The organism is Caulobacter sp. UC70_42 (assembly GCF_044056025.1).
GTDB lineage: Bacteria > Pseudomonadota > Alphaproteobacteria > Caulobacterales > Caulobacteraceae > Caulobacter.
Genome location: NZ_CP171994.1, coordinates 5,010,979 through 5,066,993, shown reverse-complemented (window position 1 = coordinate 5,066,993; position 56,015 = coordinate 5,010,979). Strand labels below are relative to the sequence as shown.

Below are 56,015 nucleotides of genomic sequence, written 5' to 3'. Positions count from 1 at the left end.
TAGACGGCCAGGTAGCCGGGGGAAGAGCACGACCTGACCGGTGGCGCGCAGGCCGGTCTGGCCATCGGCGCTTTCCAGGTCGACCGTGGTGCGCTCGATCCGGGCGCTTTCCATCTGAGAAGCGATCATCCGCTTCCAGATCAGCTCGTAGAGGCGGCCCAGGTCAGGCTCCAGGCGCAGCGAGCCCGGGTTGCGGTTCAGGCTGGTCGGTCGGATGGCTTCGTGGGCCTCCTGCGCGTTCTTGGCCTTGGCCTTGTAGTAGCGCGGAGTTCTCCGGGACGTACTTGTCGCCATAGACGTTGCCGATCACGCTGCGCGCCTCGGCGATGCCTTCCGGTTCGACCGACACCCCGTCGGTCCGCATGTAGGTGATCAGACCGACGGTCTCGCCGCCGATGTCGATGCCTTCGTACAGCTTCTGGGCCGCCTGCATGGTGCGCTGGGCGGAAAAGCCCAGCTTGCGGGCGGCTTCCTGCTGCAGGGTCGAGGTGGTGAAGGGCGGGGCGGGCGAGCGCTTGCCGGGCTTCTTCTCGACGGCGGCGACCTTGAACGTCGCGGCCTGGACGGCGGCCTTGGCGGCCAGGGCCGAGGTCTCGTTGCCCAGGTCGAACTTGGTGAGCTTCTTGCCCTCGTGCTTGACCAGGCGGGCCAGGAACGGATCGGCGCCGGCCGAGACGTCGGCGTCGACGGTCCAGTATTCCTGGGTCTTGAAGCGCTCGATCTCGATCTCGCGGTCGACGATCAGGCGCAGGCAGACCGACTGCACGCGGCCGGCCGAGCGCGAACCGGGAAGCTTCCGCCACAGCACCGGCGACAGGGTGAAGCCGACCAGGTAGTCGAGGGCGCGGCGGGCCAGATAGGCCTCGACCAGCTCCATGTCGACGTCGCGCGGATTGGCCATGGCCTCCAGCACGGACGTCTTGGTGATGGCGTTGAAGGTGACGCGCTGGACGGTCTTGTCCTTAAGCGCCTTCTTCTTGTTCAGCACTTCCAGCACGTGCCAGCTGATCGCTTCCCCTTCGCGATCGGGGTCGGTGGCCAGAATCAGGCGGTCGGCCTTCTTCAGGGCGTCGACGATGTCGCTGACCCGCTTGGAGGCCTTGGCGTCGACTTCCCAGCTCATGGCGAAGTCGTTGTCCGGCTCGACCGAACCGTCCTTCGACGGCAGGTCGCGGATGTGACCGTAGGAAGCGAGAACCGTGTAGTCGGACCCGAGGTACTTGTTGATGGTCTTGGCCTTGGCCGGGCTCTCGACGACGACGACGTTCATTCTGACTCTTGTTCAGGAAAGGGGATCGCCCGGAAGGCGAGCGCCGGGAAAGTGGGGGCTTCACCCGGGGTCTGTCAACGGAAGGACCCAGAAACAGTGAGGCTTGGGCGTCTGGTAGGCGCTTGTTAAGGCCATTGCACGAGAATGCGATGGCTAGTTTCACGACTGCATTGAGCCCGATGGACATGACCGTCAATCGGATCGCCACCGAGGCCTACGTCTCGCCGATCCGTCCGATCAAGCCCGTAACCTCGAACGCCGAACGCGCGGAGATCGCCGATCGGCTGAAGGAAGCCGTGCGCGCCGCCCCGGCCGCCGGTACGGGCCTGCTGGTCGATCTGAGCGTTTAGAGCTGTCGATCGCGAAGCTCGGCGCAGTCCGCGGCGATCTGGCTTTCCCGGCCTTCTCCAACCAAAGCTGCATCGGTCTGTCTATGCAGCCACGGCGTTAGCTGCCATTCGTGGTGCAGACGCAGGGTGTAGGCAGTGTCCAGGCCGCCGCCTTCCGTCAATACGCAGGTGGTGTTCTGGCTCAGCCGCAAGGTCTGCCTGGGTGGATCGACATATTCACCGGCCACGAACATCAAGGCCAGCAGGCCGATGCTGCCCATGAAGTAGCCATGCGCGATCGGAAGGGCGGCTACGACCAGGGCGGAGTATCGCGCCATCGCCGGCCAGGGCAGCCGGCCGATGGAAAAGACCAGGAAGGCGTAGGCGGCGTAGGCCATGGCCAGAATCCAGATATTGGCCAAGACGGGTACGAAGCGGATCCCGGCCAATCCGGCTGCGATGACGGCGCCGAGGAATAGGGCGCTCGCGGCGACCGTCGCGACGTAGGCGCGGGGCGTTAATCGTCGAGCCAGAGCCTGCAGCAGCAGGGCCGCGATCGGCGCGCCGAGCAGCAGCGTCCAGACCAGCATGAGGGGTTCCATAGTCGCGCTCCGACGGCCCCTCGATCTTCGGTTGAGTTTTGGGGTCTGGCAAGCTCTGCCAATCGCCACGTTCCTGACGCGGGGTCATGGTCGAGTCAGGTCTTGGGCCGGCGCTTTCGGCCTGTGGCATGACGGACTGATGGCGCACTGGAGACGACCCGGCAGGAAGCGGATCGCCCTGATCGTGAGCGTTGGCGCGCACGTCGCGGCCGTGGCGGTGCTGATGGCCGCCCATGTGACGCCGCCGCTGCCTGAGCCGCCGTCGGTGATGGTGACGCTGGTCGATCCGCTGCCTCCGCCTCCGCCGCCGCCACCCCCTCCGCCGCCGCCAGCGCCGCACGAGGCGCCAAAGTCGCCGGTGAAGGCGCCGGCCAAGCCGCCCTCGCCGGAAAAGGCCAAGGCGGCGCCCAAGGCCGCGCCACGCTCACCCTTGCGGGTGTCCAAGCTTCCGCCGCCCAAGGACGTCACGCCGCTGCCCGCCAGCCGTAACCCGGGTCCGAGCCCGGTGATGGGCCTTGGCGAATCCGAGCTGATGGGCGCGGCGACGGCCGGTTCGGGCAGCGGCGGCGGCGGCGGCGGCGCGGGATGCGACATGGTCCGGCTGCTGCAGGAGGGCCTGCGCAAGAATCCCCGGGCCCGCGCCTCGCTGATGCGGGCCCATGGCGCGACGGTCGGGGCGGGACGCGCGCCGCTGGTGTGGAACGGCGACTGGGCGCGAGTCTCCGGCGAGGAAGGCGATGGCCTGGCGGGCCTGCGCGAAATGATCATGATGGAGGTCGCCTTCGCCCCCGCGGCCTGCCGGGCCGAGCCGATGCGGGGCCTCGTCCTGATCTCCCTGAACGACGGCCCGGGCGGCGCCCGGTTCGCTCTGGGCGGCGGCCACTGGCGATGGTCGGACCTGCTGTTCGCCAAGGGCGCGCGCAGAGGCGGATAAGGGAGCGACTACAGCCGCTCGAGCAGGTAGAGGCAGCCCACGGTGACGGCCGTCGTCTCCCGGCGCAGCGGTATTTCCTGGCGCTCGACGATCCGGAAGCCGGGGGCGCTGGCGGCTTGGACATAGTCGTCGCCGTGGGCGTAGCGCGCCGTGGGCAGGAGGCTCCACCCGGTCTCGCCCCGTTCGGTGCTGATGGCCAGCAGGCCGCCGGGGGCGAGGGCCTTGGCGGCGGCGGTGAACAGCGGAACCAAATCGCCGAAATAGATCACGACGTCGGCGGCGACGATCAGGTCGAAGCCGCCGGGATGGCGTTCGAGAAATGCGACGGCTTCTTCCTGGACCAGATGATCGTAGCCGCCGCGCTCGGCGGCCTTGGCCAGCATGGCGGACGAGAGGTCGACCCCGGTCAGCTCGGCGCCGAAGCGTTCGAGAGACGGCGCGGCCAGGCCCGTGCCGCAGCCCAGGTCGAGGATCCGCTCGAACCGCGCGCGCCGGCTCGCGATGAGGTCGGCCAGCAGCGCCGGCGCGCGGTAGTCCAGCATCTCGACCAACTGGCGGTCGAACCGCTCGGCGAAGTCGTCGAACAGCGCCTCGACATAGGCCGGCGGCGCCCGGTCGATGCTGGGGTCGACCAGGACGCGAAGCTCGTGGGCGCGGATCTTGTCGTCCGGATCGCGCGCCTCCAGCCAGGCGCCGAGCGCCCGGGCCGCGTCGAGGCGGTCGAAGGCCACCAGGACGCCGAAGCCCTCCCGCGCGACGGTCCCCAGATCTTCCGCCAGCGGACCCGCGATCCGGGCGTAGAGGTCCAGGGCCGTTTCGGCCGGCGACTGGTCGAGGGCGGCATAGGCGGCGGCGCGGGCCCAGGTCAGGCGCGGGCTCTCCGGCAGGGCCTCGATCGCCTCGGCGGCGGCGAAGGTCTCGGCGGCGCGGGTGAAGGCCCCGGTCAGGAACAGGGCGTGGGCCAGGCACTGAAGGCGGACCGGTTCAGCGTCCGGCGCCTGGGCCGCCAGCGCCAGCGGCTCGACGGCCTCCGGGAAGCGCCTGGCGATCATCAGGTTCAGGCCCAGGCCGAACAGGGCCTCGTCGTGGCCGGGGCTCATCACGAGGACGGCGCGAAAGGCCGCCTCGGCGTCGTCCAGCCGGCCCTCGCCGCTGGCCGCGACGGCCATGGCGAACATGTGGTCAACAGCCTGGATGTCCATCGGTGTTCCTGATCGTCGCGTGCGCGCGACTCGGACGAGTTCGCGCGATGGTCGACGAAGGTTACACACCAGCCACCAGTCCGCCGTCCAGCAGCTCGGCCCGGCCGGCCAGAACTCAATTCCACCAATGCCGCCATCACCGCCGAGGCGGGCGCGGCCGCGGCGCGAACCAGATCGTCGCGCGAGATCGGCGTGGGCGAGAGCAGGGCGGCGACGCGCTCGCGCAGGGCGTCGTGGTCGATCTCCAGGTCCGGCTGGGCCTCGTAGCCGCGCTCGCGCTCGCGCAGATGGGCTTGGCCCGACAGCGAGCGCAGCACGTCCTCTGCGCTTTCGCACAGGATCGCGCCCTGACGGATCAGGTCGTTCGTGCCCTTCGAGCGCGGGTCCAGCGGCGAACCTGGCACCGCGAAGACATCGCGGCCCTGTTCGGCGGCCAAGCGGGCGGTGATCAGCGAACCGGACTTCAGCTCGGCCTCGACCACAACGACCCCCAGGGACAGGCCAGAAATGATCCGGTTGCGGCGCGGGAAGTCCTTGGCCTGGGCGCGGCGGTCGGGCGCGCTCTCGGAGACGATGCAGCCTTCGGCGGCCAGGCGCGCGTGCAGCTTGTCGTGCTCGGGCGGATAGACATCGCCGACCCCGCCGCCCAGCACGGCCACGGCGCCGGTGGCCAGCGAGCCCTCGTGCGCCGCGCCGTCGATGCCGCGCGCCATGCCCGAGACGACGACATAGCCGGCGGTCCCCAGGTCCGTGGCCAGCTGGCGGGCGAAACGCTGGCCGGCGGCCGAGGCGATGCGGGCTCCGACGATGGCCAGGCTGGGCTCGGACAGCAGTTCGGCGCGGCCCAGCGTCCAGATCACTGGCGGCGGGGGATCGAGAGCCGCCAGGCGCGGCGGGAAGTCCGGCTCGCAGCCGCAGATCAACCGCGCGCCCAGTTTCGCGCCGGCCTCAAGTTCCTGCTCGATCGCCTCGCGCGGCGGCAGGGCCAGCGGCACGGCGCGGCCGCCGCGTCGGGACAGGTCGGGGAGGGCGGAGAGCGCACGCTCCGGCGTGCCGTAGCGGCTGATCAGGTGCTCGAAGGCGACGGGGCCGACCGTCTCGGTGCGCGCCAGGCGCAGCCAGGCGAAGCGCTGGATGTCCGAGAGCCGGCCTGGGATCACGGCGCGTCTTTACTGGGTTTGGTCGTGACCTCTTCGGTCACCTCGGCGGTCTCGCTCCGCGGGACGGGCGGCGTTTCCTCCGCGACCTTCTTCTTGCCGATCTTGGGCTCCTGGCCCTTCAGCAGGCGGGCGATGTTCTCGCGGTGGCGGATGAAGATCAGCACCGCCATGAACAGGCACAGGACCATGATCGGATAGGGCTGGTCGAAGGCCAGGGCGAACGGCGCGGCCAGCACGGCGGCGACCAGGGCGGCCAGCGAGCTGATGCGCAGCAGGAAGGCCACGGCCAGCCAGGTCGCGCCGGCGGCGATCCCCACCGGCCAGGCGGCCGACAGCAGCACGCCGTAGAAGGTGGCCACCCCCTTGCCGCCCTTGAACTTCAGCCAGACGGGGAACAGGTGGCCCAGGAACGCCGCGCCGCCGGCCAGGGCGATCACCGCCGCATTGCCGTGGGTCAGGTAGCGCGCCAGCAGCACGGCCACGACACCCTTGCCGGCGTCGCCCAGCAGGGTGATGGCCGCCAGGTCCTTGCGGCCCGAGCGCAGCACGTTGGTCGCGCCGATATTGCCCGAGCCGATCTGGCGGATGTCCCCGGCCCCGCCCAGGCGCGTGGCGATCAGCCCGAAGGGGATCGACCCCAGCAGGTAGCCGCCGACGATGGTGATGGCGAGCGTCAGATAGGTGGCGGCGGCGAGATCTTGCACGTTTCGACCCTAGGGCGAGTTGCGCGCGAATTCAACCGCTGCGCAAGCGAGAGTTGTGAGGCACAGGTGTAGTGCAGACTCGGAGCTGGGGCAAAACCGGCGGTCAGCCGCCTTGCACCAGAGCCAGCAGCGTTTGGCCAAGCGGCGAGAAAGCCAGCGGCGCGACCAGCACGTTGCTGAGGACGATCGCGACCAGACCCCAGGCGTAGGCGGGGTGAACGCGCTTGCGGGTCACGAGGTCGGCGACAGGGCCGGCCAGGCCGAACAGCAGGATGACGCCAAACATCACCAATGGCGCGGCCTCGCCGAATGACGGCATCGGCAGCAAACGGCCCAGGCCAGGGCCGAGTATGGTGATGGTCGCGCACAGCATCAGGCGCTTGTGCCATTCGGCCTTGCGCCGCAGGGCGACGCCGCCCGCGATCAGTCCGGCGAAGGCCAGGATGCCCAGCAAGTTCAGGAACAGGAAGATGGCGGGCGGGAAGACGGAGGGACCCTGCCATAGCGGATCGCGAAAACCGTCGCGACCAAGGCCATGATCGCCATCAGTCCCGCCAGCCCGGCTCCCACCATGCCCACCTGCCGGTGCAGCTTCAGCGATCCGCGCGCGATGAAAGCGGGTTGGGCCACGAACAACAGAACCCAGCAGGTCGAGATCGCGCCGTGGACATGAAGCAGCAGCGGCAGGCCCGGCGGAGCGAAGTCGCCTGGCACCGTCGTGGAGAAGCCGCCAACGAACACGGCGGCCATCAGCAGCGACATGATCAGGTAGAACCGTCGGCCGACACTGGCTGCGGGCCGACGGCTCATCTCCATCGCGGTCATCTGGTTTCCCCCCGGATACGCGTGCGGGGAGAATGCTGGAGACCCGGTCTTTTAACAATGGGAGACCGGCGATATTTGAAACCGGCTCCGCGACCGCCGCCTAAGGCGTCAGCCCTCCGCCCGGTGCGCCACGCGCCCGTCCACGACCGTCATCAGCACCTGGCCCTGCAGCCTGCGTCCGTCGAACGGCGAGTTCTTGGACTTCGACAGCAGGCGTGCGGCGTCGACGATGATCGGAGCGTCGATGTCGCACAGCACGAGGTCGGCCGGAGCCCCCGGGGCGATCCTCCCGCCGCGCAGGCCCAGCAGCTCGGCCGGGGCCAGGGTGACGGCGCGGATCAGGTCGACGAGGGCGATGCGCTCGTCGTGATACAGCGACAGCAGGGCCGGCAGCAGGGTCTCAAGACCCACCGCGCCCGGCGCGGCCTCGTCGAACGGCAGGCGCTTGTCCTCAGCCGGGGCGGGGCTGTGCGACGAGACGACGATATCGATCAGGCCCGAGGCAAGGGCCTCGATCAGCGCCTGGCGATCGTCCTCGCCGCGCAGGGGCGGGTTCAGCTTGGCGAAGGTGCGGTAGTCGCCGATGTCCAGCTCGTTGAAGGACAGATGGTTGATCGACACCGAGGCGCTGATCCTCAGGCCCTTTTTCTTGGCGCGCTGTAGCGTCTCCAACGCCTGGGCCGAGGTGATCTGGTCGACCAGCAGCCGGCCGCCGGTGGCTTCCAGCAGCGCGACGTCGCGTTCCAGCATGATCCGCTCGGCCATCGGCGAGATGGACGGCAGGCCCATGCGGCCGGCGAACTCGCCGCCGATCGCCGCGCCACCCTTGGCCAGCCAGGGGTCCATCGGACGGTGGGCCAGCAGGGTGTCGAAACCCTTGGCGTAGGTCAGGACGCGCTGCATGACCTTGCTGTCGACGATCGGTTTGCCCGCGTCGGTGATGTAGACGCAGCCGGCCTCGCGCATCAGGCCGATCTCGGCCATCTGCTCGCCGTGCAGGCCCTTGGTCGCCGCGCCGGCCACCAGGATGCGGGCGCTGTCGATATCGCGGGCCCGGCGCAGGATGAAGTCGACGACGCTGGGATCGTCGATGGCCGGGGCCGTGTCGGGCTGGACGACCATCGAGGTGACGCCGCCGGCCGCCGCGGCCTTGGCCGCCGAAGCCAGGGTTTCCTTGGTCTCGGCCCCGGGCTCGCCGGTTCGCACCCGCAGGTCGATCAGGCCGGGGGCCAGAAGCGCCCCGCCGCAATCGATGACCCGCACGGCCTTTGAGAGTTTCCCGAACTCGCGGCCCTTGGCGACGTCGGCGATGACGCCTTCCGAGACGATGACGCCGCCGGGGCCGTCATAACCGCTTTCCGGGTCGACCAGACGAGCGTTGACGAGGGCGATGGGCTGGGCGGACGTCATTGCTTCGCCTCCAGACGGGCCGAAAGGCTGGTCAGCACCGCCATCCGGGCGGCGACGCCCATCTCGACCTGGTCCTGGATCAGGCTGACGGCCGGATCGTCGGCGACGTCCGAAGTCGATCTCGACGCCTCGGTTCATAGGGCCGGGGTGCATGACCTTGGCTCCGGGGGCGGCGCGGGAGAGCTTTTCACGATCAAGGCCGTAAAACCGGAAGTACTCGCGGGTCGAAGGCACGAAGGCGCCCTGCATCCGCTCCAGCTGCAGGCGCAACATCATGACCACGTCGGCGCCGGCCAGGCCGGACTTCATGTCGTGGTGGACGGTGACGCCCCAGCGCTCGGCCTGCGCCGGCATCAGGGTGGGCGGGCCGACCAGGCGCACGCTGGCGCCCAGGGTGTGCAGCAGGGAGACGTTCGAGCGCGCCACGCGGCTGTGCAGTACGTCGCCGCAGATCGCCACGGTCAGGCCCGAGACGCGGCCGAACGCGCGGCGGATCGACAGGGCGTCCAGCAGGGCCTGGGTCGGATGCTCGTGCTGGCCGTCGCCGGCGTTGACCACGTGGCCGCTGACCTTCTGGCTGAGCAGGGACGCAGCCCCCGACGAGGCGTGGCGGATGACCAGGAGGTCGGGCCGCATGGCGTTCAGGGTGACCGCGGTGTCGATCAGGGTCTCGCCCTTGGCCACCGACGAGGTCTTGGGGTTCATGTTGACGACGTCGGCGCCCAGCCGCTTGCCCGCCAGTTCGAACGAGCTCTGGGTGCGGGTGCTGTTCTCGAAGAACAGGTTCATCAGCGTCCGGCCGCGCAGCAGATCCAGGCTCTTGGACGTCTGGCGGTTGAAGGCGACGAAGGCGTCAGCCAGGTCCAGCAGGTCCGTGGCCTGGGGGGCGTTCAGGTCCCCGGCGGACAGGAAATGGCGTTTGGGAAAGGCAAAGACGCGGGCGCGGATCGCATCGATGGCCGCGCGGGCGGGATCATGGGCTGGTGCCGTCATGAGCTCGCCTCATAGGCGGCTTTGGAGGGGAAGGGAAGCGCGGGGGACGCCGCCGCCGAAGCTGTCCTCAGGAATATTCACGAAGTTTGACATCTCGAGCGTGCTTCCGGGACGCTTGCGCTTGTTGCCGGACGGCTAAGGTGGGTACTCTGGCTGCATGCGTTTCGCACAGGCTCCGCGGGGGTGGCCATGCTGTTCCTCTTGATCGCCTTGCTGCAGACCGCCGAGCCGTCGTCCCAGGAGACGAAGGCGACGCTGCAGTCGTGCGAGACGACCGAGAAGGGCTGGGTCTGCCACTATCAGATCCCGCAGGCCACCATCGTGCGCCCGCTGGATCCCGCGCCGCCTGGAGTCATGGCGCTGGCCATGCCGACCGATCCCGCGCCGCAACCGCCTCGACAGCCGCCGCAGGCGCCGGTCGCCGCGCCGATCGACAACCGCGCCGAGGCCGCGCGCCAGACGCGCCTGATCGCTCGCTGCGCCGACGCCAAGTGGTACTCGCCGTGCCTGCCGGGCGAGCGCAAGGAAGCCCAGATCCTGCGTGAAGCCGCGCTCAACGCCGCGACGCTGCGGAGCCATGTCACGACTCTGCTCAGCGAGAAGCGTTGCGACGACGCGGTGAAGACCGCGCTGGAAGGCGGCGACCTGACCCTGGCGCGTGAAGCCCGCGAGTTCTGCGCGGTCCCGCAACACTAAGATCAATCCAAACGAAAAGAGGCGGGAAGCTTGTGGCCTCCCGCCTCGAATTCTTTCGGCTGGTCCCGAGCCTTAGTGGCGCGTCGGGGCCGGCTCGCAGCGCACGCCGTCGGCGCAGCCCGTGAAGTGGATTTCCGGCGCCTCGACCGTCACGGCCGACGGGCGGACGAAGACTTCCGGACGGTGCAGATAGATCTGGGGCGCGGCCACGCGAACCGGCGGCGCGTCCACATAGACCGGCGGCCCCTGGATATCGATGCGGCCCGATGGCACGACGACCGGCTCGCCGATGACGCGGACGCCCGGCGCGGCGACGGTGATGTCGCCATAGCCCGAGGTCGGGCCGTAGAAGACCACGGCGCGCGTGCAGAGGCAGTCGATGCCGGTCGGACCCGACGGCGGCGGCGGCGGGGGCGGATAGCTCTGCGGCGGCGGAGCGGGCGCATAGCGCGGAACCGGTCGCGGCGCATAGTTGCGTCCGTCGGCCATCGCCGAGCTGACCGACAAACCGGCGACGGCGAACGCCATCAGCCCCATCAAGACCTTTTTAGTCATCCGAGCCCCTCGTTGCCCTCAACCCAGGTATACATCGCCCCCGGAGCGAACCAGGGGTTCGATCCGGGGCGCGACCTTAACCATATTCAAAAGCAGAACAATGTTGTCGCGGTTTTTCCCCAAGGAAGGGAGTTCCCCGCTCCCCGAAACGAGGAAAACTCGCGTCGAGGGATGTTATGGACCTCGCCAGCGCAAGTCGCGGCTGAATGCGGTTAGTGATCGCGTCTGGCGGGAAGGCGGCCGTCGCAGGAAATGACCTGCCACACGAAGCTGGCCTCGCGAATCTTCCGCTGCTTGGTGACGGGGCGATAAGCCTGCGGAGCCGGGCGCTGCTGGTCCGCTTCCTGGTCGACATAGCTCTCGTACTGAGCGGGCCGGTAGACCTTCTCGTAGCATTTGCCCGGTTCGGGATTGGGCGGGCAGTCGTCGCCCGCGCCCGCGAGGCTCCCGCCGGCCATCAGGGTGACGAGCAGGGCGGCGCTCGCCGTGGCGGCGTGTCTCGACCTGCCGAACCTCCTGGCCTTCATGACCGTCCCCGTCCGCGAATGAGCCAAGCTTATCCATACGGGCCGGAGTCCAAAAAGCCCGGATATTCTGGCGCCAGGCGAAAAAAGGGCGCGGCTAGAGGCTCCGCAGCCGTTCCAGCGCGCCCTGCAGGATCCAGCCGGCCGCCATCTTGTCGACGACCTCGTCGCGGCGCTTGCGCGAGACGTCGTGCTCGTCGATCAGCACCCGGGTCACGGCCGCTGTCGACAGGCGCTCGTCCCAGAAGGTGATCGGCAGGTCGGGCTTGAGGCGCAGCAGGTTGCGACCCAGGGCGCGGTTGGACTGGCAACGCACGCCTTCGGTGCCGTCCATGTTCATCGGCAGACCGATGACGACGCCGACCGCGCCGCGGCTGTCCATCAGCTTGAACAGCTGCTCGGCGTCCTTGCTGAATTTGGTCTTCTCGATCAGCGCCATGGGGCTGGCGACCGTGCGGGTGACGTCCGAAACGGCTACGCCAATGGTCTTCTCGCCGGGGTCCAGGCCGACGACGGCGGCGTACTGGGGGAGGGCGGCGGCGAAGTCTTCGATGTCGAGAACGGGCATGGCGCTTCATAACAGGCGCCGACGCGCTTGAAACCTCGTCTTGAAACCTGGGGCGGGGACCGCTAACCCACGCGTTCGAATTTCAGGAGATCCCCATGGCCATTGACGCCGCGACCGTGCGGAAGGTCGCCCGGCTCGCCCGCATCGCCGAACCCGAAGAGCGCATCGAGGCCCTGGCCCAGGAGCTCAACGGCATCATGGCGTGGATCGAGCAGCTGGCCGAGGTCGACACCGACGGCGCCGAGCCGTTGACCAGCGTCGTGGCGGCCGGTCTGCCGATGCGCGAGGACGTCGTCACCATGGGCGGCGATCCGGCCCGCGTGACCAGCAACGCGCCCAAGTCCGTGAACAACTTCTTCGTCGTGCCGAAGGTGGTCGAATAATGAGCGCCCTCACGAAGCTGACCCTGAAGGGCGCCCTGGACGGCCTGCAAAAGGGCGAGTTCACCTCGGTCGAACTGACCAAGGCCCACATCGAGGCCGTCGAAGCCGCGCGCGGCCTGAACGCCTATATTCTGGAGACCCCGGAAAAGGCCCTGGACATGGCCGCCAAGTCCGACGCGCGCCGCGCGCTGGGCGAGGCCGGTCCGCTGGAAGGCGCGCCGCTGGGGGTCAAGGACCTGTTCTGCACCGAAGGCGTGCGGACCACGGCCTGCTCGAAGATCCTCAAGAATTTCATCCCGACCTACGAGTCGACCGTCACCAGCCAGCTGTGGCGCGACGGGGCGGTGATGCTGGGCAAGCTGAACCTCGACCAGTTCGCCATGGGCTCGTCGAACGAGACCTCCTACTTCGGCCCCGTGACCAACCCCTGGCGCGCCCAAGGCTCGAACAAGGCCCTGACCCCGGGCGGTTCGTCGGGTGGTTCGGCCGCGGCCGTCGCCGCCGACCTGTGCCTGGGCGCCACGGCCACCGACACCGGCGGCTCGATCCGCCAGCCGGCCGCCTTCACCGGCACAGTGGGCATCAAGCCGACCTACGGCCGCTGCTCGCGCTGGGGCGTGGTGGCCTTCGCCAGCTCGCTGGACCAGGCCGGGCCGATCGCCAAGACCGTCGAGGACGCTGCCCTGCTGCTGACCTCGATGGCCGGCCATGACCCCAAGGACTCGACCAGCCTCGACGTCGCCACGCCCGACTTCACCCAGTTCGTGGGCAAGTCGGTGAAGGGCCTGCGCATCGGCATTCCCAAGGAATACCGGGTCGACAACATGCCCGCCGAGATCGAGAAGCTCTGGGCCGACGGCATCGCTTGGCTGAAGGACGCCGGCTGCGAGATCGTCGACATCAGCCTGCCGCACACCAAGTACGCTCTGCCGGCCTACTACATCGTGGCCCCGGCCGAGGCGTCGTCGAACCTGGCCCGCTACGACGGCATGCGTTACGGCCTGCGCGAGGACGGCGCCAACCTGACCGAGATCTACGAGAACACCCGCGCCTCGGGCTTCGGCGACGAGGTCAAGCGCCGCATCCTGATCGGCACCTATGTGCTGAGCGCCGGCTATTACGATGCCTACTACCTGAAGGCCCTGAAGGTGCGCCGCCGCATCGCCGAGGACTTCGACAACGCCTGGACCAAGGTCGACGCGATCCTCACCCCGACCGCGCCCTCGGCGGCGTTCGGTCTGGGCGAGAACAGCAACGACCCGATCGCCATGTACCTGAACGACGTGTTCACGGTGACCACGAACCTGGCGGGTTTGCCGGGCCTGTCCCTTCCGGCCGGCCTTGACGCTAACGGCCTGCCGCTGGGGCTGCAGATCATCGGCAAGCCGCTCGACGAGGCCACGGTGTTCTCGGTCGCGGGAGCGGTCGAGAAGGCCGCCGGGTTCTCGGCGAAAGCCGAGAAGTGGTGGTGATCTAAGGAAAAGGGCGGCTCCGGCGGAGCCGCCCTTCTTCGTTCAGCCGTGTGGTGACCGGCCTACTGAGGGATGGTCGCCCCGGGCTGCGGCGTCGGTTGCGCCGCCGCGGGCGCGGGGATCACCAGCGGAGCCGGTTCGGCGATCGGCGCGCTGACGGTCGGCGGCGCGGCCGGAACCGTGGCGCTGACGTTGGTCGCGGCCGTCGAGACGTCCGGCGCGCTGGTTTCGACCGGCGCGGCGCGGCGGGCGGCCGTTCGGGCCGGAGCCGTGGCGCGTGGCGTCGAGCGGGCGACCGGAGCCGGGGCGGGGATCTCGTTGGCGGCCAGTTCGGTCGGCTGCGGGATCGGCGACGGCGTGGCCGCGGCGCTGGCGGGAACCGGCGTCGTGCCGACCGGGGGCTGGCTCTCGGCCGTGGCGGTCTTCAGCGACTGCGGATCGGTCGGCGCTTCGCCGCGATTGGCGCTCATGCCCCAGATCAGGGCGCCGGCCGCGACGGCCAGCACGGGGACGCCGATCAGAAGGGGCAGGTTGCCGGACGCCTTCTTCTTCGGCGAGCGAGCATAGACCGGCTGGCTGGGAAACAACGCCGAAGCATTCGGATCCGACGTGACGACCGGTTCCGGAGCATCGAAGTTAAGAGCTGGGCGAGTGATGCGGGCGGTGGCCATTTCTACCTCCGTGAGTGAGCTGTTCGAGAAAATGAACGGTGCGATAACTCGACGGTTCCCTTGCCCCGCAATGGCGCCGGATTTGACTCAATCCGGCCTTATTCAGTGACGTCGAAAACGAACGGTTCCGCTTCATTCAAACAACTTCAAGACCTTGCGGGGCTTGGATCGCATAAGATGCTGGCGACATGCGTCCGAAAGCTTTTCCGGCCCGGCTCGCTTGATGTAGAGAAACGGCCATGACGCAAGATTCCAAAACGATCCAAGGCCGCACCGGCCCCTGGGAAATCGTCCTCGGCCTCGAGGTCCACGCCCAGGTGGCCAGCAAGTCCAAGCTGTTCTCCGGCGCCGCCGTCGGCTTCGGCGCGGGGCCGAACGAGCAGGTTAGCCTCGTGGACGCGGCCATGCCGGGCATGCTGCCAGTCCTGAACCGGTTCTGCGTCGAGCAGGCGGTGAAGACGGGGCTGGGCCTGAAGGCCCAGATCAATCTGAAGAGCCGCTTCGACCGGAAGAACTACTTCTATCCGGATCTGCCGCAGGGCTATCAGATCAGCCAGTTCGATCAGCCGATCGTCGGCGAGGGCGTGGTGACGGTCGAGCGCGACGACGGCACGACCTTCGACGTCCGTATCGAGCGCCTGCACCTGGAACAGGACGCGGGCAAGTCGCTGCACGACCAGGATCCGAACGCGACCTATGTCGACCTGAATCGCGCGGGCACGGCGCTGATGGAGATCGTCTCCAAGCCCGACATGCGCACCTCGGAAGAGGCCGCCGCCTACGTCAAGAAGTTGCGGACGATCCTGGTCTATCTGGGCACTTGCGACGGCGACATGGAGAAGGGCAACCTGCGCGCCGACGTCAACGTTCTCGGTCTGCCGCCCCGGCGACTACGAGAAGTTCCGCGAGACCGGCAGCTTCAAGCATCTGGGCACGCGCTGCGAGATCAAGAACGTCAACAGCTACCGCTACATCCAGCAGGCCATCGAGTACGAGGCCCGTCGCCAGATCGAGATCCTGGAGGACGGCGGCGTGATCGACCAGGAGACCCGCCTGTTCGACCCGACCAAGCTCGAGACCCGCTCGATGCGGTCGAAGGAAGAGGCGCACGACTATCGCTACTTCCCCGATCCGGACCTGCTGCCGCTGGTTCTGGACGCGTCCTGGGTGAAGCAGATCGAGGAGACCCTGCCGGAGCTGCCGGACGCCAAGAAGGCGCGCCTGCAGAGCCAGTACGGCCTGTCGGCCTATGACGCCGGCGTGCTGATCATCGAGAGCGATCGGGCAGACTACTTCGAGGCCGCCGCCAAGGGGCGCGACGCCAAGCTCGTGGCCAACTGGGTGACCAATGAACTGCTGGCTAAGCTGTCGGCCGGCGGCCACGAGATCGCCAATTCGCCCCTGCCGTCGTCGGACATCGCCCAGTTGGTCGAGCTGATCGAGAACGGTACGATCTCGTCGAAGATCGCCAAGGAGGTCTTCGAGCACATGTGGGCCGGCGAGGGCCGTCCCGCCGAGATCGTCGAGAAGCGCGGCCTGGTGCAGATCAACGACACCGGCGCCATCGAGAAGGCCATCGACGACCTGATCGCCGGCAATCCCGACAAGGCCGAGGCCGTGAAGGACAAGCCGCAGGCCCTGGGCTGGTTCGTCGGCCAGGTCATGAAGGCCACCGGCGGCAAGGCCAACCCGGGCACGGTCAACGCGCTGCTGCGCCAGAAGCTCGGCGTCGCCGAATAGGCGCTCCAACGGCCGGAAACGACGAGGGCCCGCGGTGGAAGCCGCGGGCCCTTCTTCATTGATGCGAACTTTAAATTACCGCGGCTGGGGCGGGGTCGGCTCTTCGGCCGTCTTCTTGTGTTTCTTGACCTTCTTGGCGGCCGTCTCGTCGGCGGCCGGCGCGGTCTTTTCGTCGGTCATGGCCGGCGCCGTGGTCGAGGTCGGCGCGCCGGCGGAGTCGGCCGGGGTCGCGGTCTCGGAGGCGGGCGGCGCCGATTGCTCGGTCGCGGGGGCGGCCATCGACGGGTCGGTGGTGGGCGCCGGGGTGGTGACGCCGGGCTGGGGATTGGCCGGCGAGGTCTGGGGCAGGGTCGATTGAGCCAGGGCGGAGCCGGCATAGGCGGCCGCGGCGAGGGTCAGGGCGGCGGCGGTGATGCGCAGGGTCTTCATGGGTTAGGACCGTGTTGCTGCAGCGTCGTTGTGTGACGCGAAGCCTACGCTGGCCGGGTAATGCGGTCGAAATGACTTCGCAATCGGGCGGTTGGGCCGCATACGCGGCGAGGTTGAGGCGCGTGTGACCGCAAAACGGCGCCCCAGGCAAAGCCCAGGACGCCGCTTCGACGCTGCGGATGCAGTTCAGATCTAGTGGTTGGCGATGACGTCGAAGATCAGACCAGTCGCGATGGCGGCCAGCACGTAGTCATTGCCCGTGCGATACCAATAGTAGCCCCGGGGCGGCGGGCGCAGGCTATAACGATAGTAATCGTTCACCACGTACCCGCGGCCACGATAGTAGCTCGGGAGGTAGGCGCCGCGACGCCAGGACGTATAGCCGGGGCGGAAGCCCGGACGACCGTAATAGGCGGGCGGGGGCGGGCCGTAAGACCAGCGGTTGTTGTAATAGTAGCCGTTGTGGCGGCCGCGATCCCAGCGGTCATGGCGCCCGTAATCGCCGCGGCCGTAGTCGCCTCTGCCATAGTCGCGTCCATAGTCGCGACGGTCATGGTCCCGGCCGCGATCCCAGTCCCGACCACGGTCGTGGTGTTCCCAGCGTCCGCGATCCTGAGCGGCGGCCTCTGTGGCGCTTAGGGCCAGCGGGCCCGCCACGGCGACCGCGGCGGCGATGGTGAGCAGCAGACGTTTCATCTCGTCTTCTCCTGGTGGTCGGGCGGCGCCTCCGAGGCGTCGCCTAGAAACTTCCCTCGACCTTGAAACGCAGACTGACGCCGTTCGGCTGAACCCAGCCTGAACGGCGAGGTCAGGCTTTTCGATAGCCAGGTCTTGGCGGGAAGGGCGTCGGCGACCATCTTCGGTGGCGGCAAAGATCAAGGGAGGGAAGGCCAATCAGTCGTCCGATCGAACTGCACTATTGGCCCACGCCCAACGGCTGGAAGGTCTCCATCGCCCTGGAGGAGATGGGGCTGCCCTACGAGATGATTCCGGTGAACATCGGGACCGGCGAGCAGTTCAAGCCCGAATTCCTGGCCATCAGCCCCAACAACCGCATGCCGGCCATCGTCGACCCTGACGGTCCCGACGGCCAGTCGATCTCGGTCTTCGAGTTCCGGCGCCATCCTGCAGTACCTGGCCCGCAAGAGCGGAAAGTTCTACGGCGAGACCGAGCGCGAGCGCGTCGACATCGACCAGTGGGTGATGTGGCAGATGGGCGGCCTGGGTCCCATGGCTGGCCAGACCCACCATTTCCGCCAGTACGCGCCGTCGCTCATCGCCGACCAGCGCCAGATCGCCTACGGCGTCATCCGCTACACCAACGAGACCCACCGCCTGTACGGCGTGCTCAACAAGCGGCTGGAAGGGCGTGATTTCATCTGCGGCCAATTGTCCATCGCCGACTTCATGAGCTGGCCGTGGGTTGTTCCGTGGAAAAACCAGGGCATCATTCTGGACGAGTTCCCCAATTTGAGGAGCTGGTTCGAGCGCGTCGGCGCGCGCGAAGCGGTCCAGAAGGGGTTCAAGTTGGGCGCGGAATTGCGGGCCGGAGGGCTGCAGGCGTCGGGAAAAGCGGCGGAAGAGGCCCGAAAGGTGCTTTTCGGGCAGCGCGCGCGTTAACGCGCCGTAAACTCGTGTTTACGGTCAGTAATCACTTTAAACAACTAGTATACTTTGCGCGTCGTTCATGATGTTCGCGTGTTTAACTATATGTTCAGTGGCGCTGGACTTTTCTTCTCTCAGGCTCTGATCCGTCAGAACGGCGGGGCGAGCCTGAGAGAGGAGACACGCCATGATGATGATGCAAGAACCGCCAGCCGCCGTGGCCATGCTGCCGCTGCCGACCGCCGAATCCACCGGCGACGAACTGTTCCGCATGGGCCTGCTGTACTCGACCGGTCAGGGCGGCGCGCCGCTGGACTACGTGTCGGCCCACATGCTGTTCAACCTGGCCGCCATGCGCGGTTCGGTCGAAGCCAAGGTCTACCGCAAGGAGCTGTCGCAAGAGATGGCCAGCGACGAAGTCGCCGAAGCCCAGCGTCAGGCCCGCGAATGGCTCGCCCACGGCTGAACCCGGTCATCCGGGTTCGGACTCTGCCCGCCGGTCCTGTTGGGGACCGGCTCAGTTGCCGTTGACGTTGCCGTTGATCGCGTAGCTGAAGCTGATGGGCAGCAGGTCGCGGAAGTACTGCTGCATGAACAGGCCCGCTTCCGAAACGCCGCTGCGCGGCACGTAGACGACGTCGAAACGCCGCAGGGGCACCAGATCCGCGCCGCCCGGGCGCGTCAGGCCCGCCAGCAGGTCCGCCGTCCGCATCATCGCCCGCCCGTCGGGGCCGCGACGAATGATCACCACCTGATTGCGCTTGGCGCCGTTGGTGAAACCGCCGGCCTGGATGATGGCCCGCAGGGCGTCGCTGTCGCCCGCCATGTCGAACACGCCGGCGTTCTTGACCTCGCCGCCGACGAAAACCTTGAGCGGCGTCGCCGTCTTCACCGAAACCTGGACCTGCGGCCGCAACAGCGTGCTGGCATAGGCCTGGCTGATCGAGCCCTCCAGCTCGTCGATCGTGCGATCGGCGGCCATCACCGGGGCGACCAGCGGCAAGGCGATGCGCCCGTCCGGCTGCACGATCACCGACTTGTTGAGCTCGGGCGCCGACGGCACCGCCACCTCGACCTCGTCGCCCGGATAGAACCGGTACGACGGCTCGCTCTCGCTCCAATCGGCGTAACCGATATTAGAGAAGTTCGCGGTAGGTCTGGGCCCCGGCGTGATCGGCTCGGCGTCGATGTGCCCGCAGGCGGAAATCCCGCCGGCCATCAGGACCACGGCCATGACCGTCTTGAGATGCGTGCGGCTCTGCATGCGACAAGTCTTAACAGGAATGGGTAACGAACCCTTAAGGCTGGCCGCCCCAGGGTGCGAGACAGATTGAACCGCCCGGATTCGGATGTCGACGAGCCCTTGGATCAGCGTACCGCACGACCAGCCGCCTCGCATGGCGGCCGGGGTCGTCGGCGCGCGCGCCAAATACGCCCCGGCCGACTTCGTCACCCTGCTGTGGCGCGAGCGCTTCCTGATGCTGGTGGTCTTCGTGGTGATCGTGGCGCTGGGGTTCGGCTTCGCCCTCACGCTGAAGAAGAACTACACCGCGCAATCCAGCCTGTTCGTCCGCCTGGGCCAGGAATATGTCTACGAACCCCGCGCCGGCGACGCCGGCCGCGGCGCGGTGCCCAACACCGACGAGGTCATCCAGTCCGAAGCCGAGATCCTGGGCAGCGGCGAGCTGCGCGAGCGGGTGATCCGCAAGATCGGCTTCACCCGGATCTTTCCGAAGTACGCGGCCAAGTACGCCGCCGCCACGCCCGAGGGGAAGCGTAAGCTGATCGCCGAAGGCCGCGAACTCGATCGGCAAGAGCCTGAAGATCGAGACCGCGCCCGACAATTCGATCATCCGTCTGGCCTATCAGAACAACGATCCGGAAATGGCCGAGAAGGTGCTGAACACCTTGCTCGAGGAATATCTGATCTATCGCCGCAGCCTGCTGATCGGCGGCGACAACAATGTGCTGCAGCGCCAGCGCGACATCTTCGCGCGGAAGCTTTCCGACGCCGACACGGCCTATCAATCGTTCCTGACCACCAACGACATCGGCGACTTCACCGCCCAGAAGACCACGCTGACCCAGCTTCAGGCCCAGGTCGAGCAGCAGAAGTACTCGGTCGACGCTCAGCTGCAGGACCGCATGGGCCGTCTGGCCGCCGTCGAGGCCGAACTGGCGCGCACCTCGCCCGAGACGGTGCTGTATCGCGACACCGACATGTCGGCCGCGATCAAGCTGGCCCAGCTGAAGCTGGACCGCGAGGGCCTGCTGGCCCGCTACACGGCCGGCGCCCAACCCGTGCAGGATATCAACGCCCAGATCGCCCAGCTGGAGGCCGGTCTCGCCGCCGGTCGCACCAATGGCGAGGGCGCGCGGCGCAGCGGTCCCAACCCGATCTGGCAGACCCTGGCCACCACCCGCAATGATCTGAGGGCCGAGGTCGCGGCCCTGCAGCAGTCGCAGGCCGCCTACGCCCAGCAGGTGACCGACGTGAACTCGCGCCTGCTACGCCTGGCCCAGCTGGAGCCGCAGTTCAACGAACTGTCGCGCGACCGCGACGTCCTGTCCTCGAACGTCCGCGATTTCACGGTCAAGGAACAGCAGGATGAGGCCCAGCGGCAGATGTCAGCCGAGAGCAGCGACAATATCCGCATCGTCCAGCGCGCCGTCGCGCCGTCGACCGGCAAGAGCCTGAAAAAGCCGGTCCTTGTGCTGGCCATCCTGTTCGCGGGCTTCACCGCCCTGTGCGCGGGCCTGGTCCGCATGTTCCTGCGTCCCGGGCTGCAGACGCCGGCCTCGGCGTCGCGCACCCTGGGCATGCCGGTCCTGGCCACGGCCGGTCTCAAGCGGTGAGTGCTTTCGTCGCCTTTCGCCGACAGGGTTAATGTCGCACCTTGCGGTCTTCTGAGTGCGCGGCGATTCGGTAGATGGTGGATTTGAACGTCGAGATGACGGAGCTGTGGGGGGCGCTTGGCGCGCCGCCTGTCGGCCGTCCGCACGTCATCCAGTTCATCGCCGCGCGACGGGGGGAGGGGACCTCGACGGTGGCCCGTGAATTCGCCCGTTTCACGTCGCGTCGCGCCGGCCGCAAGACCTGGCTGATCGACCTCGACCTCAACAGCCCCAGCCAGTTCCGCGAGATCTCCGCCGATCCGAACCGCTTCGGCCCGCTGGGCCCGCCTGTGGCGGCCTCGCCCGACGGCTCGACCTTCTTCACCGTCCAGCCGCCGGCGCCCCGCGCCGAGGGCGGGGTCTGGCCGGACTCCAAGTTCCTGACCGGCCACAGCGTCGGCGGTCCGCGGCTGTGGATAACCCGTTTCAACCGCGAGGCCCTGCGCGGCCGCCAGCAGGCCCACGTCATTCCGTCGGCGGACTATTGGCGGGCGCTGCGCAAGCACGCCGAGATCATCGTCGTCGACAGCCCGTCCCTGGACCGCTCGCAGTCCGGCCCGACCATCGCCCAGCACATGGACCAGACGGTGATGGTGGTCTCGGCCGACCAGCCGGACGTGCGCCAGCCGGCCATGCTGCGCGACGCCCTGACCGCCGCGGGCGGCCGATGCGCGGGCATGTTCTTCAACAAGGTCTCGGTCGAACCGCCCGCCTTCCTGAAGGCGATCCTGCCGTGACAAGCCTTGCTCCGGACGCGGCGTGGGGCCGGCCGGACACCCGGGCGCTGGCGCCGTCGGCGCTGACCATCGCCATCGCCGTGGTCATGTTGCTGATCTACACCGGTGGCTGGCAGCTGCCGCTTTTCGGCGAGAAGACCGACGAGTCCAGTTCGGGCCTGCTGCGCGTGGCCTTCCTGCCCGCCTACGGACTGGCCTTCCTGCTGGTCCTGGCCCGGCCGTGGACCATGGTGCGGGTCACGATCCGCCAGCCGTTCCTGATCATCCTGATGGGCGTGGTGGCGGCCTCGATCTTCTGGTCGATCCAGCCCGACGTCTCCATCCGCCGCGGCTTCGCCGTGGGCTGCACGACGGTCTCGGGCCTGGCCCTGGCGGCTCGCTTTCGCTGGGCGGAGCTGGCCCGGGTGTTCGCGACCACCTTCTGTGTGCTGATCATCGCCTCCTACATCGCCTGTATCGCCTTCCCCTCGATCGGCATCATGACCGAGCTCTTCCCGGGCGCCTGGCGCGGCCTGTGGCTGGAGAAGAACTCGCTGGGCGGCATGATGGCCCTGGGCTGCTGCATCCTCTGCGGCGCGGCCCTGCTGGATCCCCAGCGCAAGGGCGTCTGGCTGACCTTCGCGGCCCTGGCGGTGGGGCTGGTGATCATGTCGCAGTCCAAGACCTCGCTGGCCTCGCTGATGCTGGGCCTGATGGCCCTGGCCTTCGTCTGGATCTGCCAGCGCGGCCCGGCCCTCGCCGCCGCCGCGACCTGGGCCGGGGTGACCGGTTTCCTGCTGCTGGCGGCGTTTATCGTGTTCGCCTCGGATGTGTTCTTCGGCATCCTGGGCAAGGACGCCACCCTGACCGGCCGGACCCAGATCTGGACCGCCGCCTTCCGCCAGATCGAGCAGAGGCCGTGGCTGGGCTACGGCTACGCGGCCGTGTGGAGCGACAAGTCGGGCTGGGGGCCGCTGGCCTGGATCGTCCACGACGCCAAGTTCACCCCCCAGCACGCCCATAATTCGTGGATCGAGCAGCTGATCGGCATGGGCGTGGTCGGGCTCGTCGCCTGGGGCTTCTTCTATCTGCAGACCATGACGCTGGCGATCATCGCGGTGTTCCGCAATCGCGGAGCGATGCTGGCCTTTCCGTTCCTGGTGGTCTTCACCCTGGTCAGCCTGACCGAGAGCATCGCGGTCGTTTACAACGACTTCCGCTGGGCCGTGTTCGTGGCCCTGGCCGCCAAGCTGGCCTTCTCCGACAAGGCGCAGGACGAGGCGTAGAGCCTTCCGGACAAGTGCAAAGCGGTTATCGGATGAGAGGGCTCTTCAAGATCAGAGCCCGATCCGCCTGGCGCCCTCCCGCGACCGTCACGACATCGAAACCGTCCGCCACCGCGCGATCGATCAATCGCTCCAATGCGCCCGTCGTGCAGCCCCACTGCGAGGGTTCCGGCGCGACGTCGTGCGTGTAGAGGATCAGCCAGGCCTTGCGGGCCTTGGCCTTGTCCAGCCAGGCGTTGGCGACGCTTTCGCCATCCTCGCCCTCGATACCGACGGCCGGCGCCTGGTTCAGGTCGGCCCCGTCGGCGATCAGGCCGTGGTGCAGGGCGCGCAGGGTCTTGAAGCGTCCGGCCAGGGCGGTCTTGGCCGGCGCGCCGACGTCGCCATAGGGATAGGCGAAGCTGACCGGCTCGCCCGCGCCCCAGGCCGACAGGCTCTCTGCGTTCCGCTCGACATCGGCGATCGTCGTTGCGCCGGACGACTGACCGCAGTCCAGGTGCGAGAAGGTGTGGCAGGCGATCTCGTGCCCGGCGTCGCGCAGGCGGCGCGCATCGGCGCCCGTGGCGAAGCGGCCCATCGGCCCATCGCGCCCGGCCAGGCCGGCGGCGAAATAGTAGGTGCCGCGCAGGCCGCGCGCCTCCAGCGCCTTGGCCCCGGCCTCGCAGGCCGTGGCGGGCGCGTCGTCGAAGCTGAACGACACCATCGGCCGTTCCAGCGCCACCTTGGCCGGACGGCGGTAAGCAAGGCGGATCAGCCGGCGGCGCAGCTTGCCCTTCAGGGTCCGGTCGGGCTCGTAGGCGTCGACCTTCTCGAATTCGACCTGCATCAGACGGCCTCTATGTAGAGCGACGCGCGGTACAGCCGCATGGCGAATGCGCGAAGGAAGACGGGGACGGCCTCGGCCAGGGCGACGCGCTTCAGCATCGGTCGCCAGACGCCGCGCAGCGGGAAGGGCTTCAGCGCCTTGGCGACCTTGTAGCTGGGATAGGCGCTGACGATGTCGCGGTGGCCGGCGACAACGCGGGCGAAGTTGGCGGCCGACTGCTCGTACTTGGCGGCCATGGTCGGCGCGGTGTCCAGACCCAGGTGCGTGGCGCTGTTGTCGATGTGCAGGATCGGGTGCTGGCGCACCACCCGCATCGCCCACTCGACATCCTCCCAGCCCCAGCCGGCGAAGCCCTCGTCGAAGCCGATGGTTTCGAACACGTCACGACGGACCAGCAGATTGGAGGTGAAGACGTGCTTCTCCGGTTCCTTGGCGCGTTCGGGGGCGGGGGTGCAGTCACTCTTCAGCGCCATGGCCCGGTGCAGGGCGGTCTCGGGGCGTCGCGGCGTCTGGTCCAGGGTGAAGCCGCCAAACGCCACCGGAGCGTTGGTCTCGGCCACCGCCGCCCAGCGGCTGAGGAAGTCTGGGGTGTCGGGCAGCATGTCGCTGTCGAGGAACAGAAAGTGCCTTCCGCGCGCGTGGCTGGCCAGGCGATTGCGGCCCTTCGCGCGGCCCTCGTTGCTGGACAGGCGCACGAAGCGGGCGGGGACGCGCAGGGCCTGGACCCGGCGAGCGATGCGTTCGGCGAGCATGTCGTCGCTCCCGCCATCGTCCAGCACCACGATCTCGGCCGAGGCGCTGGGATCGTCCAGGGCCTTGAGCAAGGCGCCGGGGTCGTCGCGGAAGGTCGGGATCAGCACCGACAGACTTGGCTGGGCGCTGGCCCAGGCGGCGTTCTCGATACGGATTTCAGTGATCGGGGCGGTCATAGGGCGGGGGCCCTCCGACGGAGAAGACCAGAAAGCTTGCCGCGCAGGCCGCCGACATCGAGGCTCAGCACGATCACGCCATAGACGGTCGCGCCGACGCCGGCCTTCAACGCCAGTTCCAGCAAGCCGCCCGGCGAGGGCAGCAGGCGCACGACGAGAGCCATGGCGACGCACGCGGCGCCGGCCTTGGCCAGCACCTCCCACGGGATCGGCATGGGGCACGCGCGGCGGCCCAGGACCCAGGCGGCGACGGCGCCCACGCCATAGCTGACCGTGGTGGCCCACAGCGCGCCGTCCAGGCCCAGGCGCGGGATCAGCGCGAGGTTGAGGATGACGTTGGCGATGGCCGGCGCGCTCATGCTGACGATCAGCAGCGGCGTGCGGCGCGCCAGGGTGAAGGCCTGGAGCAGGTAGTAGGTCGTCACGCCCGACAGCCAGCCGCTGGCGGCGATCCAGGGCGTCACATGGCTGGCGCCGACCCGCAAATCCTCGCCGATCATCAGCTCGGCCAGGGGGCGGGCGACCAGCGCCAGGCCGACGGCGGCGGGCAGGGTCAACAGGGTCATGAAGCTGGCCTGTTCGTGGGCGGCTTCGGTGAGGGCCGACTGGCCGCCGCGTTCGAGCGCCGAGATCAGGGCGGGGGCGCCAGCCATGCCCAGCCAGATGAAGACGACGTCCAGAGTGCGGCTGCCCAGCGAATAGCCGGCGTGGTAGACGCCGACCGTGGCCTCGTCGAGGAACGCGCCCAGCAACAGCCGGTCGGTGCTGGCCAGCACCAGGGCCAGGATCAGCGACAGCGACACCGGCAAGCCATAGGCCGCGTAGGCGCGCGCCAGGGCGCGATCGAACTTCCCGCCGGCCAGGCGGTTCAGCTCGCCCGGCAGGACCAGGACCACGCAAAGGGCCGAGATCGCGCCGACGCCCAGGATCGGCGCCGCGCCGCCCAGGCCGGCGAAGGCCAGGGCGAGGCCCAGGACGAAGCCGCCGGCGTTCTGGATGATGGTCAGCAGGGCCGCGCCGGAGACCTCGCCCGCCGCCCGTCGGCGCTCAAGGGCCAGCTTCGTCAGGCTGTTGACCAGAGTGGAGGCTAGCGCGGCGATCACCGCCACCTTCAGCGGCCCATGCAGCGGCGACATCGCCACGGCGACGCAGGCCAGGGGCACGAGAACCGCCGCGCCGATCCACAGGCGATAGAGGGTGGCGAAGTGGTCGGCCAGCCGCCCGTCTTCGCCGCGCGCCGCCAGGAAGCGAGCCATGGCGGCCTCGGTCCAGGTCAGGAGAACGGTCTGGGTCAGGCTGCCGACCGAGAAGGCCAGGGCGTAGACGCCGTACTGGGTCGGATCCAGCACGCGCGTGAACAGGACGATGGTGAGCAGCCCCACCACGCCCTGCACCACATTGACCGGAAGGTAGCCAAGAACCCCGCGCCAGAACATCGCCGGCCGCCTAGCGCACCGCCGACCGGTCCCCCAGCAGGCAGGGGATGGTCATGACGATGACGTAGAGGTCCAGCCAGAACGACTGGCGCTCGATATATTCGACGTCCAGGGCGACACGCTGCCGGACGCTCTCGGGCGTGTCGACCGGGCCGCGCGAGCCCTTGATCGCCGCCCAGCCGGTCAGGCCGGGCTTCATGCGGTGGCGGTGGGCGTATTCGGCGACCAGCTTGGCGGACTCGACGCCGCCGGTCTTCATGCCGATGGCGTGGGGGCGGGGGCCGACGATCGACATCTCGCCGGTCAGCACGTTGAACAGCTGCGGCAGCTCGTCGAGGCTGGTCTTGCGGATGAACTTGCCGACCCTGGTGACGCGGTCGTCATTGGCGCTGATCTGCCGCGCGGCCTGGGCGTCGGCCATCTCGTGGCGCATCGAGCGGAACTTCCAGACCAGGATCGCCTCGTTGTTGAAGCCGTGGCGGCGCTGGCGGAAGAAGATCGGGCCGGGGCTGTCCAGCTTCACGGCCAGGGCGACGATCAGCATGACCGGACCGGCGACCAGCAGGCCCGCGCTCGCCACGACCAGGTCCTGGGCGCGCTTGATCCACGCCCGGCGCGCGCTGGGGCGCGGCGCCCGACAGTTCATTCTCGCCGCCCGCGACGATGCGGGCCAGGGCGGCGTCGTCCTCGGCCGGACCGCCGACGTCGATGAAGAGGTTCACCGGATTGGGCAGCACGCCCAGCTTCTCGACCAGCTGGCGCACCCGGCCTTGGGCGGTCGACTGCACGGCGATCACCACGCGGTCGACATAGGGCATGATGCGATGGTCGAGCAGGGCGCCCGTGTCGCCCAGCACCGGCACGCCCATGATGTTCTCGGGCGCGCGGTCCAGGCGGTCGTCGAACACGCCCAGGACATTGGCTTCGCCCGTGCGCAGGGCCGCCTCGATCAGGCGCTGGGCGTTGGCCGTGGCGCCGACCACGATGACGTTGGGCGTCAGGCGGCCCAGCTGGCGGCCGCGGGCGATGATCGTCCACCAGGCGACATGCAGGACCGCGAGGCCGACGGTGGCGGCCAGCAGTATCCAGACAACCGACGCCTCGGCCCGACCGGACGGCAGCAGCGCGACGGCGGCGGCCAGCAGGCCCGCGCCCAGCGCCAGGCCGACTTGGGCCATGTGCCGCGACAGATCCTGCTTGCGCGGGAAGGCGTAGGCGCCGAGCATCCGCAGCGCGACCAGCACGGCCAGGGCCCACAGGCCGGCGACCAGCGGATGGCCCGCGACGGTCAGCCCCAGCGTGACGCTGGCGGCGACCAGAGTGTCGATGATGCGGAAGGCGCGCGCCAGCGGCCGCGCCTCCAGCCGCGCCCGCGAGGGGATCAGCTGGCCCGGTCGGAACGGCCCGCGCCGCCCCCGACCCGCATCGCCGCCCGAGCCGCCCGAAACACGCGACCCGATCTCCGCCCCGCCGACGAAGGCGACAGCGGATTCGACGTTCGAGGCGGGGGAGGGGATTGGACGCATGACGCTCGTCGCTGGAAAAACCATGTTCAACCTAGCGAGGCCGTCTGAGCGCCGCGTTAACAGGCGAATTTTCCGCACAAGCGCCGTTGTCATCCCGAAGCGAACAGGCTATCGAACCGCTCCCTCTCAGGAGGAGACGTGGCCGAGAGGCTGAAGGCACCGCTTTGCTAAAGCGGCATACCTCAAAAGGGTATCGAGGGTTCGAATCCCTCCGTCTCCGCCAAACCTCCCCTTCATCGTCATCCGATCGCATCCAGGCCAGTCCAGGATTGTGCCTAAAATCGCTTATATTCAAGCGTTTAGGATGCCTTTTCGTGTTTTTGGAGTCCGAGCGCGTCCATCCGCATCCGCTCCTATGAGTTTGCGGACCGTATAAAGAACCGTATAAAGAACCGTATAAACGACTGAGGTGCGGTCATGCCTCGCTTGGTTCAGCGATTGAATGTCATGACGCTCAAGCGACTCGCTGAGCCTGGGCTTTATCCGGATGGTGGTGGCCTCCACCTCCAGGTCACCGGCGCGGGCGGGCGATCTTGGGTGTTTCGCTATTGGGTGTCGGGCCGCGAAAGGCGCATGGGCCTTGGGCCGCTGCATATGGTTTCGCTCGCCGAGGCCCGGGACGCGGCAGAGCGTGCGCGCCGCCTACGGTTTCAAGGTGTCGATCCGCTCGAGGCAAGGCGTGGAAAGCAGGCCGGAAACCTGCCCGAGTTCCATTCGCCGGCGCCGTCGATTCCCGAGGCTGTGCAGCTCGTTCCTGAGCGGGCGGTGACTGCTCTCACTTTTGCGGCGGCGGTAGACGCGTACATCAAAGGGAACCGAGCCGGCTGGCGAAATGAAAAGCACGCCAAGCAGTGGACCAGCACTCTAACCACCTACGCCTTTCCGTACATGGGGGCTCTAGCTCTCGATGAAATCGAGACAAAGCAGGTGCTGGCGGCCCTGCAGCCGATCTGGATCGAAAAATCAGAGACAGCCAGTCGGGTGCGCGGGCGCATAGAGGCAGTCCTCGACTGGGCGACGGTTCAGGGACATCGGTCGGGCGAAAACCCCGCGCGATGGAAGGGGCATCTCGAGATGATCCTGCCGGCGAAGTCGAAGGTCGCGCCGGTCACGCATCACCCGGCGCTGCCTTATGCGGAGATGCCAGCGTTCATGAAGCGGCTTGCGGGCGTCAACGGTATCGCGGCGCGCGCGCTGGAGTTCACGATCCTCACCGCGGCGCGCACAGGGGAGGTCATCGGCGCGGAATCGGGCGAGATCGACCTGAAGTCTGGATTGTGGACCATCCCGGCTGGGCGGATGAAGGGGCAAAAGGAACATCGCGTTCCGCTCTCGTCACAGGCGGTCGCCATTCTCAACGGCGCGAAGGAGCGTGCGGTCGACCGAGGAGCGGCAGTTCTCTGGGGCCAATTTTCCCGGCATGCGGGAAGGGCAGGGGTTGAGCAATATGAGCTTACTAAAGGTGCTCAAGACTTTGAACCGGCGTGACCTGACAACCCACGGCTTCCGGAGCACGTTCCGTGATTGGGCCGCTGAGACGACAGATTATTCAGGTGAGGTTGTAGAAATGGCCTTGGCGCACACCATCGCCAATCGTGTTGAGGCGGCTTATCGGCGCGGCGATTTGCTTGAGAAGCGTAGAGAGTTGATGGATGCTTGGGCAGCCGCCTGCATCCCACGGTGAAGCGGAGCGCGCGAGAAGCCGCGCAAAAGTGACCCTGTCTAGATTTTTTCTGTGCCCAACGTCATTCGCTCGAATCGTCTCTGGCGCACCTACTCTATTTTACGCCAGGGTGTCCCAGAGCTACCCCGGAGCCGCCGATTGTACGCTCGGAGCCGGGGGTGTCGCCCGCCCGAAAGCGGACGTTCTCAAGGGCTGAGAAGGGTGGTGAGACGCCTTGAGCTTCCGACCGACAAGCGGACATTCCGATCCCACCGCGAGCAATTGTCGCTCTCGGGCTACTCACGCCCTAAATTGACGGGGAGACCGGCGCTGGCGAGGGTCGGTCGCCGGGCCGGAAACGGACTCGGTAACTTGTGTGCGGTGGGCGAAATTCGCCGTCGCCAGCCCTCGTGACGGACATCTCCTCAAGACTATCGTTTCGTCATTGGGCCGGACGGCATGTGGGTGGATGAGAGGCGCTCAGCTTCGGCGGGCGCGACTCCCTCACGGATCAGCGCTTCCGTGAGAGCGCATTCTGGAGGCGCGACTACGTCGGAAGCAACCCCCGTCCCTTCCCATCCAGATGATCCTGGAAAGTAGCTGCGGCCAACAGGAATGAAGGCTGAATAGCCGCCGGGCAACTCCACGGTACTGCCGTAGTTTCCCGCTCCAGCCGTCGTCTCGCCGATGAGAAGGCCCCGGCCCGTTCCCTTGAGCACGGCCGCCAGATGCTCGCCGGCGGACACCGTCCGGCCGGAGATGAGATAATAGATCCGGGCGGAGCGCCATGGCGTCTTGGGCCCAGGCACGGCGCGCTGCTCGAAACGTCGAACCGTTCGGGAGAACTTCGACGCGCACAAAAGCCGCAGAGGGGGCGTCTTCACCATCGTCTTCCACGCCCGCGCGGGTCTCCATCACCATGAGGGTTCGGGGCTTCGAAAAAATTCGGGAGAAAATCTCGTTCATCTCCTCAAGCCCGCCGCCATGGTGAGTGCGGCCATCGATGATCAAGGCCTTGGCGCCCTCGTGGGCGTCGAGGAACCGCGCCACCTGAATGGCCTCGTCGCCGCCCGTGAAGGCGTTGAAACGGACATAGACGATGTTGGGCGCGATCCAGCCAGCCTGTTCCATCGGGTCGGGCCGGGGTCGTCGCGGCGGCGGCGGGGCGCCCGCCGTTGTCGCCGTCGCCTCCGGCTTTTCTGCTCGCGGGGCGGTAAGTTGAAGATGTCCGTCCCGCGCCACCGCCTGCAGGTCCGCCGTCACCGTTTTCGCCAGGGTTTCGGCGTCGGATATGTCGGCGTAGCCGCCCGCGTCGAGCTTGCGGCGCAGCATGGCCGCATAGGCCTGTCCTGTATTGGGAAAGACAAAGCGTCGCTCCAGAGCCTCGGCGAGGCGGCGTACGACCGCCGGCGTCGTGGCGGTCGTTTGATCGTGCGCGCCGCAGGACGTCGCGCCGATCGTCGCGGCGGCGAGCAGCGCGAGCAGAACTTTCACCATGGTCGGTCCCCAAAATGCCAAGGTTGCCCGTAGGAGAAGGTCTTTCTAGGCCCGCGGCGACGCTCTTGGGGCGCGAATTCGGGGCCTCGCGCGCATGAAACCTGCAGAGAGGGCGCTATGCCGCCGACAAAGATGTCACCCCCGGACGGGACCGATCTGAAGCTCATGGATCTGCTGCAGGGTGACAGTCTCGCGACAGCCGAGCAGTTGGCGCGCCACGTGTCCCTTTCGCCCAGCGCCATCACCCGGCGCATTCGCCGTCTTCGGTCTGAGGGGTGGATCGAACGGGATGAGGCGGTGGTGGCTTCGAAGCTGCGCGACGCTCGCCTGCGCGCCATGGTTCTCGTTCAGGTTCAGGAGCACGCCGAAGCGCGTGGAATCGCGGCGTTGCGTGCCCGCCTTGCGGCGTCCCCCGAGGTGCAACTGTTGGCCGACGTGACGGGCGAGAACGATGTGGCGCTGTTGATCTCGGCGCGGGACATGGCCGATTTCAACGCGTGGACCACGCGGATGCTGGAAGGTGACCTCGCAGTGCGGCGATATGAGACTCTGGTCATCAAGCGTGTCTACAAGCAGACGAATTCCATACCGCTCCTGGAGAGCCAAAGCGGCTGAATGCAGACCGGTTGAAATGTGCCAGCGGCGCATCCCGTGCATCGCTACGGAGCAGGCTGAAGGCAGAGCGGGCCTCCCCATCCGCAGTGGCGCGCCATGCACAAGCCAAATGATTAGGTCGCTACCACGGCCCTGTCGGTCGTGGTGGCCCCTCCCGCCCTCAAATGAGGGGGCAGACCGTAGCCACAGATCCGGCCGCCGGCATGCCGAGCGGACATACCAATCGTCTGTAGAGGGTCGGGAACGGAAGCGAGCGGCCCGACCGAAACTGGACATTGAGATCGCCGACGCGGGCGCGCTTCGTCCAGGGCGAAGGTCCGGTTGTCGGCGCGGGTCTAAGTTCGCATGCCGACCCTGGGTGTTCCAACGTGCCGCGCCAAAGGGCAGCTAACCACCCTCACCTGAAATCCCCAATGTCTGGTCTCGGGGATTCCTGTAGGCGCCTGGCGTTGTGGTTGAGGGAAGACGCCTCGCGCCTGGGGCGTCCGCGCCGCACTGTTCCAAGCGCAGCCTGCGTAGACGGCCGAGCATCCAAAATAAGAGCTTTTCGGAGAACTTTGGCGGATGCTTTATCTTGGCTCCGTCTCCGCCATTCCCGCTTTTCCAGGACAATCCAGCAGCGTCCACAGACGCGCTAAATACATTGATTCATCACGGAAAACTCGCGTTTCCGTGTCTGGACGCGTCCAGTCCTATGCGCTCTCGTTGACCCTCGCAGTGGGGGTCAAAGTGGGGGGTGATCCGCGCGGGGGTCAAAGTGTGGGTTAGCTCATGGCGCGCGTTTACGACCGACTCTCCGTCTTGACCGTTCGGCAGCTTCAAGCGCCCGGTCGCTATCCTGATGGGGGCGGCCTCTACTGCAGATCGGTCCGACCGGCGGGAAGTCGTGGATTTTCCGCTATCGGCACGCGGGCCGTGAACGGCAGATGGGCCTTGGGCCACTCCAGCTCGTAAGCTTGGCGCAGGCGCGTGAGCAGGCTCGCGACATCCGCATGCAGCGTTATCGGGGTGTCGATCCGCTCGGAGCGCGAGGCGTTCAACAGAAAGTGACGGCGATTGAGGCGAGCAGCGGGCCCACCTTCGCCGAGGCGATGGTCGCCTACATCGAGGCCAACAAGGCCGCTTGGCGCAACGAAAAGCACGTCGCGCAGTGGTCGAGCACACTCAACACCTATGCCGCGCCGCACCTTGGCAAGAAGCGCCTAGCCGACATCGAGACCGCCGACGTCCTGGCGGCCGTTCAGCCGATCTGGCTGACCAAGTCGGAAACCGCCAGCCGACTGCGTGGGCGCATCGAGGCGGTTTTGAGCTGGGGGACGGTGCAGGGGTTCCGGTCCGGCGAGAACCCGGCGCGGTGGAAAGGCCACCTGGAGATGATCCTGCCGGCCAAGGCCAAGGTGGCGAAGGTCAAGCATCACGCCGCGCTCGACTACAAGGAGATGCCGGCTTTCATGGCCGCGATGCGTTCGCAATCTGGTGTTGGGGTGCTCGCCCTACGCTTCGTGATCCTGACGGCCGCGCGGACCGGCGAAGTCATCGGCGCCGACTGGGGCGAGATCGATTTAGACAACAAGGTCTGGACTGTGCCGGCATCGCGCATGAAGGCCGGTCGCGAGCATCGTGTGCCGCTTAGCGACGCGGCCATGGAAATCCTGGAGCAGCAGCGGAAAAGCTGGTTCGAGATCGAAGCGCGGCGACACCGCAAGACCCTGAATCCTGGCGATGTCGGCCCGATAGGGCCAGTGTTCTGGGGGCAGGTCGCGGGGCGGGGGCTTAGCAACATGGCGTTGCTCGCCGTGATGCGGCGCATGGGCCGAGACGATCTCACGAGCCACGGCTTCCGCAGCACCTTCCGGGACTGGGCAGCGGAGGAAACCGACTTCCAAGGTGAGGTGGTGGAGATGGCTCTGGCGCACACCATCGCCAACAAGGTCGAGGCCGCCTATCGGCGCGGCGACCTTTTTGAAAAGCGGCGGGCCTTGATGGAGGAGTGGGCCAAAGCGTGCGCCCGCCCGCTACCAGCCGAGAAATGTTAAAGCCCTGGCGCTCCGCAGCGCCAGGGCTTGAGTGATCGCTGAGTGGGGGAGGGACGCGCGATCAAGGCGGAAACCCCAGGCAGGGGCCTCTTCTAGAAGCCGCCGGCCTCACCGGGCCAGAAACACGTGAATCTCGTCGTGAGCCGTCCGGAGCGTGAAGACCTCGCCGCTGAGTTCGGCGTCTCTCGCCATGGCTTCGTAGTCGATGTAGAGCCGCAGGGGGGCAGGGATTTCGACCGTCTCCTCCGTGAATTCCTCGAAATAGTCAGCCAAGCTCTCGTAGGCGCCTTGGTGTCCATCATCGAGCGCCGAGATCGCCTCGTCGATGTTTCCGCCCACATGATCGAGCACCAACGCGCCGAGCCGGCCTCGCTCGCGCAGGAAACAAGCGATCTCGACGATCCGACCGATGGGTTCGTACTCGCCGATGTTCACGCCGCCAAAGCCGTCGTAATCGTGGATGGCGAATTCTTCCGCGCCGGCGATAGGGGAGGCGCTGAGCATGGCGGTGATGGCGTCTTTGATAGCGTCCTCGCCCTCGACGTCGATCCACGCTCCGTGGAGGTGGCCGGCATTGTAGGCCGCTAGGCAAGCGACATAGATCCTGGGCGATAGCCGGTCCGCTGCGCTGGACATGGTGATCTCCTTCGGTCGTTGGGTTGCGGACGCTCAAGGCGCGTCTGAAACCCGACGCCCGTCGGCGAGACCGGGGGTGCAAGCGAAGGAGCGGCTTTGCGGGGAACCGGCTGCAGGATCGGCGGCGCGAGAGCGGCACCGGCCGAAGCTGGGCGAAAGCCGCTTCGCAGCGCGCTGGGGGCTGGCCCCAAGTCTTCCGTGGACGCCGGCAGAGCCGACCAGCTTCCGCCATCCTTGAATCGGCCGCCCGCCAATGCGCGCAGTCTTATCGGCTCGGTCTTGATCACCGAGTATTGGGAACCTCCAAGAGCTGGCGCTCAAAGATCCGTCGCATATTCTTGCGACGCTCATGATGGTTCAGTGAACTGCGGCAGCGTTTACCCTGTGCATTCCGTCACAGTCGAAGGCGCCCGTGCTCGCTGATTTAGGGGGCTAAAGTCGTCAATATTCACCCGGGCGCCCGTCATTAGGGCTGAGAATGTCACTTGAATGCGCAGGAATCGCTGCGCTGCGAAGAAAGGTTGGTTAACAACCGCCGAGAGCGGTTGTTTGCGGAACGCTGATTTAGTAAAGGCTTGTTAAACCATCGGGCAAAGACCCGGACACATACACTGGTGGGGACCACGTGCTGATTGCAACTAATCCGTCAGCGGATCAGCGAACCTGCGCCGTGAAAACGTCGCCGGTCGCCAAGGATCCGCTCAAGCGAGCGATGGACATTCTGGTCGCGGGCGGCGCTTTGCTGTTTTTCGCGCCGCTCCTCGCCCTTGTCGCCATTCTGATCAAGCTGGAATCGCCCGGCCCGGTGTTGTTCCGGCAATCGCGCGGCGGGCTGAACGGTCAGGCCTTCACGATCTTCAAGTTCCGCTCGATGCGGTGTCAGGAGAACGGCTCGAAGGTCGTCCAGGCCAAGCGTGATGACGACCGGATCACGACGCTCGGCAAGATCATCCGCAAGACGAGTATCGACGAGCTCCCCCAGCTCATCAATGTGTTGCGCGGCGACATGTCGATCGTCGGCCCGCGCCCGCACGCCCTGGCTCACGACGCGCAATATGGCGCGCTGATCGCCAACTATCACCTTCGTTTCCGCACGCGTCCGGGCCTGACCGGCCTAGCCCAGATCAAGGGCCTTCGCGGCGGCACCAACGCGATCGAGGCCATGGCCGCCCGCGTCGACGCAGATAACGACTACATCGAAGGCTGGTCTTTCGGTGACGACGTTCGCATCATCCTGATGACCGTGCCGCATCTGTTGATGGCGGAAAACGCCTACTAGGTGTTGAAGCGGCGACAGAGTTCGATCTCTTCGCGGCCGGGGATTTAAATGCAAACCGTACTTGTGGCCGGCGGGGCCGGATATGTCGGCTCGCACTGCTGCCTGGCGCTGGCCGCGGCGGGCTTTCGGCCCGTGGTGTTCGACGATCTGTCGAACGGCCATCGCGAGCATGTCCAGTGGGGACCGCTGGAAGTCGGCGACATCCGTGACGCCGCGCGGCTGGACGCGGTCTTCGCCCAGCACAAGCCCGTCGCCGTCCTGCACTTCGCCGCCCGCATCGAGGTCGGGGAGTCGGTCAAGAACCCCGGCGCTTTCTTCGATAACAATGTCGGCGGGACCATCACTCTGGTCGAGGCGGCGCGGCGGGCCGGGGTCGAGGCCCTGGTGTTCTCCTCGACCTGCGCCACCTTCGGCGATCCGGTGACCTTGCCGATGGCCGAGGATCACCCGCAGGCGCCGCTCAATCCCTATGGCCGCAGCAAGCTGATGATTGAGCAGGCCCTGGCCGACTACGACCGCTATGTCGGCTTCAAGAGCGCCGTGATGCGCTATTTCAACGCCGCCGGCGCTGATCCCGAGGGCCGCATCGGCGAGTGGCACGAGCCGGAGACCCACGCCATCCCGCTGGCGATCGACGTGGCGCTGGGCAAGCGCTCGCATTTCACGATCTTCGGCGACGACTACGACACCCGCGACGGCACGGCGGTGCGCGACTATGTCCACGTGCTGGACCTCGCCGACGCCCACGTCTCGGCGCTCAAGCGTCTCCTGGCGGGCGGATTGTCGGAATTCTACAGATCTTGGCACCGGCACAGGGACGACGGTGCGCGAGCTGGTCGACGGCGTCGGGCGCGCGGTCGGCAAGCCTCTGGCGACCCCAGATGGCCCCGCGCCGGCCAGGCGACGCCCCGATCCTGGTCGGCGACAACGCCAAGGCCCGCGCGCAGCTGGGCTGGAACCCGTCGCGCGATCTCGACGCCATCCTGTCCAGCGCCTGGCGCTGGCATCAGGCCCAAGGCGCGAGATCCTAGATCATTTGGATGAGGCCGAACGATGAGATCGTCCGGCCCCGGATAGTTATCAACTAAATAGAGGCACGGGGCCTCGCCCGCCACCGTTCCAAGCGGACCAATTGGGGAAGATGTACGGGAGGTCGGCGGCGCTAACGCCGTACCACCGGGCGATCGCGCCAATATATTCCTCGGTGGCGATCGACGGGATCCAGCGGCCGTCGTTGGAGCTGTCCTCGTTCCCGCCGAAGGTCACATCCGGATAGCGGCCGTGCACCTTGCCGTCGGCGAGGGCGCCTCCCAGCACGAGATGGTTGGACCCCCAGGCGTGATCAGTCCCGCCGCTGGCGTTGCCTTTATAAACGCGGCCAAAGTCTGACATCGTGAAAGCGGTGACGTTGTCTTGCAAACTCAGGGCCTTCATCGCATTGTAGAAAGCCGCCAGAGCCATCGCGAGATCACCGTAGAGCGCGTTGTGCGCCGACAGTTCGAGGGTGTGGGTGTCGTAGCCGCCCTGGCTTACGAAGAACGTCTGCTTGGCGTGGCCAAGGGTGTTTCTAGCCTCGATCATCCGCGCGGCGCGTTGTAACTGCTTGGAGACGTCGGACGTCAGTGCGGCGCCGGTCGTCGGGTTTACAAAGAACTTGTCCACCGCCGAGGTCGTCGAGGTGATGGTCGCGTTGACCGCCACAGCCTGGGCGTACGACGACGACATGCTCTTGCTGGTCAGGTCGGTCACTGCGCCGTACGACGAACCGATCAGCGAGAACGTCGATGGCGGCTTGGCGCGGCTTGGCCGTCGGGTCGATCGTTCCGACGCTGTAGGCGTTGCGCTGCAGGCCGCCCGACGAAGGAAGGATGAGCGGGGAACTGGTGTTGCCCAGCAGGGCCAGCTGGGCGCCCGAGATCGAGATCAACGGCGGAAGGCCGCTGGCCTGGGCGCGATCGTTGAGGCGGCCCATGAAGCCGTCGACATTTTTTGAGCGCGTGCGCATGCCCTGCCACTGATATTGCTGGTCCTCGTGGGACATCAGGTTCAGCGGCCGCAGGTCCGGGCGGTTCGTGTAGAGGGCCTTGGTCAACGGCGTGAACAAGGTGCCGGTGTTAAGCACCACGCCGAGCGCACCCTCATTCCATGCCGTCTTCAGGGGGGCCATGGCCGCGTGCAGGCCAAAGGCGGTCCCGGTCAAAGGCACAAGGCTGCTCTGGGCGAGCGCGATGCTGGAGCCGCGCTGCTTGGCGTAGTCGACGTAGCGGCTGTCGTTGGGCACGACCATGTTCCAGGCGTCATTGCCGCCGAAGAGGAAGACGCCGACCATGGCGCGGTACGCGCCGGAATCAGCGGCCAGGGCGCTGGAAAGCGTAAGCTGGCCGAGGGAAGCGAGGGCCGAGCCACCAGCCGTGAATTTCAGGATTTCGCGACGAGAAACAGACATACGCTTACCGATCGACTTGGAAGAGGGGGGACGAAGCGACGACGTAGAGCGCTGTCTGCACGCGTCGACGCGCTGCAGGACTGGATCGCTGCTCTTGTAGGCGGACATGGCTGCCGCGATGGCCTGGCGCTGCGCGGCGGTCATCGTGCCGTTGAACATCAGCAGATTGATGCGATCGAGGGCCTGGTCCGCCGTGAGAGCTTCCCACTGAGCCCAGTTTGGCTGGCTGCCAACCGAACCGGTCAGGCCGCTTTGGACCGCGAACTCCGGACGGCTCGCATCGCCGCCGAGGGTGAAGTCGTAGATGAAGTTATGGCGCGCGATCACCGTCGAGGTGGTCATCAGCTTGCCGGCCGGGCTGACCAGGCCGTTGCCTTGCGGCAGCGGGAAATCGTACGGGTAGTAATTGAATACCGACGGCGCGCGGAAAGGCTGCTGCCCCATGTTGGTGTCGCGCATCAAGAAGGCATAGCCATCGGTCTTGAAGCCGATGGCGCGCGCTAGGGAGGTGGCCAGGAGCACGGGCTCCTTCACCTTTCCCGGCAGTTGCGAGACCACGCGGGCCTCGCTGTCCAGATAGATGGCGCGCACCACAGCCTTCATGTCGCCGCGCACGCCCGAGCCGTTGTCGGCGAAGGCCGCGGCCACGCGTCCGACATAGGCTGGCGTGGGGTTGGCGACGATCAGCTGCTGGATCAGCCGCTTGCAGATGTACGGGCCGGTATTCGGATGGTTGAAGAGGGTGTCGACAACCGCGTCGATATTGGCGGACTGGCTTGCGTTGGCCTGAACGTTGGCTCCCAGGAAGGACTTGGCTCCAGTATCGAAGCGCGCGTTATAGGGAACGAGCGGCTTGGAATAGTCCCGCTTCGTGTTGTCGGTCACGGCCGCGCCGTTGAGGCGCGCATAAGTCCAGCCGGTGAGGGCGCGGGCTACTTCCTTGACGTCGCTGTTGCTGTAGGTGGCGATCGTCGCGCCGGAGTTATCGGTCTGCGGCGTGCCGTCAGCGTTTAGAAGTGTCGTGCCGACCGAGAAGAGCTGCATCAGCTCGCGTGCGTAGTTCTCGTTAGGTTGGCTCTTGTCGCTGTCCGCCATGTCCAGGAAGTCGCCCATGTACGGGTTCAGCGTGACCGCCTTGAGGGTGTCGCGATAATTGCCGAAGGCACCGTCGAGCAGGATCTGGTTGAAGGCCGCTAGGCCGGCGGTGGTGTGAACCTCAAGATCCGAGGCCACGATGATCTGCGAGAGGGCGAAAGCAACGCGCTGGCGCAGTTGGTCATCGTTACTGATAGCATTCGCGTAAAAGCGCATTCCTACCGGAGTCACCCTGAAAGTTGTCGCGATTGCAGGACAGTGCTTCCTGGCCCGCTGTGCCCTGGCAGAAGCTGGTAGGCACCGGTCTAGATGCCAAATCTGCGTAGGTGCTGGCGCGCAGGTCAAACTGCTCATCAATCCAAGCCTCTTCGCTGCCCAAGGCCACCATGTGATCGATCAGCGCCGGGGTAGGTCCAAAGGTAGCCTGCTTGGCGAGGCGGGCGGCGATTTCGGCCGTAAGGCCGCCCAGAGCGAGCCGAACAGGGCTCATGCGAGCGGGAGAGCTCTCAGCGGGCGTGCTCGCGCTTGCCGAGGTCTTGTTGTTTTGAGCACTACAGGCGGACACGGAAAGCGCCAGGCTGAGACACGCCGCGAAATCCGAAATACTTGGTACGCATACAAAATCCTTGGCGCGCCCAGGGGGCGCGTCTGGGGTTGAGGTCAGGAACGAGCAGTGGGAGGTTGTACCCGGGGCCTAACGATCCATACGCAGGATCTCCCGAACCTCTCCGAGACCATGCTGGTCGCGACGCAGGGCTGACGGCCGAGCTGTCTCGACCCGCAGTGGACATTCGAGGTCCGCTTTGCTGGCGCGGCAGCCGACACCAAACGTCACTTGCGTCTCCGGATATGCGTCACAGACCATGAAGGTTGAATGCCATGTATACGAAGGGTGTTGCGCACGTAATGTGGCAGGATATCGCATCAAGGTTTTTGGCATATCTGTCGATTGTTGCGATTGCTCAATTATTGAGCGTCGCGCTATGTCGGTTTGGAGACTTAATTACCGAATTATAAACGCTCTCTTGTTGCCGGGAAGCTTGTTTTGCTTTCACAGGCAGCCTGATGTAGTTGCCGTTGTATAGGTGTGGCGTCGCAGTGCAGAATTCTTGAGCCGCATTGCTCAGTCGAGAAACCGCCAAACTTTCATAGGAAAGTCGCGGTGCTCAGACAATTTCGCAGGGCGGGCTTAGAATATCACGCCGGAGCCGACCGACGATCCAACTGCGAGTAGATGAGTAGCGATCAGTGAAAGTGGAGCGTGGATAGGATGGAAGTGCTGCCGGATCGTCGTTTTCTTATCTCGGGCGGTCTTGCGGCGGCCATGGGAGCCACCTTTGGATTTCCTAGAGACCTGCGTTGGCTCGATGCTGACGCCTTCTTGGCGTCAGTAGGGCTGAACGGCCATTTTGGGCAGGCCCAGACCCCGTACGCCAAGATGTTTGATAGAGTTATGCTGATGCTCAGCGATCTCGGCGTTCAGCGTTATCGAGAGGATCTCGGATTCTTCATTCCGCAAGGGGCGTGACGCCGATCAGTTTCTCAAGATCCGCACTGCGGCGGCCTTGGGTTTCCGGTTTTCGCTGGTCTGTTTCGATGGGGTCCATGCCCCCGTTCGGGATTCCCACGGAACTGACGCCGCGAATCTACGACTGGTGTGACGGTGCGGTCGACTTCTTTGAGGGGCCGAACGAGCCCATGGTCGGTCGTTCACCCGCAGGCCCGGCCTTGCTGAAAGAATATCAGCAACGGCTATATGAGGCGGTCAGGGCTTCGGCAGATCTCAAAGATGTTCGTGTGCTGGGGCCCAGTCTGATCCAGGCGCAGATCAGACTGGCTGAGCCCATGGCTGACGTAGTTGATGACGCTAACATCCACCCCTATCCTGGGCACTTCAATCCGGAGACGACTACACACGCCTCGTTGCAACTACATATCGACGGTGCGCGCCGCGTGTTTGGAGACCGCCCGGTTGTGATCACCGAGACCGGCTACCACACCGCGCTCGCCACACGGAAACAGCACCTACCCGTGCCAGAGGCGATCAAGACGCGTTACATCCCGCGTCTACTGCTGTGGTGTTTCCACAATGGCGTGAAGCGGACCTATCTCTATGAGGGCGTTTCTAGCTTCGATCGCGGCGATACGGATCCCGAAAGCAGCTTCGGGCTTCTGCGAAACGACCTCTCGCCGACGCCTTCCTACTACGCGGTGAAAAACCTGCTGGCACAGTTTAGGCCGGACGGCACCCGAAAATACAAGGGACAGCCGTTGTCGGTCAGGGTCGAGCGCGGCCCCGCGGATCTGGTCTGCATGGGGTTTCGTCGCCGTGACGGAGCTAATCTGGTGGCCGTCTGGCGAGGAAGCCAGGGATGGGACGCGCATGCCAAAACCCTGACACCAGCCGCGCGGGCTCCGTTGAACCTTCGCCTGCGCGGGCGCCCTCGCACCGTGCGGCTTCACCGGTTCCGAGACGACGGGTGCCTATCATCGACGCGCCTAGAAGCTCAAAATGATCTTTTGCGCGTCAGCGTCGACGATAGCCTCGCAATTGTCGTGTTGGCATGAGAGAAGCCAACGGCTAGAGCGCCGATGCGCCGGTGGGTGGGGCTTCCGATAGTGGCGCGAATTCTCGTTGTTGGTAAATACTATCCTCCCTTCATGGGGGGGATCGAAGATAACACGGCTGCCGTAGCGCGATCTCTTGCGACCGCGGACACGACGTGACCGCGCTTGTCAATGCGCATGCCGGCGGCGGCGATTCCAAAGAGGTGGTCGACGGCGTTTGTGTCGTGCGGCGTAAGCCTTGGGTCACCGTCTCGAACCAGCCCGTGGCGCCGCGCCTATTCGACGGCATCGACCTTTCAAACTTCGATCTCGTGCACTTCCATGCGCCAAATCCGTTCGCGAACGCGTTGCTCCTGCCTCTTCTGGCGCGCGCAAAGGTGCGTCCGGCACTGGTGATTACCCACCACATGGACATTCGCGGCCGGCTGGGTTTGCGCGAAATGTCCCGCGCGCTCTACGCTCGCCTAGTCCGCGCCGCGCAGTTGGTGATCGTGACCTCAATCAAGAATGCGAACCTGTCTCGCGATCTGCCCAAGACAGAGACGATGCTAGCCGTGCCTTTAGGTGTCGAGCCGGAGCACTATGTACTGAATGCTGAGGGGAAGGCCCGGGCTGCCGCTTGGCGCAAGGACTTGGCCGGGGACGCCCCGCTGATAGGCTTCCTGGGGCGTCACGCGCGCTATAAGGGCCTCGACGTACTTGTCCGCGCGATCGCGCAGATGCCGGGGGTACACGCCGCAATTGCGGGGGACGGGCCATACCGCCAAAGCGCCGAGGCGCTTGCCGCGAAGCTGGGAGTCGCTGACCGCATACACTTCCTGGGCAAGGTGGATCACGGCACCAAGCTTTCCCTCTTGTCTTCGATTGACGTCTACACCTTCCCTTCCACCGAGATCACCGAGGCGTTCGGCATTTCGCAGCTAGAAGCGATGTTCTGCGGCGCGCCGGTCGTCGCCAGCGCCCTACCGACTGGCGTGACAGATGTCAGCATCGACGGTCGCACCGCTCTAACCTGCCGTCCAAGCGACGCAGCCGACTTGGCGGAGAAGGTCCAGACCCTTCTGAACGACCGCGTGCTAGCCGAGCGGTTAGCTCAAAGCGCTCGCGCCCACGTCATGGCCAGCATGACGTCGGCGGCGATCGAGGCTCAGACGCGCAACGCTATTGAGGCCGCGATGATTAAGGGGTTAGTTTAATGGTCGAGTTGGCTCCTCAAATGGAGCGGCCGCGCATGATGAACCTGCAGGTATTGCGTGGGGTTGCGGCTTTGATGGTGTTCTTTCACCACTTCACCCCTTATCTGGCAAAATTCTATCCAAGCGCTAAACTTCTCGGATTCGGTGCATCTGGCGTGGATATTTTCTTCGTTCTTAGCGGATTTATAATGGTCTCGACTACGCAAGGGGGCAATAGTTCAGGATTCCAATTCATATGGAACAGGTTCTCTCGTGTAGCTCCCCTGTACTGGCTCGTGACCATGATTATGGTCGCGCTTTACGTTATTGGGTTTAAACCTGTTGGGCTGGTCAATCTGAATTCGTCTTATATTTTTAAATCTATTCTTTTTGTTCCTTTTGTCAGAAACGATAAGTTAGAGCCAATCGTTGCTCCGGGATGGACGCTAAACTATGAAATGTTTTTCTATGCACTGTTTGCGGCGGGCTTGTTTTTGATCTCTAGAAAAAGGCGGTATTGGGCGTTGATTTCAACTATATGCCTGATATCTCTATTGGGTGTTATGGGCGCTTTTAGTAATTTCTATCTTCACTACTATGCAAACCCTATAATTCTCGATTTTGCATTCGGTATGCTAATTGGTATTTACTTTTCAAGAGCTCGATTGGGCTTTAATGTGAATTCTTCTCTTATTGCATCGGTCGGTTTAATTGTGTTCGCGGTCGCGATTATAGTGACGGTTGAAATTGTTGCGCTTTCGGGCGGTCCGAGGCTTGAATATATTCGAGGTGCGCGACCTATGACGTGGGGGGTTGCTGGTGCAGCCCTCGTTTTTGCTGCATGTTTACTTGACCGGTTTGGCTGGTCCGTCCGCGGTGGGCTCCTGACGGAAATCGGAAACGCGAGCTTTTCACTATATCTAATTCACAGTCTGGTTCTTCATGCCGCCTCTAAAGTTGCAGAAAGGATTGGGCTTGGTGGAGTATCGTATGTCGGGTTGGTGTTCATTGTTGGATTGTCATTGACGTTATTTATAAGCTTCATGCTGTTTCGATATTTCGAGGTTCCGTCCAATAAGCTATTGCGTCGCATGTTTCCGGTGCGTGAGCGATCGGTGTCGGTGTAATGGATCTCAAGCTGAAGTCGCGATCTAATTCCTCTGCCCTGCGTTTGGCAAATATTCAAGCGTTGAGAGCTGTCGCTGCGATTATGGTTGCTCTGCTTCATGCCCAAGTATCGGTTATGGGGGAGGCAGCGGTGTCGGGGCAAACATTTAGCCCCTGGTCCGTCGTTGATCTGTCCTTCGGAGTGGACATTTTTTTTGTAATATCTGGCGTCGTCATCACGATATCTTCGGTGAAGCTGGCGGAGGCGCGGCAGGGCATGGCTTTCTTTAGAAAGCGGTTTCTAAGGGTTGTGCCCACCTACTGGGTGTTCACCTTCGTGCAGGTTGCCGCCACAGCGGTCGCCGCATTTGTTCATCCGGTGAGGTCATCCGATGATATTCTAAATTTTAAAAATGTACTGTGCTCGCTATTTTTCATCCCGATTGATACGTTTTCTTATGGGACGCTTGCGGCAATGCCTGTTTTGTTCGTTGGGTGGTCTCTCAATTTTGAGGTATTATTCTATTTCATATTTGGAATTTCGATATTTTTTGGCGGAGCTCTCCCTGTCGTACTAGGTCGGGTCATCGCAGTAGTATTAGCTCTCGTGATTGTCGGTAACGTTAGTCACGTGTCGGTACTACCCTGGGTGTTTTGGGCGCGTCCGATCATGGTTGAGTTCGCGATTGGTATTTTGCTCGGTTACATTTACTTACGGGGTTTTCGTGTGTCGGGATGGATACAAGCTGTTCTACTGATCGCTGGACTTTCAGTATGGCTTTTTGTCAAACAATCGCATTTAGAGGGTGCGCCGCTGAACCCGCATGTCACCCATGGCTGGTCGCGCGTCATGTCTGGAGGCCTGGGGGCTACTCTGATCATGTCCGCCGCAGTGCTTGGCAGTTGGCACGTTCGCGGAAAGTTTGGCGAGTTGTTGAATAGGCTCGGTGAATCCTCCTACGCGCTTTATTTGGCTCACCCAATTATATATTTAGTGCTAGCCTTTTTTGCCGAACGCTTCGTGCCGGGCATGTCGTGGAGTTGGTATGCGGTCGTGGTGTTGTTGATTGTCGCTATCCTGTTTGCTCATATGTTCCACGTTATATTTGAGCGCAGACTTCTTGACTGGCTTGACGCTAAGATGAAATTTGGGACCACGAAGGTCGAGGCGCCGATCAACTGAGGATGGCGTACTAAAGCTGGGCGAAAGCCTTGGCGAGATCGGAGCGCGTTAGCCCGATGTCAAAGCGTTCGTAGGCGTCCGTTCGCCCGGCGGCGGCGAGGCTCGCGGCCATGTACTTATCCTCAATCAGCTTGGCGATGGCGGCGCCTAGCGCATCTGGATAGCCCGCCGGGACTAGCAGTCCGTTGACGCCGTCCTGCACGATTTCATCAACGCCGCCGCCGGTGGTCGCGATCACCGGCAGGCCGGTCAGCTGACCTTCCACGATGACCCTGCCAAAGGGTTCGGGATGCGTTCGAGGCGTGAACCAGAATATCGACACCGCTCATCAACTGGGCGACGTCCGTCCGAAAGCCAAGGAAGCGAACGCGGTCCTCCAGGCCAAGCGCTCGCGCCTGCGTCTTGAGCGCCGCCTCGTGGACCTCTTCCCCGAACAGCGGACCGCCGACGAATATCGCCTGGACGTTTGGCAGATTGACGAGGGCGTCCAACAGCACATGTTGCCCCTTCCAGGGTGTGAGCCGTCCAAACAACCCGACGATGTGGCGGTCGTCCAGGCCCTCTGCCGCGCGCAGGCGTCGTCCCTCCACCTTGGAAGCGAGGGGCCATCCTTCGACGTCAAAGCCGTTGTAAGCGATGCTCACGCGGTCGGCGCGCCCGCCGGCGGCGATGAAACCCTCCGCGGCGGCCTTCGAATTCACCACGACGCGTCGGGCCAGGGTGTTGGCCATCAGCACTGCCGCGCGACGGTTCGTCGGGCTGAAGGCTTCGTCCATCAGAATGTCGTGGAGAATCCAGACAAGGGGCTTGCGGGCCAGTATCGCCGCAATCCCGCAGACGAACAGCGCCTTTTGGGAGTTGGCGCACAGAACGTCGTAGTCGCGCACGCGCCGGGCCAGCGCCACGGCCGTCTTGAGCAAGCCCAGGACGGCCGCCGGCTTGGAGCCGCCGCCACCGCGCTTGACCTGCAAGAGGCCGGCGTCGCCTTGGACGACGAAGGCGAGGCGATCTTTGGCCGCCAAATCGTCGGCGACAGGACCAGGCTGCAGGAATGCCGCGCGCCACGCGCTGGGGCCTCCGACGAGAACGTCAGAGAGAAAGAGCTCGGCGCCGCCCTTTTCAGCGGTGTGACTGACGAAGAGAACGCGGGTCAAAAGTTCCTCCTGGACGCGGCGAGAGCATCCTCCAGGACGCGCTCATAGGCGACGGCGGACTGCTTCCACGAGAAACGCCCGCGGTTGGCGCGCCCGCGTTCCGCAAGCGCCTTGCCGAGGTCAGGCGTTTCGAGCAGGGATCGCAGATGTCCGGCCAGCGCCTGGGAGTCGTTAGGAGCGAAGAACAGCGCGCCGTCCCCGGCGATCTCCGGCAGGGCCGAAGCGTTCGAGCAGACCACTGGGCAATCCTGGCTCTGGGCCTCTAGGATCGGCAGGCAGAATCCTTCGCTAAGGGACGGCGCCACATAGGCCACGGCATCGCGGTAGAGGGCCTTGAGGTCGCCGTCTGGCACGTTGGTCAGGCGAATGACCGGCGTATCGACGCCCAATCGGGTGAGTTCGGCATTGATCGTTTCTCCGCCGTCCTGGCCGACGTGGACGATCTCTAGGTCGGGGAACGACGGCCGAATTTCAGCAAACGCACGCGCCGCCAGGGCGAAGTTCTTGTTCGGCGTGGCGTTGCCCACCAGCAGAACGTAGCGCGCCGGTCCGACGCGCGCAGGATTGGCCGGGGCAGGGGACGTGGCCGCGTCGGAATGGATGGTCCGAGCCTTCGCGCCGAAGCGGGGACGCCAATGGCCGAGGTCGGTTCGCGTCGCATCTGAAACGGTCACGATGCGGGTGGAGCCGTTTAGGACCAAGTCGTAGGCCAAGGCCATGGTCAGGGTCGCCCGGCCGCCGACCTGTTCCGGCAATGTATGGAAGTAGAGGTCATGTGCGATCGTCACGCGCGCCTTCGCGCCCCTGGCGGCCCCGAAGGGATCGGCATTGAGCACCACGTCCACGCCCAGTTGGCGGCAGATCGCGGGCATGCGCAGCGCTTCAACAAGCGTGTCCAGGATCATCAAGCGCGGGCGGGGACGCTCCACCACCGTCAGGGATGATGCGGCCAGGGCGGGCGGCAATTGTTCGCGCGACCACGGAGAGCGCAGCACGTACTCGTGTCGACCCAGGGTCAACAGTTCCTCGAGCAGTTTGAAGACCACCAAGGCGACGCCAGACGGGCGTCCGCCGTACTGGCTCGGCATATTTACGAGCACGCGCATGATAATGAGAGGAATCCTTTCGAGGCATGGCTACGTGCTCGCGCTAAATCAAGCTATACCCGCGCTCGGTTTTTTCGCGAGGCCACAGTTTGCGCATCTTGCATGTCAGTTCTCTGTACAAGCCCGACATTGTCGGAGGCGCCGAGGTCCTCGTCGAGCAGTTGGGGCAGGAGTTGCGCCAGCGCGGCCATGAGGTCGCGGTAGCCTGTCTGTCGCGAGAGCGCACGCCGGCGGGCGATCAGGATGGGATCCGCGTCTATCGCCTGGGAAGCGGGCCGGTGTTTTTCCCCATGGATTGGGGAAAGGCTTCAAAGCCTGCTCGGCTGGCCTACAAGGTCACGACCCTCGCCGGGACGCGCGTGCTGGACGGTCTCGACGCGGCGATCGCCGATTTCCGCCCCGATGTCGTCAATACCCACTCGCTGGCCGAGCTTTCGCCCATGGTGTGGGCGGTGGCCGCCAAGCGCGGGATCCCCATCGTCCACACGCTGCACGACTTTGCCGGCCTATGCACGAACAGCGCAATGTTTCGCGACGGCCGGGCCTGCGAGGGCCAACACGCCAAGTGCAAGGCTTGGGGGACGCTTCATCGGTGGCAGTCAGCCAAGGTCGATGCGGTGATCGGCGTTGGGCGGGACATTCTGGCGCGCCACTCATCCGCGGGCCATTTTGCCAACGTCAGAAAGGATATGGTGCGCGTCATCTGGAATCCCATCTCGCCGCCGGAAGCCATGGCGCCGCGCCGCGATGTCGTGGAGCCGGTCGTATTCGGGTACCTGGGGCGGATCGAGGCTTCGAAAGGGGCTGACCTACTGCTCGAGGCCTGCCGCATGGCTCCCGCGGACGGCTGGCGCCTGGTGATGGCCGGCAAGGCCGTCGACGGCGACGCCCCCTACCGCGCCGCCGCCGAAGGGCTTCCGGTGACCTTCGCCGGCTTCGTTGACCGAGAACGCTTCTTTGAGGAAATCGACTGCCTGGTGGCGCCGCCGCTGTGGCCGGAAGCGTTCGGACGGACGGTCGCCGAAGCGTTGGTTCGAGGAGTGCCGGTCGTCGGAGCCGACATTGCCGGCGTAAAAGAGCAGGTAGAGGCTTTCGGCGTGGGCTGGCTATTTAAAACAGGGGATGCGCGGGATTTGTCGCAACGCATGCGCGAAATCGTCGCAAATCCTAAAAGACTAAAGATGGGTGCAAGTCAGATTTCGAAATTCACTGACCTTGTGTCGCCGGTCTCTATTGCAGCGCAATACGACAGCCTGTACGAGGCCCTCTTGAGGGGCTAGGGGAAGCCCGTGGGTGAAATTGGGGTTATATGCGCATCCTGCATTTGACGGCTCTGTATCCGCCGCACATTGTCGGTGGGGCTGAGCGTTCGGTCGAGCATCTGGCCGAAGAACTTGCCGCCATGGGCCATGAAGTCGGGGCCGCTTGCATCGAACGTGAAGGGCATCCTCGCGAGGTTCGGAACGGCGTCACCGTCTATCGGATGCCGCACAGCAACGACTTCTGGCTTGAGGACTGGCCCCAGCATGGACGCTTGAGCCGCGCCTGGCAGAAAATGAAGCAGCAGTGGAACTTCGAGATCGAGCGTCATTTCGATCGCGTACTCGAAGACTTCAAGCCGGACGTCTTGAACACCCACTCCCTGCTCGATGTCTCGACGCTGGTCTGGCGCGCGGCCAGGAAGCGCGGCATCCCGATCGTGCACACGGTGTGCGAATACGATCTGATCTGTGCGAATGCCGCGATGTTCAAGAACGGCAAGCCTTGCGACCACTGGCACGTGAACTGCCAAGCGATTAGCTTCACGAAGCGCCTGAACACCAAGATGACGTCGGCGGCGACGTTCGTCGGCAAGGCGATCCGTCAAACGCACGTAGACCACGGCTACTTCACCCACCTGCCTGAAGAGCGCCGGCGCGTGATCTACTATTCCTCGACCGTGGTCGGCGGCGATCCCGAGCGGCGCCGCGCGATTGATCGCACCGGCAAACCGATGAGCTTCGGCTATCTCGGGGCGGATCAACACCGAGAAGGGCGTGGGCACGATCATCGACGCGCTGCGCGAGATTGGTCCGGGCGACTGGACGTGCAAGATCGCTGGCCAAGCGATGGATGACAGCATCGAGCGCTTCATCGCGCAATCGGAAGGCCTGCCGATCGAGTTCGTGGGCTGGGTCGATCCCAAAACCTTCTTTGACGAGATCGACGTGTTGATCGTGCCGTCCATCTGGGCTGAGCCGTCGCCGCGGACGATCTATGAAGCCTATGCCGTGGGCGTTCCCTGCATCGGGGCGCGGACGGGCGGCATCCCGGAATTGATCGGCGAAGACAACAACGACTGGCTCTTCGCCGGCGGCGATCACAAAGAGCTGGCGACCCGGATCCGCAACGTGATGGCCAAGGGGCGCGAGTCGTTCCCGCCTCAGAGCGAATTCCAGTGGGTTCTCGACGAATCGACTTCGCGTCGTGTCGCCGAGAAGTTCGAAGCGCTCTACAAAGAAGTGCTCGAAGCTCCGCGTGCCGGATGAGCGACGCGACTGAAGCCAATGCGGGTCGTCGCACCGCCGTCGCCGCTGGCTGGGCGGCGATGGGGACGGTGGGCAATACCATTCTGAGCTTCATCGTGTTCCTGGTCCTTGCGCGGCTGCTCAAGCCGGCCGAGTTCGGGGTCGTCGCGGTCGCCACCGTCTTCGTCGACGCCCTGCTGGTGCTCTCGCGCGGCGGGCTTCCCGACGCGATCGTACAGCGCCCCAAACTGGACGAGCTGTACGCCGATACCGCGTTCTGGGTCTCCGCCGGTTTGGGCGTGACTTGCTGCGCATTGCTTATGCTCGGTTCGTTCCCGATCGCGATCATCTTCAGGATGCCCGAACTGCAGCCCGTGCTGGCGGTGTTGGCGTTCACGTTTGTGATCGGCGCTCTGGGAGGCATTCATGAAGGACGCTTGCAGCGCAGCTTCGGGTTCAAACGCTTGGCGATGCGCACCCTGGCCGCGAACACGGTGGCCGGCCTGGGCGCCGTCGTCATGGCGTTCCATGGTTTTGGTGTGTGGAGTTTGGTGGCCCAGCGCCTGATCGCCAGTACGCTGACCATGGCGCTGACCATCTTGGCCATGCCCTGGCGTCCCCGGTTCAGGTTCGACAAGACGCTGGCTCGCCAACAGGTGACGTTGGGCGGCAAGGTCCTGGGCTCGAACCTGCTGATCATCATGAACAATCGCGTTCACGAGTTGATTGCTGCTTATTTTCTCTCGGCCAGCGCCGTCGGCCTAATGCGTATGGCCTGGCGCTGCATCGACCTAGTTAGCCAAGTCGCCGTGATCCCGCTGGCTCAGGTCGCGCTCCCAACCTACGCCCGTGTTCAAGGCGTTCCGGAGGTGTTGGAGGCGCGCTTCAAGGGTCTAGTCTCGGCCTCGGCGATACTGGCGATGCCAGCCTTCTTGGGCATGGCGGCCGTGGCGCCGATCCTGCTGCCGGTGGTGTTCGGTCCGCAGTGGGCAGATGCGGCTCCCGTCCTGCAGATCCTTTGCCTGCTTGCCCCGGCCTTCGTCGTGAACTCGTTCGTGTGGCCACTGCTGGTCAGCGTGAATCGTGCCGGCGTCGGCGTCACGCTCAGCGCGGCGCAACTGGCGGTGGGGGCCGCCGCATCCTTCGTGGCAGGACCGTTCGGGTTGGTGGCGATCAGCGTGACTCACGTGTTCCGCGCCTACGCCTTCTGGCCAGCGATCCTCTACCTTAGCCGTCGTTTCGCCAGTGTCCGATCGAAGACGGTCCTCGTGGCAGTGGGCCTCCCTTTCGTGGCGGCGATGGCGATGGCTATGGTCATCGCGCTCGTCGTCCGGGGGCTAACGCCACACCTGGGGCACGTCGCCCTTCTTCTTTCCAGTATTAGCCTCGGCGCGGTGATCTACGCGGCGCTGATCTTGGTGCTTGCTCCCAAGCTGGTCGAGCCGGCTAAGGAAAAACTACTTTCCCTGGTCTTGCGTCGCCGCGTCGCGGTTTGATGATCTTATAAAACAGGCGATTACAATGGATACGATCACGCTTCTGGATACCAGCGCGGCATCCGACAACATCGGGGATTCGATCATTGTCGAAGCCGTGACGGATTGGCTGAGCGAATTGCGGCCGAACGCTTACACCTACACTGTTGCTACGCACGAATACATGACGGGGCACTCTAAACGGTTCCTCAAGGCCAGCGACGCGGCATATGTGGCGGGCACCAACATTCTGGCTTCGAACATGGAAGCGGGCGTGCTCTGGAAGCTTCGCCCCTGGGACGCCTTCGAGGTGAATAACGCCGTGCTTGTGGGCTGCGGCTGGCTGAACTACATGAAGGCGCCAAATGCCTATTCACAATGGATCTTGAAAAAGGTCCTGTCCGACAAACATATCCACGCCGTGCGCGATAGCTACACGCTCGCGCACCTGCAGGGTCTGGGCAAGCGCGTGCTCAATACTTCGTGCCCGACTATGTGGCGTCTGACACCGGAACATTGCGCCACCATCCCGAGCCGGAAGGCGGACGAAGTTGTCACGACCTTCACCTTCTACCACCGTGACGTCGAGCTTGACCGCAGCATCATCGAGATGATGAAGGCCAACTATTCGCGTGTGCACTTCTGGCCGCAACAACGTGAAGACCTGGCCTATTTTCAGTCGCTCGGCGTGTCCGGCGTGGAGCTCGTGAACCCGAGCCTGCGCGCCTACGACGAACTGCTCTCTAACAAGAACGTCGAATTCCTGGGCACCCGCCTGCATGGCGGCATCCGTGCGCTGCAGAAGGGCCGTCGGGCCCTGATCATCGTTGTTGACAACCGCGCCGCGGAAATCGGCAAGGATACCGGCCTGCCGATCGTCAAGCGTCGCGACGTCGAGACGATGAAGGCCTGGATCCAGGGCGACCGGCCGACGGAAATCGCCTTGCCCCGCGCAGCCATCGATGAGTGGATGGAGCAGTTTGCCTAAAACCGCCAAACCGACAGGGAGCTGGCCGCAATGACCGCAACGGAATGGCGGGACGTTCGCAGGCCTGCGCCACGCTCGAAGGGTCTAGTGGTGGTTTTGCCAAACACGGCTACCCTCACGGCGTTTTTGCTGGGCTTTGTGCTGCAGTTCAACCCGCTTAGCAGCACCTTCGGGATGCCGTTTCTACGCCTTAGCGACGCGGTGATGTTTATCGCCGCCTTTTTCTTCTTCTGGCGCCTGCGCAAAAATGAGCTGGTTCCAATCGGTCTCCAAGTCGCCGCTTTCGGAGGCCTTGTTGGCTTGTCGGTCTTGTTCAAAGCGTATCCGCTGAACGGTGATGTCTATTTCAGCCTCATGCTTTGGGCGAGTTTCTTGGTCTCGGCCATGTTGGTTGCCATCGAGCCACGGGAGCCTCGACTGGCCAGCGCACTGGCGGTGGGTATGCTGCTGGGGATGGTGCCGTCTACGGTTGTGCTGATCCTGCGTGCTGCAGGGTCGATCTGACGCCGATCGGTCTCGGCGTAACCATCGTCGGGAAGATTGGTTTCGGGGCCGAACTTGCCAAGGCCAAGCCAGGCGGTCTTTGGGCACATGGTAACGAAGCCGGGCACGTTTACGCCTTGGCCGGCGCTGCTGCCCTTTACCTTTCTTACCGGTTCAAAAAGCCAACCATCTACGGCCTGTACTATCTATTGTTCTTGGCGACGTTCGTGGTCACACTAAATCGCGGCGGCGTTATTGCTCCTTCGATCGGCCTGGCCGTGGCTTATGTCACAGCGGGACGGGGCGGTATCATGATGCGGCTCTTCCTCGCCTCAACAGGTGCAATTTTGGTGCTGGCCATTATATCATGGCTTCCTGCCTTCGAAGGTCTGAGATTGGCCTTCACATCTCGCTTTGAAGGTGACAGCAATATTATTCATAATCTCGCGGATCGTTCCAATACTTTGGTCGGCGGGCTTAGTGTGGCGGTGGCAAACCCGTTTGGCATCGGGCTCTTCGAACGCACACAGCAACTGATAGCGGCCAGCCACGTCGCAAGCGGGTCGCCTCACAACGCGATCCTCTCGTTGTCCTACCAGTCCGGCTTGAGCATCATGTTGCTCTATCTCGTGTGCTTCTGGCGACTCTGGAGGCGTCGCGCCGGCACGATATCGCTCCCGGTGCTAATGGCGTTTTTCGCCTTACCTTCGATGTTTTTCGAAGAATTGACGCTGAATCCGGACTTCCTATTCGCGATCGCGCTTACGATCGCGGCAGGGTTGCGGCCTAGTATGGGATCGACGAAGACTTCTGTTTCGGCCTACAGCGATAGTTCGAAAGCCATGCGTCAGGGCATGCGTCTCTAGTCACCACGCGATTTCCGCTTACTTAAATTTCGGTCACGCCGTTTGGCCGGCCCGCGGGAGATGTAAATGAAGATCGGGCGATTGGGGCACATCGACGGCCTCCGGGGGATCGCGGCGACGTTGGTGGTACTGCAGCACACCAGCGAATTTCTGCACGGAATTGCGCCGAGAGGCGAGTTCTTCACCTCGATCGTCCGACTAGTGACCTGGGACTGGCTGAATTTCGGGAAGATCGGCGTTGTCGCGTTCTTCTGCATCAGCGGCTTCGTCATACCTTTCAGCTTCAGTGGCTCAAGGCCACTAGCAAAGTTTCTTGTTTCACGGTTTTTCCGCCTTTACCCGATGTACTGGTTATCTATAGCTGGAGCTGTCTTTATTCTACCCATTGTTGGTATCCATGCTGGGTTGCGTCAGGTTCTAGCGAATATGACGATGGTGCAGGTTGTATTCGGGCAGAAAGATTTGCTTGGTGTATATTGGACGTTGCTAATCGAGTTGGTGTTCTACAGTTTTTGTTTTCTGGCGTGTTGGCGAAGCGTCTTGCGTTCGCCATTCTATTTCGCCGGTATGGGCTTGACCTTTCTGGCGGTCGCCTTGCTGATGGCCGTGGCAAACAACACTTTGGGCAAGGGCTTACCGATCGCGTTAGCGCTTGGCTTAGCGGTCATGCACTTCGGCGGCCTGACCCGATTAGCTGTTGTCGAGCGTGACGATCGCGCTCGTCGTTTGATGCCGTACGCTACGGTGAGCCTTCTAGTTTTGGCGGTGATTGCCTGCCTACTCGGCTACTCCCGCGATACCGCGTTAGGCGGCGCGCTGCCCTATGTGACCTCATATGTCGTCGCGATAGTCCTGTTTCTGTGCTGTGCCTTTTTCCGCATCTTCTCCGGTCGCGTCCTCTCTTTTTTGGGGGCCACTAGTTATGCTCTCTACCTGATGCATCCTCTGACCGCCCTGTTGGCTGAACATTTCGGGCGGGAGGTTGGCTGGCCATTGGGGGCAGGCGTAATTATCGTGATTATGGCGACGTCGTTTCCGATTGCATGGCTGGCGCACAAGCTCGTCGAGCGTCCGATGGCCCAACTTGCCAAGCGCGTCGAGAGTTTGCTCGAACGCGGTCCCGCAAGTCCGTCGATGACGGTTCCGTCTGTCTGAAATTGAGGTTAGGTGGGAAGCGCGAGACGCCGGTCGATTGCATCGCCATAGTCTGTCGCCTAGTTTCGTCGGCTTCTTGATAGCGTGCTGGGCGTCCTCGCCAGCACTGTGCCGGGCCGCAGCGGTGATAGCCGAGTTGCTCAGTCGGGCTCCGACGTCTTGGAGTGTAGATTAATTTTGAGGCCCGGCCCAGAATCGAACCGGGGCGGACACGGATTTGAAGTCCGCGAGGCTCGCCGCGTTGCAGACCACCAAGCGCTCACCACCCTTCGAGCAGTGCTTGCAGCCTTTCAACCACCAGATCCGCATCCGCCACCGAGAGTTCTGGATGCATCGGCAAGCTGATGCAGCGTTCGCCGGCATGGCTCGCAACCGGAAAATCGGCACGGTTCCAATCGAAGGTCCGTCGATACCACTCCAACTCGTGGATCGGACGGTAGTTGATCGACACTTCGACACCGTTGGCCTTCAAGCGCGACGCCAAGGCGTCTCGCTCGACGCCCTCGCGGTCGATGAGGATGACGAAGAGGTGGTGGGCGTGCGTCACCTTGGCGCGACGCCCGAGCACCCGGACGCCGGCTACCTTCGACAACAGCGTCTCGTAGCGCTCGGTGACCGCGGCCCGTCGATCGCGCCAGGCGGGGAGGTGAGGGAGTTGCCCTCGGCCCAGCAGCGCCGGTAGCTCGGCCATCTTGTAGTTGAAGCCAGGCCGGGCCAAGTCCCAATGACGCCAGTGCGCGGCCGCGTCGCCGTGCCGATCGAAGGCGTCAGTTGACATGCCGTGGTTGCGGAGGAGGCGGGCCGTGCGGGCGATTTCGGGGTCATGCGTGGTGAGCATGCCGCCTTCGCCGATCGGCAGGTTCTTGGTGGCGTAGAAGCTGAAGCAGGCGGTGTCCGCGTGCTGAGCCATCGATCGGTCGCGATAACGCGCCTCGGCGCCGTGCGCTGCGTCGTGGATGAGCGCGAAACCATGGCGCTCACGCAGGGCCAGAAGGGCATCGAGGTCCACGGGGTGGCCAGCGAAGTGCACGGGCATCACCGCCTTGGTCCTGGCGCTGATGGCGCGCTCGATCCGATTGGGATCCATGTTCAGCGTGTCGGGCTCGACATCCACGAGCACAGGCGTCGCGCCGGCGTGGATGATGGCGTTGCAGGTCGCCGCGAAGGTGAAGGGCGTGGTGATCACCTCGTCGCCCGGACCTACGCCGTGCGCCAGCAGAGCAAGGTGCAGAGCGGCCGTGCAAGAGGATACGGCCACGGCGTGTTCCACGCCCTGATAGTCCGCGAAGGCCTGT

48 protein-coding genes, 1 tRNA gene and 11 pseudogenes (2 of these 60 only partly in view) are annotated in these 56,015 nt (G+C 64.9%); 30 read left to right on the top strand and 30 right to left on the bottom strand.

The window, feature by feature from the left end; genetic code table 11:
• Positions 1-65, bottom strand: partial view of a DNA topoisomerase gene (locus tag ACHMW8_RS25485; RefSeq protein WP_395444186.1) — the beginning only. Its footprint begins 880 nt before the window's first position; 65 of the gene's 945 nt are visible here — the first part of the coding sequence; its start codon is at positions 63-65; the stop codon falls past the left edge of the window.
• Positions 66-87: 22 nt separating this feature from the next.
• Positions 88-1,270, bottom strand: a pseudogene (gene topA / locus ACHMW8_RS25480) (type I DNA topoisomerase); the annotation flags it as partial.
• A 179-nt stretch (positions 1,271-1,449) separates the two neighbouring features.
• On the opposite strand from topA, the gene ACHMW8_RS25475 reads away from it, so the two are divergent.
• Positions 1,450-1,620 (top strand): hypothetical protein, encoded by a 171-nt coding sequence (locus ACHMW8_RS25475; RefSeq protein WP_125159373.1) that lies wholly within the window; start codon positions 1,450-1,452, stop codon positions 1,618-1,620.
• Here ACHMW8_RS25475 and ACHMW8_RS25470 read toward each other — a convergent pair.
• Positions 1,617-2,189 (bottom strand): hypothetical protein, encoded by a 573-nt coding sequence (locus ACHMW8_RS25470; protein WP_395444185.1) that lies wholly within the window; start codon positions 2,187-2,189, stop codon positions 1,617-1,619. The genes ACHMW8_RS25475 and ACHMW8_RS25470 overlap by 4 nt on opposite strands.
• 151 nt (positions 2,190-2,340) lie before the next feature.
• Here ACHMW8_RS25470 and ACHMW8_RS25465 point away from each other — a divergent pair, with 151 nt between their 5' ends.
• Complete coding sequence (locus ACHMW8_RS25465; protein ID WP_395444184.1) at positions 2,341-3,135, top strand: hypothetical protein; 795 nt, start codon at positions 2,341-2,343, stop codon at positions 3,133-3,135.
• Positions 3,136-3,143: 8 nt separating this feature from the next.
• Here ACHMW8_RS25465 and ACHMW8_RS25460 read toward each other — a convergent pair whose 3' ends face one another.
• The 7 genes and pseudogenes from ACHMW8_RS25460 to ACHMW8_RS25430 form a co-directional block, all read right to left on the bottom strand.
• The gene (locus ACHMW8_RS25460; protein ID WP_395444183.1) at positions 3,144-4,337 is read right to left on the bottom strand and encodes a methyltransferase domain-containing protein; all 1,194 of its coding nucleotides are present in this window, start codon (positions 4,335-4,337) and stop codon (positions 3,144-3,146) included.
• Between the two features lie 61 nt (positions 4,338-4,398).
• Positions 4,399-5,497 (bottom strand): annotated as a pseudogene (gene dprA, locus ACHMW8_RS25455) (DNA-processing protein DprA).
• On the bottom strand, positions 5,494-6,201 hold the full coding sequence (gene plsY, locus ACHMW8_RS25450; RefSeq protein ID WP_395444182.1) for a glycerol-3-phosphate 1-O-acyltransferase PlsY: 708 nt from the start codon (positions 6,199-6,201) through the stop codon (positions 5,494-5,496). The pseudogene dprA and the gene plsY overlap by 4 nt, the downstream one beginning before the upstream one ends.
• A gap of 103 nt (positions 6,202-6,304) precedes the next feature.
• Positions 6,305-6,655: a hypothetical protein gene (locus ACHMW8_RS25445; protein ID WP_395444181.1), complete on the bottom strand. Its 351-nt coding sequence runs from the start codon at positions 6,653-6,655 to the stop codon at positions 6,305-6,307.
• Between the two features lie 2 nt (positions 6,656-6,657).
• Positions 6,658-7,026: a hypothetical protein gene (locus ACHMW8_RS25440; RefSeq protein WP_395444180.1), complete on the bottom strand. Its 369-nt coding sequence runs from the start codon at positions 7,024-7,026 to the stop codon at positions 6,658-6,660.
• A 108-nt stretch (positions 7,027-7,134) separates the two neighbouring features.
• Entirely contained in the window at positions 7,135-8,436 is a 1,302-nt protein-coding gene (gene pyrC / locus ACHMW8_RS25435) for a dihydroorotase (RefSeq protein WP_125159322.1), read from the bottom strand.
• Positions 8,433-9,429 (bottom strand): annotated as a pseudogene (locus tag ACHMW8_RS25430) (aspartate carbamoyltransferase catalytic subunit). Before ACHMW8_RS25430 ends, pyrC begins: the two are co-directional and overlap by 4 nt.
• 189 nt (positions 9,430-9,618) lie before the next feature.
• Here ACHMW8_RS25430 and ACHMW8_RS25425 point away from each other — a divergent pair.
• Positions 9,619-10,125, top strand: coding sequence for a hypothetical protein (locus tag ACHMW8_RS25425; protein ID WP_395444179.1), 507 nt, complete (start codon positions 9,619-9,621; stop codon positions 10,123-10,125).
• A 72-nt stretch (positions 10,126-10,197) separates the two neighbouring features.
• Here ACHMW8_RS25425 and ACHMW8_RS25420 read toward each other — a convergent pair whose 3' ends face one another.
• From ACHMW8_RS25420 to ruvX, 3 genes are all read right to left on the bottom strand, one after another.
• Entirely contained in the window at positions 10,198-10,680 is a 483-nt protein-coding gene (locus tag ACHMW8_RS25420) for a hypothetical protein (RefSeq protein WP_395444178.1), read from the bottom strand.
• A 212-nt stretch (positions 10,681-10,892) separates the two neighbouring features.
• Entirely contained in the window at positions 10,893-11,207 is a 315-nt protein-coding gene (locus ACHMW8_RS25415) for a hypothetical protein (protein WP_395444177.1), read from the bottom strand.
• Positions 11,208-11,301: 94 nt separating this feature from the next.
• Positions 11,302-11,772 carry a Holliday junction resolvase RuvX gene (ruvX, locus tag ACHMW8_RS25410; protein WP_125159317.1) on the bottom strand — a complete coding sequence of 157 codons (471 nt, stop codon included), beginning with the start codon at positions 11,770-11,772 and terminating at the stop codon, positions 11,302-11,304.
• 95 nt (positions 11,773-11,867) lie between these two features.
• Between ruvX and gatC the strand changes: the two genes are divergently transcribed.
• Positions 11,868-12,155, top strand: a complete 288-nt coding sequence (gatC, locus tag ACHMW8_RS25405) for an Asp-tRNA(Asn)/Glu-tRNA(Gln) amidotransferase subunit GatC (protein WP_125159316.1) — start codon at positions 11,868-11,870, stop codon at positions 12,153-12,155.
• Positions 12,155-13,627, top strand: a complete 1,473-nt coding sequence (gatA, locus tag ACHMW8_RS25400; protein ID WP_395444176.1) for an Asp-tRNA(Asn)/Glu-tRNA(Gln) amidotransferase subunit GatA — start codon at positions 12,155-12,157, stop codon at positions 13,625-13,627. Before gatC ends, gatA begins: the two co-directional genes overlap by 1 nt.
• A 62-nt stretch (positions 13,628-13,689) precedes the next feature.
• On the opposite strand, the gene ACHMW8_RS25395 is transcribed toward gatA, so the two are convergent.
• Positions 13,690-14,298 (bottom strand): hypothetical protein, encoded by a 609-nt coding sequence (locus tag ACHMW8_RS25395; protein ID WP_395444175.1) that lies wholly within the window; start codon positions 14,296-14,298, stop codon positions 13,690-13,692.
• A gap of 239 nt (positions 14,299-14,537) precedes the next feature.
• Between ACHMW8_RS25395 and gatB the strand changes: the two are divergent.
• Positions 14,538-16,038: pseudogene (gene gatB, locus ACHMW8_RS25390) on the top strand (Asp-tRNA(Asn)/Glu-tRNA(Gln) amidotransferase subunit GatB).
• A gap of 75 nt (positions 16,039-16,113) precedes the next feature.
• Here gatB and ACHMW8_RS25385 read toward each other — a convergent pair.
• Positions 16,114-16,467, bottom strand: coding sequence for a proteophosphoglycan 5 (locus ACHMW8_RS25385; protein ID WP_395444174.1), 354 nt, complete (start codon positions 16,465-16,467; stop codon positions 16,114-16,116).
• 192 nt (positions 16,468-16,659) lie between these two features.
• Positions 16,660-17,163 carry an RcnB family protein gene (locus ACHMW8_RS25380; RefSeq protein ID WP_395444173.1) on the bottom strand — a complete coding sequence of 168 codons (504 nt, stop codon included), beginning with the start codon at positions 17,161-17,163 and terminating at the stop codon, positions 16,660-16,662.
• 197 nt (positions 17,164-17,360) lie between these two features.
• Between ACHMW8_RS25380 and ACHMW8_RS25375 the strand changes: the two are divergent.
• Together ACHMW8_RS25375 and ACHMW8_RS25370 are read left to right on the top strand one after the other, a co-directional pair.
• Positions 17,361-18,087, top strand: a pseudogene (locus ACHMW8_RS25375) (glutathione S-transferase N-terminal domain-containing protein).
• A 172-nt stretch (positions 18,088-18,259) separates the two neighbouring features.
• Complete coding sequence (locus ACHMW8_RS25370) at positions 18,260-18,538, top strand: sel1 repeat family protein (protein ID WP_395444172.1); 279 nt, start codon at positions 18,260-18,262, stop codon at positions 18,536-18,538.
• 51 nt (positions 18,539-18,589) lie between these two features.
• Here the strand turns inward: ACHMW8_RS25370 and ACHMW8_RS25365 are convergent, their stop codons facing one another.
• A complete protein-coding gene (locus tag ACHMW8_RS25365; RefSeq protein WP_395444171.1) occupies positions 18,590-19,336 on the bottom strand; it encodes a polysaccharide biosynthesis/export family protein in 747 nt (248 codons plus the stop codon).
• 85 nt (positions 19,337-19,421) lie between these two features.
• Here ACHMW8_RS25365 and ACHMW8_RS25360 point away from each other — a divergent pair.
• From ACHMW8_RS25360 to ACHMW8_RS25350, 3 genes and pseudogenes are all read left to right on the top strand, one after another.
• Positions 19,422-20,960 (top strand): annotated as a pseudogene (locus tag ACHMW8_RS25360) (Wzz/FepE/Etk N-terminal domain-containing protein).
• Positions 20,961-21,002: 42 nt separating this feature from the next.
• Positions 21,003-21,704, top strand: coding sequence for a sugar kinase (locus tag ACHMW8_RS25355; RefSeq protein WP_125159306.1), 702 nt, complete (start codon positions 21,003-21,005; stop codon positions 21,702-21,704).
• Between the two features lie 86 nt (positions 21,705-21,790).
• Positions 21,791-22,969: an O-antigen ligase gene (locus tag ACHMW8_RS25350; protein ID WP_233586922.1), complete on the top strand. Its 1,179-nt coding sequence runs from the start codon at positions 21,791-21,793 to the stop codon at positions 22,967-22,969.
• 51 nt (positions 22,970-23,020) lie between these two features.
• Here ACHMW8_RS25350 and ACHMW8_RS25345 read toward each other — a convergent pair.
• The 4 genes and pseudogenes from ACHMW8_RS25345 to ACHMW8_RS25330 all read right to left on the bottom strand — a co-directional run bounded on the left by ACHMW8_RS25345 (position 23,021) and on the right by ACHMW8_RS25330 (position 27,749).
• A pseudogene (locus ACHMW8_RS25345) lies at positions 23,021-23,795 on the bottom strand (polysaccharide deacetylase family protein).
• The gene (locus tag ACHMW8_RS25340; protein ID WP_395444170.1) at positions 23,795-24,724 is read right to left on the bottom strand and encodes a glycosyltransferase family 2 protein; all 930 of its coding nucleotides are present in this window, start codon (positions 24,722-24,724) and stop codon (positions 23,795-23,797) included. Before ACHMW8_RS25340 ends, ACHMW8_RS25345 begins: the two are co-directional and overlap by 1 nt.
• Entirely contained in the window at positions 24,721-26,160 is a 1,440-nt protein-coding gene (locus ACHMW8_RS25335; RefSeq protein WP_395444169.1) for a polysaccharide biosynthesis C-terminal domain-containing protein, read from the bottom strand. The genes ACHMW8_RS25340 and ACHMW8_RS25335 overlap by 4 nt, the downstream gene beginning before the upstream one ends.
• 10 nt (positions 26,161-26,170) lie before the next feature.
• Positions 26,171-27,749 (bottom strand): annotated as a pseudogene (locus tag ACHMW8_RS25330) (exopolysaccharide biosynthesis polyprenyl glycosylphosphotransferase).
• Between the two features lie 69 nt (positions 27,750-27,818).
• On the opposite strand from ACHMW8_RS25330, the gene ACHMW8_RS25325 reads away from it, so the two are divergent.
• Positions 27,819-27,909 (top strand) — tRNA-Ser (locus ACHMW8_RS25325).
• A gap of 224 nt (positions 27,910-28,133) precedes the next feature.
• Positions 28,134-29,174, top strand: coding sequence for a tyrosine-type recombinase/integrase (locus ACHMW8_RS25320; RefSeq protein WP_395444168.1), 1,041 nt, complete (start codon positions 28,134-28,136; stop codon positions 29,172-29,174).
• A 606-nt stretch (positions 29,175-29,780) separates the two neighbouring features.
• On the opposite strand, the gene ACHMW8_RS25315 is transcribed toward ACHMW8_RS25320, so the two are convergent.
• On the bottom strand, positions 29,781-30,236 hold the full coding sequence (locus tag ACHMW8_RS25315; protein ID WP_395446056.1) for a S41 family peptidase: 456 nt from the start codon (positions 30,234-30,236) through the stop codon (positions 29,781-29,783).
• Positions 30,235-30,846: pseudogene (locus ACHMW8_RS25310) on the bottom strand (S41 family peptidase); the annotation flags it as partial. The pseudogene ACHMW8_RS25310 and the gene ACHMW8_RS25315, both read right to left, overlap by 2 nt.
• Positions 30,847-30,963: 117 nt before the next feature.
• Between ACHMW8_RS25310 and ACHMW8_RS25305 the strand changes: the two are divergent.
• Positions 30,964-31,461, top strand: coding sequence for an Lrp/AsnC family transcriptional regulator (locus tag ACHMW8_RS25305; protein ID WP_395444167.1), 498 nt, complete (start codon positions 30,964-30,966; stop codon positions 31,459-31,461).
• Between the two features lie 857 nt (positions 31,462-32,318).
• Positions 32,319-33,497: a tyrosine-type recombinase/integrase gene (locus ACHMW8_RS25300; protein WP_395446055.1), complete on the top strand. Its 1,179-nt coding sequence runs from the start codon at positions 32,319-32,321 to the stop codon at positions 33,495-33,497.
• A gap of 108 nt (positions 33,498-33,605) precedes the next feature.
• Here the strand turns inward: ACHMW8_RS25300 and ACHMW8_RS25295 are convergent, their stop codons facing one another.
• The gene (locus ACHMW8_RS25295; protein WP_395444166.1) at positions 33,606-34,133 is read right to left on the bottom strand and encodes an antirestriction protein ArdA; all 528 of its coding nucleotides are present in this window, start codon (positions 34,131-34,133) and stop codon (positions 33,606-33,608) included.
• A gap of 625 nt (positions 34,134-34,758) precedes the next feature.
• Here ACHMW8_RS25295 and ACHMW8_RS25290 point away from each other — a divergent pair.
• Positions 34,759-35,412: a sugar transferase gene (locus tag ACHMW8_RS25290; protein ID WP_395444165.1), complete on the top strand. Its 654-nt coding sequence runs from the start codon at positions 34,759-34,761 to the stop codon at positions 35,410-35,412.
• 48 nt (positions 35,413-35,460) lie between these two features.
• Positions 35,461-36,443 (top strand): annotated as a pseudogene (galE, locus tag ACHMW8_RS25285) (UDP-glucose 4-epimerase GalE).
• Between the two features lie 49 nt (positions 36,444-36,492).
• On the opposite strand, the gene ACHMW8_RS25280 reads toward galE, so the two are convergent.
• From ACHMW8_RS25280 to ACHMW8_RS25270, 3 genes are read right to left on the bottom strand one after another with little or no spacing between them, the layout of a single operon-like run.
• Complete coding sequence (locus tag ACHMW8_RS25280) at positions 36,493-37,074, bottom strand: DUF1501 domain-containing protein (protein WP_395444164.1); 582 nt, start codon at positions 37,072-37,074, stop codon at positions 36,493-36,495.
• Positions 36,980-39,169 carry a DUF1800 family protein gene (locus ACHMW8_RS25275; protein WP_395444163.1) on the bottom strand — a complete coding sequence of 730 codons (2,190 nt, stop codon included), beginning with the start codon at positions 39,167-39,169 and terminating at the stop codon, positions 36,980-36,982. The genes ACHMW8_RS25280 and ACHMW8_RS25275 overlap by 95 nt, the downstream gene beginning before the upstream one ends.
• Positions 39,141-39,443 carry a hypothetical protein gene (locus tag ACHMW8_RS25270; protein WP_395444162.1) on the bottom strand — a complete coding sequence of 101 codons (303 nt, stop codon included), beginning with the start codon at positions 39,441-39,443 and terminating at the stop codon, positions 39,141-39,143. The genes ACHMW8_RS25275 and ACHMW8_RS25270 overlap by 29 nt, the downstream gene beginning before the upstream one ends.
• Before the next feature lie 780 nt (positions 39,444-40,223).
• Here ACHMW8_RS25270 and ACHMW8_RS25265 point away from each other — a divergent pair.
• The 5 genes from ACHMW8_RS25265 (at position 40,224) to ACHMW8_RS25245 (ending at position 44,986) form a co-directional block, all read left to right on the top strand.
• Positions 40,224-40,481, top strand: coding sequence for a hypothetical protein (locus tag ACHMW8_RS25265; protein WP_395444161.1), 258 nt, complete (start codon positions 40,224-40,226; stop codon positions 40,479-40,481).
• A gap of 77 nt (positions 40,482-40,558) precedes the next feature.
• Complete coding sequence (locus tag ACHMW8_RS25260) at positions 40,559-41,521, top strand: hypothetical protein (RefSeq protein WP_395444160.1); 963 nt, start codon at positions 40,559-40,561, stop codon at positions 41,519-41,521.
• Positions 41,522-41,652: 131 nt separating this feature from the next.
• Positions 41,653-42,717, top strand: a complete 1,065-nt coding sequence (locus ACHMW8_RS25255) for a glycosyltransferase (protein WP_395446054.1) — start codon at positions 41,653-41,655, stop codon at positions 42,715-42,717.
• Positions 42,718-42,752: 35 nt separating this feature from the next.
• Positions 42,753-43,823, top strand: coding sequence for an acyltransferase family protein (locus tag ACHMW8_RS25250; RefSeq protein ID WP_395444159.1), 1,071 nt, complete (start codon positions 42,753-42,755; stop codon positions 43,821-43,823).
• A complete protein-coding gene (locus ACHMW8_RS25245) occupies positions 43,823-44,986 on the top strand; it encodes an acyltransferase family protein (RefSeq protein WP_395444158.1) in 1,164 nt (387 codons plus the stop codon). The genes ACHMW8_RS25250 and ACHMW8_RS25245 overlap by 1 nt, the downstream gene beginning before the upstream one ends.
• Positions 44,987-44,996: 10 nt before the next feature.
• On the opposite strand, the pseudogene ACHMW8_RS25240 reads toward ACHMW8_RS25245, so the two are convergent.
• Positions 44,997-46,008 (bottom strand): annotated as a pseudogene (locus tag ACHMW8_RS25240) (glycosyltransferase family 4 protein).
• Positions 46,009-46,136: 128 nt separating this feature from the next.
• The gene (locus ACHMW8_RS25235; protein WP_395444157.1) at positions 46,137-47,246 is read right to left on the bottom strand and encodes a glycosyltransferase family 4 protein; all 1,110 of its coding nucleotides are present in this window, start codon (positions 47,244-47,246) and stop codon (positions 46,137-46,139) included.
• Between the two features lie 89 nt (positions 47,247-47,335).
• Here ACHMW8_RS25235 and ACHMW8_RS25230 point away from each other — a divergent pair, with 89 nt between their 5' ends.
• The 8 genes from ACHMW8_RS25230 to ACHMW8_RS25195 all read left to right on the top strand — a co-directional run bounded on the left by ACHMW8_RS25230 (position 47,336) and on the right by ACHMW8_RS25195 (position 54,720).
• Positions 47,336-48,526, top strand: a complete 1,191-nt coding sequence (locus ACHMW8_RS25230; protein ID WP_395444156.1) for a glycosyltransferase family 4 protein — start codon at positions 47,336-47,338, stop codon at positions 48,524-48,526.
• A gap of 29 nt (positions 48,527-48,555) precedes the next feature.
• A complete protein-coding gene (locus ACHMW8_RS25225) occupies positions 48,556-49,362 on the top strand; it encodes a glycosyltransferase (RefSeq protein WP_395444155.1) in 807 nt (268 codons plus the stop codon).
• Complete coding sequence (locus ACHMW8_RS25220) at positions 49,283-49,774, top strand: glycosyltransferase (protein WP_395444154.1); 492 nt, start codon at positions 49,283-49,285, stop codon at positions 49,772-49,774. Before ACHMW8_RS25225 ends, ACHMW8_RS25220 begins: the two co-directional genes overlap by 80 nt.
• A complete protein-coding gene (locus ACHMW8_RS25215; protein WP_395444153.1) occupies positions 49,771-51,249 on the top strand; it encodes a lipopolysaccharide biosynthesis protein in 1,479 nt (492 codons plus the stop codon). The genes ACHMW8_RS25220 and ACHMW8_RS25215 overlap by 4 nt, the downstream gene beginning before the upstream one ends.
• A gap of 25 nt (positions 51,250-51,274) precedes the next feature.
• Complete coding sequence (locus ACHMW8_RS25210; RefSeq protein WP_395444152.1) at positions 51,275-52,216, top strand: polysaccharide pyruvyl transferase family protein; 942 nt, start codon at positions 51,275-51,277, stop codon at positions 52,214-52,216.
• A gap of 30 nt (positions 52,217-52,246) precedes the next feature.
• Positions 52,247-52,720 carry a hypothetical protein gene (locus ACHMW8_RS25205; protein ID WP_395444151.1) on the top strand — a complete coding sequence of 158 codons (474 nt, stop codon included), beginning with the start codon at positions 52,247-52,249 and terminating at the stop codon, positions 52,718-52,720.
• A gap of 116 nt (positions 52,721-52,836) precedes the next feature.
• Positions 52,837-53,565: a hypothetical protein gene (locus ACHMW8_RS25200; RefSeq protein WP_395444150.1), complete on the top strand. Its 729-nt coding sequence runs from the start codon at positions 52,837-52,839 to the stop codon at positions 53,563-53,565.
• 66 nt (positions 53,566-53,631) lie between these two features.
• Positions 53,632-54,720 (top strand): acyltransferase family protein, encoded by a 1,089-nt coding sequence (locus ACHMW8_RS25195; RefSeq protein WP_395444149.1) that lies wholly within the window; start codon positions 53,632-53,634, stop codon positions 54,718-54,720.
• A 259-nt stretch (positions 54,721-54,979) separates the two neighbouring features.
• Here ACHMW8_RS25195 and ACHMW8_RS25190 read toward each other — a convergent pair whose 3' ends face one another.
• Positions 54,980-56,015 carry the 3' portion of a DegT/DnrJ/EryC1/StrS family aminotransferase gene (locus ACHMW8_RS25190; protein WP_395444148.1) on the bottom strand. 128 nt of this gene lie beyond the right edge of the window, so the window shows 1,036 of its 1,164 coding nt (coding positions 129-1,164); its start codon lies beyond the right edge, outside the window — the gene reads right to left on this strand; the stop codon is at positions 54,980-54,982.

Coding starts and splice junctions, on each gene's coding strand:
- ACHMW8_RS25350 (WP_233586922.1), top strand. CDS start 21,791: ATGTTGCTGATCTACACCGGTGGCTGGCAGCTGCCGCTTTTCGGCGAG.
- gatA (WP_395444176.1), top strand. CDS start 12,155: ATGAGCGCCCTCACGAAGCTGACCCTGAAGGGCGCCCTGGACGGCCTG.
- ACHMW8_RS25305 (WP_395444167.1), top strand. CDS start 30,964: ATGCCGCCGACAAAGATGTCACCCCCGGACGGGACCGATCTGAAGCTC.
- ACHMW8_RS25270 (WP_395444162.1), bottom strand. CDS start 39,443: ATGAGCCCTGTTCGGCTCGCTCTGGGCGGCCTTACGGCCGAAATCGCC.
- pyrC (WP_125159322.1), bottom strand. CDS start 8,436: ATGACGTCCGCCCAGCCCATCGCCCTCGTCAACGCTCGTCTGGTCGAC.
- ACHMW8_RS25470 (WP_395444185.1), bottom strand. CDS start 2,189: ATGCTGGTCTGGACGCTGCTGCTCGGCGCGCCGATCGCGGCCCTGCTG.
- ACHMW8_RS25260 (WP_395444160.1), top strand. CDS start 40,559: ATGCCCCCGTTCGGGATTCCCACGGAACTGACGCCGCGAATCTACGAC.
- ACHMW8_RS25395 (WP_395444175.1), bottom strand. CDS start 14,298: ATGGCCACCGCCCGCATCACTCGCCCAGCTCTTAACTTCGATGCTCCG.
- ACHMW8_RS25465 (WP_395444184.1), top strand. CDS start 2,341: ATGGCGCACTGGAGACGACCCGGCAGGAAGCGGATCGCCCTGATCGTG.
- ACHMW8_RS25315 (WP_395446056.1), bottom strand. CDS start 30,236: ATGGTGAAGACGCCCCCTCTGCGGCTTTTGTGCGCGTCGAAGTTCTCC.
- ACHMW8_RS25245 (WP_395444158.1), top strand. CDS start 43,823: ATGGATCTCAAGCTGAAGTCGCGATCTAATTCCTCTGCCCTGCGTTTG.
- ACHMW8_RS25205 (WP_395444151.1), top strand. CDS start 52,247: ATGACCGCAACGGAATGGCGGGACGTTCGCAGGCCTGCGCCACGCTCG.
- ACHMW8_RS25355 (WP_125159306.1), top strand. CDS start 21,003: ATGGTGGATTTGAACGTCGAGATGACGGAGCTGTGGGGGGCGCTTGGC.
- ACHMW8_RS25275 (WP_395444163.1), bottom strand. CDS start 39,169: ATGCGCTTTTACGCGAATGCTATCAGTAACGATGACCAACTGCGCCAG.
- ACHMW8_RS25385 (WP_395444174.1), bottom strand. CDS start 16,467: ATGAAGACCCTGCGCATCACCGCCGCCGCCCTGACCCTCGCCGCGGCC.
- ACHMW8_RS25225 (WP_395444155.1), top strand. CDS start 48,556: ATGCGCATCCTGCATTTGACGGCTCTGTATCCGCCGCACATTGTCGGT.
- ACHMW8_RS25425 (WP_395444179.1), top strand. CDS start 9,619: ATGCTGTTCCTCTTGATCGCCTTGCTGCAGACCGCCGAGCCGTCGTCC.
- ACHMW8_RS25420 (WP_395444178.1), bottom strand. CDS start 10,680: ATGACTAAAAAGGTCTTGATGGGGCTGATGGCGTTCGCCGTCGCCGGT.
- ACHMW8_RS25295 (WP_395444166.1), bottom strand. CDS start 34,133: ATGTCCAGCGCAGCGGACCGGCTATCGCCCAGGATCTATGTCGCTTGC.
- ACHMW8_RS25415 (WP_395444177.1), bottom strand. CDS start 11,207: ATGAAGGCCAGGAGGTTCGGCAGGTCGAGACACGCCGCCACGGCGAGC.
- ACHMW8_RS25235 (WP_395444157.1), bottom strand. CDS start 47,246: ATGCGCGTGCTCGTAAATATGCCGAGCCAGTACGGCGGACGCCCGTCT.
- ACHMW8_RS25440 (WP_395444180.1), bottom strand. CDS start 7,026: ATGACCGCGATGGAGATGAGCCGTCGGCCCGCAGCCAGTGTCGGCCGA.
- ACHMW8_RS25475 (WP_125159373.1), top strand. CDS start 1,450: ATGGACATGACCGTCAATCGGATCGCCACCGAGGCCTACGTCTCGCCG.
- ACHMW8_RS25365 (WP_395444171.1), bottom strand. CDS start 19,336: ATGCAGAGCCGCACGCATCTCAAGACGGTCATGGCCGTGGTCCTGATG.
- gatC (WP_125159316.1), top strand. CDS start 11,868: ATGGCCATTGACGCCGCGACCGTGCGGAAGGTCGCCCGGCTCGCCCGC.
- ACHMW8_RS25335 (WP_395444169.1), bottom strand. CDS start 26,160: ATGTTCTGGCGCGGGGTTCTTGGCTACCTTCCGGTCAATGTGGTGCAG.
- ACHMW8_RS25340 (WP_395444170.1), bottom strand. CDS start 24,724: ATGACCGCCCCGATCACTGAAATCCGTATCGAGAACGCCGCCTGGGCC.
- ACHMW8_RS25320 (WP_395444168.1), top strand. CDS start 28,134: ATGACGCTCAAGCGACTCGCTGAGCCTGGGCTTTATCCGGATGGTGGT.
- ACHMW8_RS25380 (WP_395444173.1), bottom strand. CDS start 17,163: ATGAAACGTCTGCTGCTCACCATCGCCGCCGCGGTCGCCGTGGCGGGC.
- ACHMW8_RS25215 (WP_395444153.1), top strand. CDS start 49,771: ATGAGCGACGCGACTGAAGCCAATGCGGGTCGTCGCACCGCCGTCGCC.
- ACHMW8_RS25370 (WP_395444172.1), top strand. CDS start 18,260: ATGATGATGATGCAAGAACCGCCAGCCGCCGTGGCCATGCTGCCGCTG.
- ACHMW8_RS25210 (WP_395444152.1), top strand. CDS start 51,275: ATGGATACGATCACGCTTCTGGATACCAGCGCGGCATCCGACAACATC.
- ACHMW8_RS25265 (WP_395444161.1), top strand. CDS start 40,224: ATGGAAGTGCTGCCGGATCGTCGTTTTCTTATCTCGGGCGGTCTTGCG.
- ACHMW8_RS25250 (WP_395444159.1), top strand. CDS start 42,753: ATGATGAACCTGCAGGTATTGCGTGGGGTTGCGGCTTTGATGGTGTTC.
- ACHMW8_RS25195 (WP_395444149.1), top strand. CDS start 53,632: ATGAAGATCGGGCGATTGGGGCACATCGACGGCCTCCGGGGGATCGCG.
- ACHMW8_RS25460 (WP_395444183.1), bottom strand. CDS start 4,337: ATGGACATCCAGGCTGTTGACCACATGTTCGCCATGGCCGTCGCGGCC.
- ruvX (WP_125159317.1), bottom strand. CDS start 11,772: ATGCCCGTTCTCGACATCGAAGACTTCGCCGCCGCCCTCCCCCAGTAC.